This is a genomic window from Pseudomonas gingeri (assembly GCF_013386165.1).
GTDB classification, from domain to species: Bacteria; Pseudomonadota; Gammaproteobacteria; order Pseudomonadales; family Pseudomonadaceae; genus Aquipseudomonas; species Aquipseudomonas gingeri_C.
In genome coordinates this window covers 57672-115342 of the sequence record NZ_JACAOS010000030.1, presented here as the reverse complement: position 1 = coordinate 115342, position 57671 = coordinate 57672, and the positions used below count along the sequence as shown (strand labels likewise).

Below are 57671 nucleotides of genomic sequence, written 5' to 3'. Positions count from 1 at the left end.
CCAATTCGCCTGCGCCGTTACTATAACGAGCGCCTTATATTCTATAAAATAATAAAAAACTATTTGTATATTCTATTTTATTACCTATTGCTGTCCCGATTGGTGTCGGACTAGCCCGCTTCCTGCAGGAGCCGAGCTCCCATAGGTCAGCGTCTCACCTCTGCGCTTCTGTGGGAGCTGGCTTGCCAGCGATGAGGCCAGCAAGCCTTGCGACGCTCATCCGGCCGCCAGCGCCGGCAAGCCGGGCCCCACAAATCGGACTAGAGCACAGCGTTGTAGGCAAACAACGCCGGTGCGCCACCGGTGTGCAAGAAGATGATCGGCCCATCCTCGAAACGCTGGCGACCGATGCCGTCGAGCAGCCCGGCCATGGCCTTGCCGGTGTAGACCGGGTCGAGCAGGATGCCTTCCTGGCTCGCCAGCAGCTTGACCGCCGCCAGGGTCCCGGCGTTCGGCTCGCCATAACGCGGGGCGAAATATTCGTCCCAGAGTTCGACCTTGAAGCTGGCCGGTACCGGCACCTCGAGCAATTCGGCCGTGCGCTCGGCCAACCCCTGCACCTTGGGCCGCTGCGCCTCGTCGCTGCGCGACACCGTCACGCCAACCACCGGCAAACCCGGCAGCGCTTCGCTCAAGGCCAACCCCAGGCCGCTGTGGGTCCCGGCACTGCCGGACGCCAGCACCACGGCGGCAAATTCCAGCCCGCTGTCTTCAATCTGCGCCGCCAGCTCGAAGCCGGCGCGGACATAACCCAGCGCGCCCAGGGCGTTGGAACCACCGATCGGCACCAGATACGGCTTCTTGCCGTTGCTGCGCAGGCGCTCGGCCAGGGCCTGCAACTGCTCGTCGGCATTGTCCAGGTTGTCCACCAGCTCGACCCGGGCATCGAACAGGTCGAGCAACAAGCGGTTGCCGTTGCCCAGGTAGTTGGCGTCCGCGGTACCGATGGGATTTTCCAGCAGGGCCACGCAGCCCAGGCCGAGACGGGCCGCCAGGGCCGCGGTCTGGCGCACATGGTTGGACTGGATGGCGCCGGCGGTGACCAGCGTGTCGGCGCCGACCGCGAGGGCGTCGGCCCCCAGGTATTCCAGCTTGCGCAGCTTGTTGCCACCGAGGGCCAGGGGCGTCAGGTCATCGCGCTTGATGTAGATATCACGCCCCACCCACGCCGACAGGCGTTCGAGCTTTTCCAGAGGCGTGGCCTGGGCCAGGAGTTCCAGACGGTTAAAACGGGCAAGCTGTTGTTTGATCATGGGTCCGAGCTGGCTGTAGGAGATGCCAGGACTATAGGCAGGGGCTTTTCCCCAGGCAACTGTCATTCGCTTATGCCGGAAAGTTCTTAGGAAAGCACCATTCGTTCTTAATGACCATTTGTGTCGGTGCCGTAAAGTGGAAGTCATTCAGGCGACCCGATGGGTCGGTCGTCCCGTCGGAGATTTGATCGTGAGCGAGCGTTCCAGCCATTGGCAACTACAGAGCATCGTCGGCCAGTTGCGCAGCGCCCGGGATGAGTGGCGCAGCCGTAATGGCCGGGTCAGCGACGAACAGGGTGGCCGCGAGCTGCCGTCGCGCCAGGCCATGGCCGAGATTCTCGAATCGCTCTGCGGCGCGTTGTTTCCCATGCGCCTGGGGCCGGTGGACCTGCGCGAGGAAAGCGAGGACTTCTACGTCGGCCACACCCTCGACGCCGCCCTCAATGCCCTCCTGGCCCAGGCGCGCCTGGAGCTGCGTTACGTGGCGCGGCATGGTGGCGAGTCGGACGCCGAGGTCCAGGGCAAAGCCGTGCAACTGATCCAGGACTTCGCCATGGCCCTGCCGGGGCTGCGTCGGGTGCTCGACACCGACGTTCTCGCGGCCTACCACGGCGACCCGGCGGCACGCAGCGTCGATGAAGTGTTGCTCTGCTACCCGGGGATTCTCGCGGTAATCCATCACCGCCTGGCCCATCATCTGTATAGGGCCGGGTTGCCGTTACTGGCGCGGATCAGTTCGGAAATCGCCCACTCGGCCACCGGAATCGACATTCATCCCGGGGCGCAGATCGGGCCTAGTTTTTTTATCGACCATGGGACGGGCGTGGTGATCGGCGAAACCGCGATCATCGGCGAGCGGGTGCGCATCTACCAGGCGGTGACCCTGGGCGCCAAGCGCTTCCCGGCGGACGAGGACGGCCAGTTGCAGAAGGGCCATCCGCGCCACCCGATTGTCGAGGACGATGTAGTGATCTACGCCGGGGCAACCATCCTCGGGCGCATCACCATCGGCCGCGGCGCCACCATCGGTGGCAATGTCTGGCTGACCCGCAGCGTGCCGGCCGGTTGCAACCTGACCCAGGCGAATCTGCAACAGCATGAAGAAGGAGCACAGCGCTAGCCTTCAGGACGAATCTCGACTTGTGGCGAGGGGGCTTGCCCCCGTTCGGCTGCGCAGCAGTCGCAAAACCTACCATCGCGATCTGCCAGATACACCGCGAGTACCGGTTTGGGGGCCGCTTCGCGCCCCAGCGCGGGCAAGCCCGCTCGCCACACAAGTACCACCGAGCCCTGCGATTAGTCCTACAAGCCCCATCCGTGTTTAACTTGACCGTTCGTTCAAGTTAAACCGGCGGTTCGCCGCCCGCTCACAACAGGAGGCTTGCCTTTGCTGAGTCCGAGCTGTTCAGCCACGCTTCACCCCCGCGAGGTGCCCGCTGCATGAGCACATCGCCCCTTTCCACCAGCGGCCTGATCCGCATGAACCCGCCGGTGTTCTACTTCGCCGCAAGCTTCATCCTGCTGTTCGGCCTGGTGGTCATCGCCCTGCCCGAAGCCGCCGGCCAATGGCTGCTGGCGGCGCAAAACTGGGCGGCCAATACGGTCGGCTGGTACTACATGCTGGCGATGACCCTGTACCTGGTCTTCGTGGTGGTCACCGCCTTGTCCGGCTACGGCAAGATCAAGCTCGGTGCCGACCACGACGAACCCGAGTTCAGCTACCTGTCCTGGGCCGGCATGCTGTTCGCCGCCGGGATCAGCATCACCCTGTTCTTCTTCTGCGTCTCCGAGCCCCTGACCCACCTGCTGCAACCGCCCCAGGGCGAGGCCGGGACCCAGGCCGCCGCGCGCCAGGCCATGCAGATCCTGTTTCTGCACTGGGGCCTGCACGGCTGGGGCGTGTTCGCCTTCGTCGGCATGGCCCTGGCCTACTTCGCCTACCGGCACAACCTGCCGCTGGCCCTGCGCTCGGCGCTGTACCCGCTGATTGGCAAACGCATCAACGGGCCCATCGGCTACGCCGTGGACGGCTTCGGCATCATCGCCACGGTGTTCGGCCTCGGGGCCGACATGGGCTTTGGCGTGTTGCACCTCAACTCGGGCCTGGACTACCTGTTCAACGTGCCCCACACCCAGTGGGTCCAGGTCGGGCTGATCAGCCTGATGATGGGCGCGGCCATTGCCGTCGCGGTCGCCGGCGTCGACAAGGGCGTGCGGGTGATGTCCGACATCAACATGCTGCTGGCCTGCGCGCTGCTGCTCTTCGTGCTCTTCGCCGGGCCCACCCAGCATCTGCTCAACACCTTGATCCAGAACCTCGGCGACTACCTCGGCGCGCTGCCGACCAAGAGCTTCGATCTTTACGCCTACGACAAACCGAGCGACTGGCTGGGGGGCTGGACGGTGTTCTATTGGGCCTGGTGGATTGCCTGGTCGCCCTTCGTCGGCCTGTTTATCGCACGGATTTCCCGTGGCCGGACCATTCGCGAGTTCGTCTTCGGCGTGTTGCTGATCCCGCTGGGCTTCACCCTGGCGTGGATGTCGATTTTTGGCAACAGCGCCATCGACCAGGTGCTCAACCACGGTATGAGCGCCCTCGGCCAATCGGCGCTCGACGACCCGTCGCGGACCCTGTACCTGCTGCTGGAAACCTATCCCTGGAGCAAGACGGTGATCGCCATCACGGTGTTCATCAGCTTCGTATTTTTCGTCACCTCGGCCGACTCCGGCACCGTGGTGCTTTCGACGCTCTCCGCCCGTGGCGGCAATGCCGATGAAGACGGGCCGAAATGGCTGCGGGTGTTCTGGGGCGCAATGACCGCGCTGATCACCAGCGCGCTGCTGTTCTCCGGCAGCATCGATGCGCTGAAATCAGCGGTGGTGCTGACCTCACTGCCGTTCTCGTTGATTCTGCTGCTGATGATGTGGGGGCTGCACAAGGCGTTCCATCTGGAATCGCAGAAACAGATCGCCCAGTTGCACTCGCTGGCGCCGGTGTCCCAGTCACGGCGCAGCGGCTGGCGCCAGCGCCTGAGCCAGGCGGTGCACTTCCCGTCGCGGGACGAGGTCTATCGCTTCCTCGACCAGACGGTGCGTCCGGCCATCGAGGAAGTCAGCGCGGGATTTGTCGAGAAGGGCCTGAACGTGGTGACGCAGCCAGACCCGGTGAATGACAACGTCAGCCTGGAAATCGGCCATGGTGACCAGCACCCGTTCATCTACCAGGTGCAGATGCGCGGCTACTTCACACCGTCGTTCGCCCGTGGCGGCATGGGCCCGAAGGAGTTGCGCAACCGCCGCTACTATCGCGCCGAAGTGCACCTGCGCGAAGGCAGCCAGGACTATGACCTGATGGGCTATAGCAAGGAGCAGATCATCAACGACATCCTCGACCAGTACGAACGGCATATGCAGTTCCTCCATCTGGTCCGTTGAGACGCCGCGTCAGGCCTTGTCCAGCACCATGAACAAGGCCATGGCGATGGCCGGCAGGCCGAACACCACCAGCCCGATCATCAACTCCGACAGGAGACTCTGGTGGGCGGTGATCACCCCGATGGCGCCGTTGACGAGGGTCGCCAGCAGCCACATGCCGAGAAAGCCGACACCGAGGATCTGTCGGCTGATGCCCAGGCGCTGGCCGAAGAACAGCGTGCCGCCGAGCAGGATCAGGCCGATGGCGAGGATGATCGCGGTGTGCATGGAGGATCCTCCGAGGTGCGGTGTTGCGGGTAATGCCTCCTGATACTGTAGATCGAAACCCGCCCCTTCAGCGACCGCCGACCTGCAACAGATCCTCCAGCCCGATCCGTCGGAACATCTCCGCGCGCACCCGATCGGCCATGGCATTGACCACTTCGGCGCCATCCTGGGATGGGTCGATATGGCAACGGAACGGCCGACGACCCTGGGGCAGGCCGACAATCTCGACAATCGCCCGAGCCACCTCGCCAACATCCGCATCTGCCGGCTCCAGCGCGGCAAGGCCTTGCAGCGCCTGCTCCGCGACCCCGGCGTAAGGTCCCTCGGTGTATTCAAGCGCACGCGTCTGATCGGCGGGCGAGCCGGAATGCAGGAAATGGTGGGTGCCCTGGGTAAACGCTCCCGGAACCACGATCGAGGTTTCCACGCCCCAACGCACCAGCTCGCTGGCATAGGACACCGCCAGGGAGTCCATCGCCGCCTTGGCCGCGAAATACGGTGCCAGGAACGGCGGCGTACCACCGCGAGCACTGCTGGAGGAGACCCACACCACCAGGCCTTTGCCCTGCTTGCGCAGTTGTGGCAAGGCCGCACGGTTGACCCGCTGGGTACTCAGCACATTGATGTCGTAAAGCTGGGCGAACTGTTCCGGGGTAAAGGCCTCGGTCGGACCAAAGGACATATGCCCGGCGTTGTGGATAACCACATCCAGCCGCCCGCAGTCGGCGACAATCCGCGCCACGCCGGCCTCGACCGATTCGCTGGACGCCACGTCCAGTTCGACACTGCGCAGGTCCACCGAGTGCGCGGCGGCGTAACGCTGCACTTCAGCCACCTGGGGCGCATTACGGCCGAGGGTTTCACGCATGCTGGCGTAGACGGTGTGGCCGGCATCGGCCAGGGCGCGGGCAGTGAGGGCACCGAAGCCGCTGGAGGCGCCGGTAATCAGGATCACGGATTTCATGAAGGTTCACCTTGGATTCGCAGGGGAGCAAGACCGCCCGCGAACCGGGCGATCATTCAGGGGGAAAGGCGTGGATCAGACCAGACCACCGTTGGCCCGCAGGATCTGGCCGTTGACCCAGGCCGCGGCCGGGCTGACCAGGAAGGACACCACGTCGGCGATATCTTCCGGCTGACCGAGACGTTCCAGCGGCGGCATCTTGGCGAAGGTCTGGATCTGCTCCTCGCTCTTGCCGTGCAGGAACAGCTCAGTTGCCACCGGGCCAGGCGCCACGGCATTGACGGTGATCTGGCGACCGCGCAGTTCCTTGGCAAACACCTGGGTGAGGGACTCCACCGCCGCCTTGCTGGCGATGTACACCGCATAACCGGGCAGGTTCAGGCCCACGGTGCTGCTGGAGAAATTGACGATACGGCCACCGTCATTCATCCGGGTCGCCGCTTCACGCAGGGTGTTGAAGGTGCCCTGGGTGTTGATGGCGAAGGTCTGCTCGAACAGTTCATCGCTGTGCTGGGCCAACGGCAAGACCTTGAGGATCCCGGCGTTGTTGACCAACACATCGACCTTGCCCAGTTGCTGCTCGGTCTCATCGAACAGACGGGCAACATCGGCGGAGCTGGCGACATCGGCCTTGATCGCTATGGCTTTGTGGCCGGCCTGACGCAGTTCCACCACCAGCGCCGAAGCCTCGTTGGCGCTGCTGGCGTAGTTGATCGCGACGGCAAAACCTTGCGCCGCCAACTGACGGGCGATGACCGCGCCGATGCCGCGCGAGGCGCCGGTGACGATGGCAACTTTCTGGGTAGTCATATCGAATCTCCTGGGGTGTTCGTTGGGTGTGGGGCCAATTTCACATGTTTACCCAGGGTGATAAATGCTCGATAGTTGGCTTGACTGTTCAATAATCGCCAACAATAAATCGCAGCGGAGCGCCCATGGACCAGGTCAAGGCCATGAAGGTTTTTGTACGAATCTACGAACGCAGCAGCTTCACCCTGGCCGCCGAAGACCTGAACCTGCCCCGCGCAACCCTGACCCATACCCTGAATCAGTTCGAGACCTGGCTTGGCACCCGGCTGTTGGAGCGTAGTACGCGCCGCGTCCGGCCGACCCTCGATGGCGAGGCCTATTACCGACGTTGCGTGCAGTTGCTGGCGGAGCTGGAAGAGGCCGAACTGGCGTTTCGCTCGGTGGCGCCCAAGGGCCGTTTGCGGGTGGACCTGCAGGGCACGCTGGCGCGCTACTTCGTGGTCCCGGCGCTGCCGGCATTTCTCGAGCGTTACCCGGACATCGACGTGTCGATGAGCGAGGCCAGCCACTTTATCGACCTGATCGCCGAGGGCGTGGATTGCGTGCTGCGTTCGGGCAATCTCGGCGACTCCTCACTGATCGGGCGGCGCGTCGCCAACCTGCGCCAGGTGACCTGCGCCAGCCCCGCGTACCTGCGCAAATACGGTGAACCCCAGAGCCTCGCGGACCTGAGCCGGCATCAGGGCATCAATTACGTTTCAAGAGCCACCGGCAAGCTGTTCCCGTTCGAATTCACCGAGGCTGGCGAGTTGCGCGAAGTGCCCCTGGCGGGCCGGGTCTCGGTATTTGGCGCGGAGATCTATGCCGCGTCGGCGGTCTCCGGGCTGGGGCTGATCCAGGTGCCACATTACCGCGTGGCCGAGCAGATCGGTCAGGGCTTGCTCAAGGAGGTCCTGCCGAACCACCCGCCGCCGCCCATGCCGGTTTCGGTGCTTTATCCACAAAACCGACAGATGTCACCCAGGGTGCGGGTGTTTGTCGACTGGATCAGCGAGATTTTTGAAAAAGCGCACTGATCGGGCGTCCTCCAGCAGAAAACCACCTTATTTTCAGCACCCGAATCCGTACTATTTCGTACTACGTAGCATGCATACGAAGCCAATAATTTCCATATTTCCAGATTTTACTGAATAAAAAAGGGTTACTCAGGCCGGAGGAAAAGTAAGCAGGTATGTATCAAATCGTACTACTCAAAAACCTGGAACAAGGGTCCTCTCGGATGTCAATCGCTCCTCGCCAAGAATAGTCGCTGATCGTGCAAGCCGGGTGCGCTCAGGGTGCGGAGAAAACCCAAGGCGCAATCCGGGAAAAACATGAAACGTTTCAGCGATAGCTCGAGCCCAGGGTTGGCTTGGGCTTTTCTCGGCGTATGCTGGGCATTTCGCCCCACAACAATGACGTCGTACGCGCGAAAGAAGATGTCACTGCCCAATGAGAGAGGATTCGATGACTTACCAAGCTGCCGAAAACCGCTACGACTCCATTCCCTACCGCCGCGTCGGACGCAGCGGGCTGGTGCTACCGGCGCTGTCCCTGGGCCTGTGGCACAACTTCGGCGACAGCACGCCAATCGACACCCAGCGTGCCCTGCTGCGCACCGCCTTCGACCTGGGCATCAACCACTTCGACCTGGCGAACAACTACGGCCCGCCCTACGGCAGCGCCGAGATCAACTTCGGTCGCCTGTTGCGTGAAGACTTCAAGCAGTACCGCGATGAGCTGATCATCTCCAGCAAGGCCGGTTGGGACATGTGGCCCGGCCCTTACGGCCAGGGCGGCGGTTCGCGCAAATACGTGCTCGCCAGCCTCGACCAGAGCCTGCAACGCCTGGGCCTGGACTATGTGGATATCTTCTATTCGCACCGCTTCGACCCGGACACCCCACTGGAAGAAACCGCCAGCGCCCTGGCCAGCGCCGTGCAGCAGGGCAAGGCGCTGTATATCGGTATCTCGTCGTATTCCGGGGTGAAGACCCGGGAAATCGCCGCGCTGCTGAAAGAGTGGAAAGTGCCGCTGCTGATCCACCAACCGGCCTACAACCTGCTCAATCGCTGGGTGGAAAAGGACCTGCTGGACACCGTCGAAGAGCTGGGTACCGGGGTGATTGCCTTTACTCCGTTGGCCCAGGGTCTGCTGACCGACAAATACCTCAATGGCGTGCCGAAGGATGCGCGGGTCAACCGTCCGGGTGGCGGCTCGTTGCAGGCCTCGCACTTGTCGGAAGCGAACATCGCCCATGTGCGGGCCTTGAATGAGATTGCCCAGCGCCGTGGCCAGAGCCTGGCGCAATTGGCCTTGGCCTGGACATTGCGCGACCCACGGGTGACTTCGGCACTGATCGGCGCCAGCCGGCCGGAGCAGATTATCGAGAACGTCGGCGCGTTGAAGAACCTGAGTTTCACTCAGGAAGAGCTGGCGGAGATTGATCGTTTTGCCCAGGAAGGCGGGATCAATTTGTGGGAGAAACCGTCGACAGCGGAATAAACCGGCGAGAAGCGACCTGCGGTCGCATCGCGAGCAAGCTCGCTCCTACAGGTTTTGTGGACCAGACCATTGTAGGAGCGAGCTTGCTCGCGATACGAGTGCAGGGCACTCGCTACACCTCTTTGCGCGGCTCGCGAATCTTGTACCAGGCCACATACAGCGCCGGTAGGAACATCAGCGTCAGCACCGTCGCCACCACGATCCCGCCGATCATCGCGTAGGCCATCGGCCCCCAGAACACTTCCCGGGCAATCGGGATCATCCCCAGACTCGCCGCCGCCGCCGTCAGCAAGATCGGTCGACGCCGATGCTCCGTCGCCTCCACCACCGCATCCCACGGCGCGTAGCCATTGCGTTCGTACTCGTCGATCTGGGTCACCAGGATCACCGAGTTGCGAATGATGATGCCGATCAGCGCGAGAATCCCGAGAATCGCCACAAAGCCCATCGGCGTGCCCGTCGGCACCAACGCCAGGACCACGCCGATCAGCCCCAGGGGCGCCACGCTCGCCACCAGGAACATCTTCTGCACGCTGTGCAGCTGGATCATCAGGAAGGTCGCCATGAGGAACAACATCAGCGGCACCACCTTGGCAATCGGGCCCTGGGCCTTGCCGCTTTCCTCCACCGTACCGCCGGTGACCACCTTGTAACCCGCCGGCAAGCCAGCAGCGAACTGATCGATATCGGGCTTCAACTGCTTGACCAGATCGGTCGGCTGCAAGTTGCCACGCACCCCGGCCTTGAGGGTAATCGTCGGCAAGCGATCACGCCGCCAGACCAACGGCTGCTCCAGTTCATAGCGCACCGTGGCGAACGCCAGCAATGGAATCGACACCCCGCTGGGCGTGACGATCTGCAGGTTCTGCAAGGTTTCCGGCGTACCCCGCTCACTGTCCACCGCCCGCCCGACCACGTTGATCAGGTAGATATCGTCCTTGACCTGGGTCACCGGCGAACCGCTGACAATGCTGTTCATCAGCCTTGCCACGTCCTCGGACGACAGGCCGAACTGCCGCGCCTTGTCCTGGGCGATATCGATGCGCAGCACCTTGCCTGGCTCGTTCCAGTCATAGATGGTTTCGCCGACATTGGGGTTCTTGTCGAGGATGGTCGCCAGTTCGATGGCGTGCTTGCGCACCTGGTCGATGTCCTTGCCGCTGACCCGGTACTGCAACGGCCGCCCCACCGGCGGACCCATTTCCAGGGTCTGGACAAAGCTGCCGATCCCGACGAAGTCCTCGCGCAGACGCTTGTTCAGCCGCTGGATCAACGCCGCGCGCTGCTCCAGGCTCTTGCTGACGATGATCAGCTGCGCGTAGTAAGGGTTCTGCAATTGCTGGTCGAGGGGCAGGTAGAACCGGATCGCGCCCTCGCCGATGTAACTGCTCCAACGCAGGATGTCCGGGTCGTCCTTGAGGCTCGCCTCCAGCTTGTCCACGGCCTTGCGTGTCTCGTTGATCGAGGCGTTTTGCGGCAGGTTGAGATCGACGAGAATTTCCGGCCGGTCCGAGGACGGAAAGAACTGGTTCTGCACAAAACGCATGCAGAACACCGACAAGGCAAACACCAGTACCGTCAGGCCAATGGCCCACCAGCGATGGCGCATCGACCAGAGCAAGCCGGCGTTGAACACCCGGGCAATCCGCCCCGTCCCGCCGTCGTGACCCTTCACTTTTTCACTGAGGATATGCACGCCGATCACCGGCGCGAACAACACCGCGACCACCCAGGACACCAACATCGCCACGGCGATCACCGCGAACAGGGTGAAGGTGTATTCCCCGGCGGAACTGGCGTTGAGGCCGATGGGCACAAAACCGGCCACGGTCACCAGGGTCCCGGTGAGCATCGGAAAGGCCGTCGAGGTATACGCGAACGTCGCCGCCTGCTCCTTGGTGTCGCCCTTCTCCAGACGCGTGACCATCATTTCCACGGTGATCATCGCATCGTCCACCAGCAGGCCGAGGGCGATGATCAGCGCACCAAGGGAGATCCGCTGCATGGTGATGCCGCTGTATTCCATAAATACGAAGACCATCGCCAGCACCAGCGGGATCGAGCAGGCCACCACCAACCCGGCACGCAGGCCGAGGGCGATAAAGCTCACCACCAGGACGATGATCACCGCTTCGAACAAAGCGCTGGTGAAACCACCGACGGCCTTTTCCACCACCTCGGCCTGGTCGGAAACCTTGTGCACGCCGACGCCCACCGGCAATTCGGCGGTCAGGCTGTCCATGCGCGCGTGCAGGCTCTTGCCGAAGTCCTGGATATTGCCGCCCTTCTTCATGGCGATGGCCAGGCCGATGGCGGTCTGGCCGTTGTAGCGGAACAGCGGGGTCGGCGGGTCGACATAACCGCGGCTGATCTCGGCGATGTCCGCCAGTCGGTAGAAACGGTCATTGAGCTTGAGGTTGACCGCCTCCAGGTCTTTCTCCGAGGCGTACTGCCCGGAAGCCCGCACGGAAATCCGTTCCGGCCCGGCCTCGATCACCCCGGCCGGGGTCACCGCGTTCTGCGATTGCAGGCTTTGCACCACCTGGCGCTGGTCGATGCCCAGGGCCGCCAGTTTGCGCGTGGAGAAGTTCAGGTAGAGCACTTCGTCCTGCTCGCCGATCATCTGGATCTTGCCCAGCCCCGGCACATCGCGGATCTGCGCCCGCACCTGCTCCACGTAATCGCGCAGCTGGCGCATGCTCAGGCCGTCGCTGGTAAAGGCGTAGACAGACCCGAAGACATCGCCGAACTCATCGTTGAACCCCGGCCCCTGGATGCCCTGGGGGAAGTCGCCGCGAATATCGTCGATCTTCTTGCGCACCTGGTACCAGATCTGCGGAATGTCCTTACCGCTGGTGGTATCACGCAGGAACACGAACACCGTCGATTCGCCCGGCCGGGTGTAACTCTTCACGTAGTCCAGGGAGTCGAGTTCTTCGAGTTTTTTCTCGATGCGGTCGGTGACCTGCTCCAGGGTGTCATCCACCGTGGCGCCGGGCCATTTGGTCTGGATGATCATAGTCTTGATGGTGAACGACGGATCCTCCTCACGCCCCAGGTTGATGTAGGAGAACACCCCCATCAACAGCGCGACGAACATCAGGTACCAGACGAACGACTGGTGTTTGAGGGCCCATTCGGACAGGTTGAAGGACCCTTTCATTGAGCTTTTTCCTCATCGACTTTGACTTTCTGTCCCGGTTTCAAGCTGTTCACCCCGGCACTGACCACCCGTTCGCCGGGTTTGACTCCGGAGGCCAGCAGCAGGCTGTCGGCGTCGCGGCTAAGCACCTGGACCTCACGCAGCGCGACGGTCTGGCTCTGCGGGTCGATGACCCAGACCCGCGTCTTGCCCTCGCTTTCCAGCAGGGCCGAAAGGGGCAGGCGGGTGCGTGGTTCGATAGCCGAACTGAGGGTGACGCTGATGGAGCTGCCCAGGCGAAATGCCGCCGGGGTCTCGGCCAGGGTCAGGCGGGCACGTCGGGTGCGGGTGGCGCTATCGGCCTGGGGTTCGATTTCCCGCACACGCGCGGTGGTGTTGACGCTGGGGTCGAGCTGGCTGGCGACGCGGAACTCGACGCCTTCGCTCAACTGATCGGCCAGGGGTGCCGGCAGGTCAATGACTGCTTCCTTGATATCGGGACGCGCCAGGGTCACCACTTGCTGGCCGGCGCTGACCACCTGGCCGGCCTCGGCTTTCCAGGCAGTGACCACCGCCGCGTGGTCGCTGTGCAGTTCGCTGTAGCCGAGCTGATCACGGGCCTGACTGACGGAAGCCTTGGCCTGTTCCAGGGACGCGCTGGTGGTTTTCAGGTCGGTCTGGGCCACGTCCAGTTGCGCCTGGGCGCCGACGCCTCGGTTGAACAATTCCTGCTGGCGCCGGGCATTGGCCTGAGTGTTGATCCACTGCGCCTGGACCCGCGCCAGGTCGCCTTCGGCGGCGCGCAACTGGTTCTGTTGATCGGTAGGGTCGAGGCTGGCGAGCAAGGCGCCCTGCTCCACTTCGCTGCCGACATCCACATAACGCCGGGCAATGCGTCCCGAGACGCGGAAACCCAGGGTGCTTTCATAACGCGCCTGGATGCTCCCGGCGAAACGCCCGAGGCTCTGCTCCAGCGCCGGCTTGACCTCGACGAACAGCACCGGCCGCACCGGCTCGGGAGGCGGCTCCGGTTTGGAACAGGCGGCCAGCAAGAGGCCGCCGAGCAACACCAGTGACAGACGCTTCATGGCTGCGCTCCCTTGGCCGGTTGCGCTGGCGGCTCGGCGATCTCCACCAACATGTCCGGATGGAGCAACTGGCCACCGGCGATCACCACTTTCTCACCGCCTTTGAGCCCATCGCTGATGATCACGTGACCGGTAAGGTAGCGCCCGACCTTGACCCGGTGCAGGTTGGCCTTGCCCGCATCGTCCACCAGCCATACGGCCGGCTCGCTGATGTCCTTGGTCAGGGCCGACCAGGGCAGTTCGATGCTCGCCTTGGCGGGAGCGGTGACGGTGGCGCTGACCACCGAGCCCAGGTCCATGCCGGCCGGCAGCGCGCCGAGGGCGACCTTGACCTGCACGGTGCCGCTTTGCGCGGAGACCGCTGGGGTCACTTCACGGACCTTGCCCGTGGCCTGGATGCTCGGGTTGTCGAGCAGGGTCACGGTAATGACCTGGTCGCCGGGCGGCTCCACCAGCAGCGATTCATAGACGTTGAACACCGCGTCGCGTTCACCGTCGCGGGCCAGGCTGAAGATCGGCATGGTCGCCTGCACCACTTGCCCGACCTCGGCCTGGCGGGCGGTGATCACCCCGGGCGCCTCGGCGACCAACGAGGTGTAGCTCAACTGTTCGCGGGCATTGGCCAACTGCGCCTGGGCCGCGGTGAGCGCGCTCTTGCTGCTCAGCAAGGCGGCCTGGGCCGAATCGTATTCGCTGCGACTGGTATAACCCTTGGGCAGGAGTTTCTGCTGACGGACGAAGGCCGCGCTGGTCTGCTGCACCCGCGCCTGCTGGGCATTGACCTCGGCCTGGGCGGTGTCGACATTGGTTTGCAGGTCCTTGGGGTCGAGCTTGGCGAGCACCTGTTTGGCCGAGATCCGCGCACCGACATCGACAGTGCGCTGGATGATCTTGCCGCCGACGCGGAACGACAGGTCGGTCTGCACACGGGCCTGGACATCGCCGGTCAGGGTCACGGCGGCACCGAAACGCTTGGGCTGTACCTGCTCGACGAAAACCCGGGGGCGCTCGGGCGCGGGCGGTTGCTCATGACCGCATCCGCTCAAGAGCGCCGTCAGGCCGAGGGCGACCGCCCAGTGTGTTCGCTGCCCTTTCATGCACGCTCCTTTGCGTAATACAGTTTCGCCAGTGCCGTTACGACTGTTAGCGTAGAACAGGGTTCCCTCCGCGCACATTACCGACTCGACTCACCCAGCAGGATGTTTTTCATGCTCAAGACCCTGGCCGTCGCCAACTACCGCTCGATCAACAAACTGGTGGTGCCCCTGGGTCGGCTGAACCTGATCACCGGGCCCAATGGCAGCGGCAAGTCCAATCTGTATCGCGCCCTGCGCCTGCTGGCGGAAACCGCCCAGGGCGGGGTGGTCAATGCGCTGGCGCGTGAAGGTGGACTGGATTCGACGTTCTGGGCCGGGCCGGAAAAAATCACCCAGCGCATGCGCAACGGCGAAGTGCCGATCCAGGGCACGCATTACCAGCACCCCAAGCGCCTGCGCCTGGGGTTTGCCGGTGAGGACTTCAGCTATGCGATTTCCTTGGGACTGCCGGAGCCAAGCCTGTCGTGGTTTTCCCTGGACCCGGAAATCAAGCGCGAATGCATCTGGGCCGGGCCCCTCTATCGTCCGGCGAGCCTGCTGGTGGCGCGCTCGGGGCCCATGGTCAAGGCCCGCGAAGGGCGTAGTTGGGAGGTCCTGGCACAACACACGCCAGCCTTTGACAGCCTGTTCGATCAGGTCGGCAATCTGCGCAGTTCGCCGGAGGTGCTGTTACTGCGCGAGAGCATTCGCGGCTGGCGCTTTTATGATCACTTTCGCAGCGATGCCGAGGCGCCGGTGCGCCAGCCGCAACTGGGGACCCGCACCCCGGTGCTGCACCACGATGGCCACGACCTTGCGGCGGCCTTGCGCACCATCATTGAAATCGGCGATCCCGAGGCACTGTACGCCGCGATCAGCGATGCCTTCCCCGGCGCACGACTGCAGATCGCGCCGTTGCAAGGGGCACGCTTTGCCATCGAGTTTTATCAGGAGGGTCTGTTGAGGCCACTGTCAGCCGCCGAACTCTCGGATGGGACCTTGCGCTACCTGTTGTTGGTGGCGGCCTTGCTGACGCCCCGGCCACCGACCCTGATGGTGCTGAACGAACCGGAAAACAGCCTGCACCCGGACCTGCTGCCGGCTTTGGCGCGCCTGATCGTGCAGGCCTCGGAGAAGTGCCAGGTGTGGGTGGTGTCCCATGCCAGCCGGCTGATCGCGGCGTTGCAGCAGGACCCGGCGTGCAATTCCATTGTGCTGGAGAAAGTCCTCGGGCAGACCGAGGTGGTCGGCCAGGGCATGCTGGACGAGCCGGCCTGGCATTGGCCGGATTGACGATGGCGGCATGGCGAGAGTTGCCGGATGGATCATGGGCAACTACCGTGGTCGAGTTATAGACGGATTTTTTACCCGAGGGGCGCCAGGTACGGACGCCAATGGCCGGATTCCACGGCCACCCCGCGACAAGGAAAGCAGCCATGGCCCAGGCAATTGCACCGAAAAAGCTCGACCCTCAGGACATCCTGAAACTGCTGCGGGCCTTGCGTCGGGCAGTGACAACCCCAGCGCCAAAAAACTGTAGGAGCCAGCTTGCTGGCGATGGCGTCCGCAAGGACGCTATACGACTCAAGGGCCCCATCGCGAGCAAGCTCGCTCCTACAGGGATACCGCGTTGGCAGGCGGTTTTTTCGGCGGCGGGAAAATCCGCGCAATAAAAAACGCCGACGCGGGTTGCTCGTCGGCGTTCAAACCTTGAAGGGGTTATTCGCGAATCAGAACGCCGGCAGGACCGCGCCTTTGTACTTCTCGGCGATGAACGCTTTAACTTCCGGGCTGGTCAGGGCCTTGGCCAGCTTCTGGATAGCGTCGCTGTCCTTGTTGTCCGGACGGGCCACCAGGAAGTTCACGTAAGGCGAATCGGCACCTTCGATGACCAGTGCGTCTTTAGCTGGGTTCAGACCCGCTTCCAGCGCGTAGTTGGTGTTGATCATGTCCAGGTCAACCTGGTCCAGAACCCGTGGCAGCAGGGCCGATTCCAGTTCCTTGAACTTCAGGTGCTTGTCGTTCTTGACGATGTCTTTCGGGGTCGACAGGGCGTTGGTCGGGTCTTTCAGGGTGATCAGACCGGCTTTCTGCAAGAGCAGCAGGGCGCGGCCGCTGTTGCTGCCTTCGTTCGGGATCGCCACGGTGGCGCCGTCTTTCAGGTCAGCCAGGCTTTTGACTTTCTTCGAGTAACCACCGAACGGTTCGACGTGCACGCCGATAACGGTGACCAGGTTGGTACCCTTGCCTTTATTGAAGCCATCCAGGTACGGCTTGGTCTGGAAGTAGTTGGCGTCCAGGTGCTTCTCGGCCACCTGGGTGTTCGGCTGGACGTAGTCGGTGAACACCTTGATTTCCAGGTCCACGCCTTCTTTGGCCAGGGTCGGCTTGATCAGCTCAAGGATCTCGGCGTGGGGCACCGGCGTTGCCGCCACCACCAGTTTCTCGCCAGCCTGGGCCAGACCCGCCGTCAGAGCGGCCGCCAATGCGGTAAACAACAGAACCTTTTTCATGCAGTGTCCTTATCGAAGATCACGGTCGTCACTGACGACAGCCTTGAGAGAGGTGCCAGCAAAGTGATATCGCCGGCGTGGAACAGAAGATACCGATATTTTTTATTCCAGAACAATATCTTTTATTCATCTTCATATTCCATTTTATTCATACAGACGCTGCCGAGCACGTCCCTCTGTAGGAGCCGGCTTGCTGGCGATAAACGAAAACGCGGTGCCCCTGGGACACCGCGTCGCTTGAATCAATCGCCAGCAAGCCGGCTCCTATAGGCGATCAGGCGCCGGCGTTATCCAGCAGGCGCTTGAGTGCCGCCAGTTCCCCAGGGGAACTGCTGCCGATAAATTGCTCGATCAGAGCCAGCGGCGCCGGTAGATTCAGATGCTCCGGCAGAATCTCGTCGCCACTGCTGACCAGCAGCGCGAAGTGAATGACATTTTCCAGCTCACGGGTATTGCCCGGCCAACTGTGGCGCTCCAGGGCGCGCTGGGCACTTTCGCTGATCAATGGCACCGGCAAGCTCAGGCGCTGGCTGTAGATACCCAGGAAATACTCGGCCAGGGACAGGATGTCGCCGATCCGCTCGCGCAACGCCGGCAACTCCAGCCGGCCTTCGCTGAGGTAGTGATACAGGCGCTCATGGAATTTGCCGACCGCCACCGCCTGGGCCAGATCGATGCTGGTGGCCGCCACCAGGCGTACATCCACCGGACTCGGCTGCGGCGCGCCGACCCGGGTGACTTCGTGATTCTCCAGCGCGGCGAGCAACTTCACCTGGATCGGCAGCGGCAGGTCGCCGATCTCGTCCAGGTACAAGGTGCCGCCATTGGCCGAGCCGAACCAGCCGGCGCGGCTGCTGGCCGAACCGCTGTAGGCCCCCGCCGCATAACCGAACAGCTCTGCGTCGGCGTAGGTCGGGCTGATGGCGCCGCAATTCACCGAGACGAACAACCCGGTGCGGTCGCTGGCTCGATGGATATGCCGGGCGAGTAACTCCTTGCCGGTCCCGGTCTCGCCACGAATCAGTACCGGCACCGCCTTGGGCGCCAGGGTTTCGAGTTCTTCACGCAGTTGCCGCGAACGTGGATCGACAAACACCAACGCCTTGGCGCGAATGCTCAGCGGGCTTTTTTCCGAATCAGGGAAGGTCAGCAGTGGCTGACCGAAGGTTTCATGCAGGCTCATGGCAGACTCCCGCCCCAAACCGCTAACGGCAGTGGGCGTTCAAGCAAAAGAAAAATTCAGGCGCGACGCAGGGAATGCTGTTCCATTCGGGTTTGCAGGCGGTACAGGTAGGCAAAACCCTGCTCCCAGCGCTGGTGGCCGGACTTCACATTGATATGCCCGGCACCACTGAGGATGCTCGCTTGCGCGCCCCAGTCGCGGGCCAGTTCCAGGGTGCGCGGGGCGCTGACGGCAGCATCGTTGTCGGAGGCGACGATCTGGCTCGGGAACGGCAACAGGTCGGTCGGAATCGGCGCAAAGTTGCGCAAGGCCGGCGCACAGGCCGGACGCTCGACATCCGCCGGGGCCACCAGCAACGCGCCACGGACTTGGCGCAGCAGGTGCAGCGGTGCCGTTTGCGCCCAGTGGGCGACGGTGATGCACCCCAGGCTATGGGCGATCAGGATCACTGGCGTAGCGTCGGCGGCAATGGCTTCGGCCAGGGCCGCCACCCAGTCTTCGCGGCGTGGCGTCAGCCAGTCGGCCTGCTCCACCCGCGCACTGTTGGGCAGGCTGTTCTGCCAGTGAGTTTGCCAATGATCTTCTGGCGATCCTTGCCAGCCCGGCACGATCAGATAACGAATCGACTCGTTGCGCATGGGGTACACCTCCTCCAGCGTTTGCGTTCCTGATCGAGTATAGGGAGGAGAGTTATATTCGTTAAGGAATAAGAAGCTATTTGTTAAGACCACAAATGAATATACGAAGCCATGATCCAACCCCTGTAGGAGCGAGCTTGCTCGCGATGGCGTCCACAAGGGCATCGCATGGCTCAAGGGCCCCATCGCGAGCAAGCTCGCTCCTACACGGGGTTATGCGGTGACTCATCACTTCGTGAAAAATAAAAAAGGGCCGCACCCTGCCAAGGAGACGGCCCAAGAAACTCGAAGATCTGTTGCGTTCAGCGGGCGGTAATCACCGACAGCTTGGTAATCCCGGCACGTTCGATGGACGCCATGGCCCGCGCCACTTCGCCATAGTTCACGCCGTTGTCGGCCTGCAATTGCACCCGCAGATCGGGGTCCTTGGCCTTGGCCGCCTGGAGGTTGAACTCCAGCAGCTCGGGTTTGATTTCGTCCTTGTTGAGGAACAGCTTGCCGGTGCCGTCGATACTCACCACCAGCGGGTCCTTCTGTTCCACCGGCGCCACGGCTTCGGTCTTCGGCAGGCTGATCGGAATGGCGTTGGTCAACAGCGGTGCGGTGACGATAAACACCACCAGCAGCACCAGCATCACGTCCACCAGCGGCGTGACGTTGATCTCGCTCAATACCTCATCGCTGTCCTGGGTCGAGAAGGCCATATCAGGACGCCTCCTTCACTTTCTGCGCGCCGCTCTGGACGGCGGTTTTATTCGCCGTCGGGTGGATCAGTAGGCGGAACGAATGCTTCTGCGCCAGGCTGTAGAAGTCATGGGCGAAGTCATCGAGGTCGGCGGCGGTGAGTTTCAGGCGACGCAGGAAGTAGTTGTAAACCAGCACCGCCGGCACCGCGACGGCGATCCCGACGCCCGTCGCCACCAGCGCGGCACCAATCGGTCCGGCAACGGTTTCCAGGCTCGCGGAACCGGCGGCGCTGATGCCTTTCAAGGCTTCCATGATCCCCCACACGGTCCCGAACAGGCCGATGAACGGCGAGGTGCTGCCGATGCTGGCGACCACCGCCAGGCCGGTTTCCAGGGAGCGCCGTTCACGCACGATCTGCTGACGCAGGGCGCGCTCCAGGCGGTCCTGGTGATTGATTGCCTGACTCAGGTCAGCCGCATGCGGCGCATCGCCGACCTGGATCGCCGCATAACCGGCCTGGGCCACGCGAGCGGCGGCGCCGGGTTGGGTTTCGCTGAGCTCGGCGGCCGAGTCGAGGCTCGAAGCTGCCCAGAACTGCTTGTGAAACTTGCGATCCTGCGCCTTGAGGCGGCCGAACTGCACGCCCTTGAGCAAGGCCAGGCCCCAGGTGGCGACGGAGAAGACCACCAGCAGCCAGATCACCGCGCCTTCGATGGATTGGAGTGGAGATGCCAGTAACGTCATGATGTGTTCCCTCTGTGGAAGCGTTTAGCCCGTTGGGTGCTGATCAGTGGATCTTGAAGTCGATGGGTACGCTGACCCAGCCGACCTGGGCGACATCGCCCTGCTTGGCCGGGACAAAGCTCCAACGCTTGACCGCTGCCAACGCGGCGTCGTCGAGTTGCTGGCGACCACTGGTTTTCTGAATCTGAATCTCGCCCGGTTTGCCGCTGGCCAGGACCTGCACCCGCAGCAAGACCGTACCTTCCCAACCGCGCCGCTGGGCCAGTTGCGGGTATTCCGGCGCCGGGTTTTTCAGGTACCCGGCGCTGGCCGAAGCCGGGATTACCGGTGCCGGCGAAGGCGCTGCCGGTGGCGCGGCCGGAGCCGGAGCCGCCGGTTTTGGCGGTGCGGGCGGTTGCTCGACCGGCTTGGGCGCAGGTTTCGGCTCAGGCTTGGGAACCGGCTTGGGCTTGGATTTTGGCACCGGCTTGGGCGGCGGCGGTTTGACCGCCAACTCGTCCACCACCGGTGGTGGCGGCTCGACCACTTGTGGAGGAGGAGGTGGCGGTGAGGGCGGCGGCGGTTCAACCACGGGCGGTGCCGGCTGGGAAAATTCGATGGTCATCGGCGGAATTTCCGGCGGCACCACCGGCAGCACCGGTGTCTCTTTCTGGCTCAGCCAATAGATCACCGTGCCATGCAGCACCAGCGCGAATACACCGAGCAAAATGGCCTCGCGCCGACTGAGGATGCCCTTGGGTACTTTCTGCAGACGCAACTGCCCCAACGGCGCACGATGGGGCCGGCCGAGGTCGACCAACTCACCACCCGGTGCTGGGCGCCTGCGCACCTCATGTGCACTGGCTGCGGTTTGGACATTGCCCATTGAATAACTCCTGCGGTCTTCAGCAAAAAATCGTCGAGGCGCGCTTGGCGGCGTCGAGGTGCGGATGATCCATGGAGCTTACTTAGGTCTTAAAGTAATCTTTAAAGTTATACATAGAACAAAAACGAATATTTAATTTAGCTGATCCGCTCAAGACCGCGTGTTTCAAGGGCTCCAGCCAATCGCCATAAACACCATGCTTTTCAGGCATTGAAAATATTCGCTGAAGGCATCGCTTCTATGCCCGCCCCGTCCCAGCGAGTGACAGGTTTCGAGCACACGGCAGCAGTCGCCACATCGACAACAGGGCGGATGACAAAGAAACGAGAAGAAGGATCGGGATGTAAGAAAGAGGGAAGATCAAACAACAAAAGTGCAAATTTAATAATTAACGGAAACGACAAAACATACCGCCAGTACTTCGAGCGGATGAGCGAAACACTTCACTCACCCGTGCGTTGGCCTGGCAGTATATTGTGGGGCGTTTATTACTGTTTGACGAACTCGCCACCCAGACCGACCACTTGGCCGTCAAAGGTACTGCGCGAGCCGCTGGCTCTCAGTCGCCCGTAATTGTGGTCGGGGGAGAAGGCCGCGAAGGTGACATAGCCGTGACCATCATTGTAGCCAGTGAAGGCGATGATCGTGGGCTGGCCGGTGCTGTTCTGGAAGTGGTAGTGCCCAGTGACGTTGTAGTTCACACCGGCCTGGGTGATCTGCCCGCTGAAGGAGCCGTTCGAGTCGTTACCGTCGGTCACGACCAGTTTGGCGTCAGAGTTGGCGTTTACATAAGTTCCATTGATGCTCGACATGATGCGTTCTCCTTATGTCGTTAATACACTCTTCCCATGAAGGTGAGCTTCTCCTGAAACTCACGACTCCCAGCATGGTTGGACTTGTAATATCTGTCCAACTCAACACCCGGTTATTTCTCAATCGATTGGCTATATGGACCATGGCCATTCTGAATAACTTACTTGAAGAACGGTTTTCTTATATCCAACTTGCCTGGGCATCGGTTCAGAAGTCATAACGCCCGGTGACCCCGAGGGGTCCGTGGCGCACCGAGCAATCCTTGCAATGCTCTATACATATTCAATTTAGGTCTAAAAATAAAACATATGCTTCATTGACGGAATAAAAGCTTGCATTTAAAACCTCAGACCTCGCTCGTCGTAAATGCCTTCACGCTATTTTTCGGATGCAAGGAAAGCCTATGGATCTTCGCCAACTGCGCTACTTTATCGCCCTCAACGAGCACCGCAGTTTTGTCCGCGCAGCGGACGCCATGGGTATCACCCAACCGGCCTTCAGCCGCAGTATTCAGGGACTGGAACAGGAATTCGGCTGCGTGCTGGTGGACCGTGGCAACAAGGATTTGCGCCCGACACCGGAAGGCCAGGTGGTGCTGCAACATGCCTTGACCCTGGTCCAGGGCGCGGCATTGCTGAGCGCCGAAGTGACCCAGATGACCAAGCTCGATGCCGGCGAGCTGCGCTTCGGTTGCGGCCCGGTGCCGGCGGTGAAACTGGTACCGGAAGCGGTGGCGCGGTTTATCAATGCCCACCCGAAAGTGCGCACCCAATTCCATGTGGATAACTGGGAAAAACTCAGTCGTAGCCTGAGTCGCGAGGAGATCGAATTTTTTATCGCCGACATCCGCCATTTCGAGGCCGATCCGAACTTTCAAACCCAGGCGCTGACGCCCAAGCGCGGGGTATTTTTCTGCCGGCCAGGGCATCCGTTGCTGGCCAAGGAAAGCCTGTCGACCAACGATATGTTCGACTATCCGCTGGCGACCACGCTGATTCCGCCGGGCATCCGCAAGCTGCTGGCGAACCTCAGCGGGCGCACGGATTTTTCACCGACTATCGAGACCGAGCATTTTCCGGCACTGGTGAAGATCGTCCGCCAGTCCAACGCGATTGGCATCGGCACCCAGGAGGCGTTCGTCGATGACGTGGAACAGGGTTCGCTGGTGCTGCTGCACTGGCGCAACCTGCCACAGAACATCGAGAGCATGAACGCCCGCTGCGGGATCGTCAGCCGCACCGGGTTCCGGCTGTCACCGGCGGCGCGGGCGATGATCGAGACGTTGGTGGCGGTGGATAGCCAGGAGGACAGGGTCGCGGTCTAGAGCCTCTGCTCCCGCAGGGACCGTGTTCGGCCTTGATAAACCCGCTCACCACCGCATTACCCCTCAGCCTTGTGCCGGACTGACCGCTTGCGGGCTCTGGCGCTCTGCCCGGACAAACCGGTTGGCCCGTCCGAACGTCCCGAAATCATTGAAGCGCACGCCCATCTCGGCCATCACTTTGTGCGCCACCGACGCGGTCATCTGGCGAATGTAGAACGGTTCCTTGACCACGAAATGATGAATCCCGTGGGTGCTGCCAAAGTTGAAGCAGAACGCCTGCAACGGCCACAGCCACCAGGGATTGAGCACCTGGGTCTGCTGGATCACGTTGCCGGCCTCGAGATCGCCGTAGTAGTGCATGTTCGAGCTGACGAAATGCAGGCAAAAGGTCCGCAGCACGTTAGGCCCGATGATCACCACCGCCGCGATATCGATCACCCGCATCACCGCCAGGGTATGGCTCGACCAGTCGATGGAGGTGCCCAGCAGGCCGGCGATCCCGTTGGCCCCATGAAACCCGAGAAATACGTACCACGCGCCCCAGTGCAGCAGCGCCAGCGGCGCATAGACCCGCAGCGTGCGCTTGAGGATGGTGAATTTGTGGGTCCAGGTCTTGGCCCGCAGCATGCGGATCAGTGAAGACATCACGTTGTCACCGACCATCAGCAAGCGGGCGATCCCCCAAGGCTCGCCGTTGGTAATGGCGCGCTCTTCCATATCCGCCTCGGTGCCGGAAACCTTGTGATGATTGAGGTGCAGATGGCGACGAATCCACGGGTTGATGGTGCTCGGTCGCGCCAGCCAGACCAACGCCAGCATCAGGTTGTGGGGCACCCGTTGTTTGCGGAAATACATGCTGTGGATCAGGTCGTGTTCCAGTTCATGGGTCAACGAGGCAAAAAAAGCATTCAGTAACAAACAGGCCCACCCCGCCATATATCCGCCGACATACAGGGCCGCCGAACCGATCATCCCGGCCAGGGCAAACGCCAGGATGCCCGCGCCCAGGGCGTCCTGATGCTTCAGGATTGGGTAGCGCCGGCGCAACTCGACGCCCCGGGACATGACTTTTTCGCGAATATAGGCTGATCGTTGTTGATCATTCATACGCTCGGGACTTGCGCAAACACCGTCCATGATTCCATCCTCTGGTTATTGATGTTCGTATCCTGCGCCGTTGCAGCATCAGAGGTCGTAGCCGCGAACGCCAACCCGTTGACCGGATACGCCAACATGCCCGAACCGACCTCACTCTCCAGCTGGACCCGCGCCCTGCGCAAGCAACTCGACGCCCTGGGCCTCGACAGCGCCGCCCTGTGCCGCGAAGCCGGGCTCGACCCGCAATTGATGGACGACCCCAACGCCCGCTACCCGCTGTCGGCCACCACGCGCCTGTGGGAGTTGGCCGTGGCCAGCAGCGGCGACCCGGCCATCGGCTTGCGGGTCTCGCGGTTTGTCAGCCCGACCACCTTCCATGCCCTTGGCTACGCACTGGTGGCCAGCGGCAGCCTGCGCGAGGTGTTCGAACGGATCGTGCGTTATCACCAGGTGGTCAGCGATGCGCTGGGGCTGGAATTCAGCCGCGAGGGAGAACGCTACCGTTTTCGCCTGCAAGTGCCGAAGGACGGCCCGGCACCGGCCCCCGAAGCCATCGATGCCTTCGTTTCGATTTATGTGCGCACCTGCCGCAACCGCCTGGGCCGCGATTACGCGCCGCTGGCGGTGCATCTGCGACGCCCGGCGCCGGCCGATCCGACGCCCTGGCACACGGTGTTCCGCGCCCCGGTGTTCTTCGCCGCCGAAGAGGATCGGTTGGAGTTCGCCTGCAGCGATTTCGACAGTCACCTGGACGATGCCAACCCGGAACTGGCCCAGCACAACGAGACCGTGCTCAACCGTACCCTGGCGCAATTGAAGCCGCTGACCTGGGAACGTCGCGTGCGCGAAGCCATCGAGGCCCAGTTGCCGGAAGGCGAGCCATCGGCGGAGCGCATCGCCCAGACCCTGCACCTGAGCCTGCGCAGCCTGCAACGGCACCTGGCCGATGAGGGTGCGCGCTACGACACCTTGCTCAATGAATGCCGGGAGAACCTGGCGCTGCTGCACCTGCGTGACCCGCAGTGTTCGCTGAGCGAGGTCAGCTATCTGCTGGGGTTTGCCGATACCAGCAGCTTCAGCCGGGCGTTCAAGCGCTGGACCGGGATGACACCAGGGCAGTTTCGCGACGGGCTGCGCTGACGACGGTTCAAGCGCTGGCCGTCGCCCGCAGGCCTTCCAGGTCGAGGATCTCGATCCCGCCATAGCTGGTGCGCAGGATGCCCTGTTGCTGGAAATCCTGGAGGATCTGGTTGATGGTCTGGCGCGACAGCGACAACATCGCCGCCAACTGCTCCTGGGACACCTCGATCAATTGCCGCGAACGGTTCAGTTCGCCGTAGCCCTCGGCAATCAATAACAGCCGATGCGCCACACGCGCCGGTGCCGACATCAGGCTCAACTGCTCCAGGCCGATAAAGGTCAGGCGCAGTTTCTGGCTCATCAACAGGGCAAACTGTCGCCAGTATTCCGGGTGTTCATCGAGCAGCTTGAGCAAAACGTCCTGGGGCACCTGCAACAGAATGGTGTGCCCCACGGCATAAGCATCGTGGGTCCGCGGCAAACCATCGAACAGGGAAATCTCGCCGAACCAGTAAGGCAGCTCGATCACCCCGAGCAAGGCTTCCTTGCCCTTCTCGCTGACGGCACCGACCCTGACCGACCCTTCCAGCACGGCGTACAGTCCGCAGGGCGGATCGCCGCGCTGGAACAGGCGCTGGCCGGGCGTCAGGCGCCGGCCCTTGGCGGCGGCGAGCAGGCTATCCTGCAAATCAGCGGGCAGATGGTTGAACCAGTGTCCGGTCAGCAGGCGCGAGCGCCAGGCAGATACATCCATGAGAACTCCGAGACAATTGTCGTGTAGCTGACAGAGTGAAAGTTTCAGGCAGGGCATGATCCCATCACCCTACAGGAGGAATAACAATGAAAAACCTCGTCGAGCACCTCAGTCAATACGCGGACTATCACCGTGACCCGCGCAATATCGCCAGCCACTTCATCGGCATTCCCCTGATCGTAGTCGCCGTGGCGGTGTTGCTGTCGCGGCCGCAATGGCCGCTGGCCGGGCTCGAAGTCAGTCCCGCGGTGCTGTTGGCGATGGTTTCGGCGGTGTTTTATCTGCGCCTGGAACTGGCTCTTGGACTGCTGATGAGCGTGCTGCTCTGCCTATCCGTTTGGGTGGGCCAAATCCTCGCGGTGCAGAGCACCCTGGTGTGGTTGGCGAGCGGAATCGGCCTGTTCGTGATCGGTTGGGCGATCCAGTTCGTCGGGCATTACTACGAAGGGCGCAAACCGGCATTTGTCGATGATCTCAGCGGGCTGATCATCGGGCCGTTGTTCGTGGTGGCGGAGCTGATGTTTTTGCTGGGGCTGCGCCAGGACTTGAAACGAGACATCGAGGAGCGTTCAGGCCCGATCACCTTGCGCAGCAAGAATATCTCGGTCTGAAACGGCGGGCACCGGGGCGCTGACAGCGCGCGCCCCTCGCTTAAGCTCACGGATCAGCACATCGGCGGCCTGAAATGACAGCGCAGCGGTGGTCGGGTACGAGCCATCGACAGGTCAATGGCTCGTATTCGCGGCTCAGAGGGCGGCCAGTTTCTGCCAGACCTTGGGCTTGAAGAACAAGGTTTCACCGCGCGTCAGGCCGATCAGGCTGTCGTGGTCCTTCACCACTTCGGCTTCGATCAATTCACTCTGGCCTTCGACCTTCAGGGTCACCCGGGTCGTCGCGCCTAACGGACGGATATCGCGGACCTCGGCCGCATGGTGGTCTTCCAGCTCATGGCGCGACAACGACACTTCATGGGGCCGGAACAACACGTGGTTGTCTTCGCCCAACTGCAGGCGGTTGGAGTCCCCGAGGAAGTGGTAGACGAAATCGCTGGCAGGGCTTTCATAGACCTCGCCCGGTGAGCCGATCTGCTCGATCACACCCTTGTTCATCACCACGATACGGTCGGCGACTTCCATCGCTTCTTCCTGGTCGTGGGTCACGAACACCGAGGTCAGGTTGATGTCTTCGTGCAGCCGCGCCAGCCAGCGCCGCAGTTCCTTGCGGACCTTGGCATCCAGCGCGCCGAAAGGCTCATCGAGCAGCAGCACCTTGGGCTCCACCGCCAGGGCCCGGGCCAGGGCGATACGCTGGCGCTGACCGCCGGACAACTGCTCCGGATAACGGTCGGACAGCCAGTCGAGCTGCACCATGTTCAGCAGCTCATGGACCTTGGTCGCGATCTGGCTTTCATTCGGACGCTGGTTCTTCGGTTTCATGCGCAGGCCGAAAGCGACGTTGTCGAACACCGTCATATGGCGGAACAGCGCGTAGTGCTGGAACACGAAACCGACGTTGCGATCACGCACATCGTGGCCGGAGACGTCTTCGCCGTGGAACACGATGCTGCCGTCATCCGGGGTTTCCAACCCGGCGATGATCCGCAGCAGGGTGGTCTTGCCGCAGCCGGACGGGCCGAGCAAAGCCACCAGCTCGCCGCTGTGGATATCCAGGTTGATGCTGTTCAGGGCCTTGAAGGCGTTGAAGTTCTTGCTGACATTACGGACTTCGATCGACATGACTTATTCCTCCGCCGCAGCGGTGCGCAGGCGGTTAATACGGTTCTCGCTCCACTGCTTGAGCAGCAGGATGAAGAGCGCCAGGATCAGCAACAGGCTCGCCACGGCGAACGCGGCCACGTGGTTGTATTCGTTGTAGAGGATCTCGACGTGCAGCGGCAAGGTGTTGGTCACCCCGCGAATGTGCCCGGAAACCACCGACACCGCACCGAACTCGCCCATGGCCCGCGCGGTGCAGAGCACCACGCCATAAATCAGGCCCCACTTGATGTTCGGCACGGTGACATGCCAGAACATCTGCCAGCCGTTGGCGCCCAACAGGCGCGCGGCCTCTTCTTCCTGGGTGCCCTGCTCCTGCATCAGCGGGATCAGCTCACGGGCGACGAACGGCACGGTGACGAAGATGGTAGCCAGGACGATGCCCGGCAAGGCGAAGACGATCTGGATGTCATGGTCCGCCAGCCACGGGCCAAAAAAGCCCTGGGCGCCGAACATCAACACGTAGACCAGACCGGCAATCACCGGCGAGACCGAGAACGGCAGGTCGATCAGGGTGACCAGCATGCTCTTGCCACGGAACGAGTACTTGCTCACGCACCAGGCGGCGCTGACCCCGAACACCAGGTTGAGCGGCACCGAGATCAGCACGGCGATCACCGTGAGTTTCAGGGCCGACAGGGCATCCGGTTCGAAGATCGCGGTGAAGAATGCACCCAGGCCGTTCTTCAAGCCCTGGGACACCACGATAAACAACGGCAGCAGTAAAAAGACTGCAAAGACCAGCCAGCACAGGCCGATCAAAACCCGTCGCGAGGTGGCGCTGCCACGGCGGGCGGCGTTGGCCGAGGAAGCGGCGCTAATGGACGATTGGGACATGTTCGCGCCTCCTTATGGGGTTTCGATACGCCGCTGCAACAAGTTGATCAGCAGCAACAGGACAAAGGAAACCACCAGCATCATCACGCCGATGGCGGTGGCGCCGGTGTAGTCGTACTGGTCGAGCTTGACCATGATCAGCAGCGGCAGGATCTCGGTCTTCATCGGCATGTTGCCGGCGATGAAGATCACCGAACCGTACTCACCGACCCCACGGGCAAACGCCAGGGCGAAACCGGTCAACCAGGCCGGCAACAGGGCCGGCACGAGGATATGGCGGAACACCTGCAACGGCTTGGCGCCCAGGCAGGCGGCGGCCTCCTCGACTTCCCGGGGGATGTCGGCCAGCACCGGCTGCACGGTACGCACCACGAACGGCAAGGTCACGAAGGTCAGTGCCAGGGTGATGCCCAACGAGGTGTAGGCGATCTTGAAGCCGAGGTCGGCGGCAAACTGCCCCACCAGGCCTGTCGGCGTGTACAGCGCGGTCAGGGCGATACCGGCGACGGCGGTGGGCAGGGCGAACGGCAGGTCGATCATCGCATCGATGATCTTGCGCCCGGGGAAGGTGTAGCGCACCAGCACCCAGGCCAACAGCGTGCCGATGATGCCGTTGATCACCGCCGCACACAGCGCGGTGCCGAAGCTCAGCTTCAGCGCCGCGAGCACGCGAGGGGCGGTGATGATCGCCCAGAACTGATCCCAGGTGAGTTGGGCGGCGTGCACGAACATCGCCGCCAGGGGTATGAGCACAATCAGGCTGAGGTACACCAAGGTGTAGCCCAGCGTCAGCCCGAAGCCGGGTATGACGGGGGAGATACGACGTGACATAAAAGTCCTTGGTTTTGACGCACAAAAGCCCCGAACGACATCCGGGGCTCCGAGCTTGGCTTATTTCAGATTACTGCGCTTGGTAGATCTGGTCGAACACACCACCGTCATTGAAGAATTTCGGTTGCGCCGACTTCCAGCCGCCGAAGTCCTTGTCGATGGTCACCAGGTCCAGTTTGGGGAATTGCTTGGCGTATTTGGCGGCGACCTTCTCGTCACGTGGACGGTAGAAGTTCTTCGCGGCGATCTCCTGACCGGCCGGGCTGTACAGGTGTTTCAGGTAGGACTCGGCGATTTCAAGGTTGCCCTTTTTCTCGGCGTTCTTGTCGACCACGGCCACCGGCGGCTCGGCGAGGATCGACAGGGACGGCACGACGATATCGAACTTGTCGGCGCCGCCGTCTTCCTTCAAGGCCAGGAAAGCTTCGTTTTCCCAGGCCAGCAGCACGTCACCCTGACCGTTGTTGACGAAGGTGATGGTCGAACCGCGAGCGCCGGTGTCGAGGATCGGCACGTGCTTGAACAGCTCTTTCACATAGTCCTGGGCCTTGGCTTCGCTGCCGCCGGCTTTCAGGCCATAGGCCCAGGCGGCGAGAAAGTTCCAGCGTGCACCGCCACTGGTTTTCGGGTTGGGGGTGATCACCGAGACGTCTTTCTTGACCAGGTCGCCCCAGTCCTTGATGCCTTTGGGGTTGCCCTTGCGCACCAGGAACACGATGGTCGAGGTGTAGGGAGTGCTGGCGTCCGGCAGGCGTTTTTGCCAGTCCGCGGGCAGGGTCTTGCCGAGCTTGGCGATTTCGTCGATGTCGCCGGCCAGGGCCAGGGTCACCACGTCGGCGCGCAAACCATCGATCACGGCACGGCCTTGCTTGCCCGAGCCACCATGGGATTGCTGGATCTTCACGTTGTCGCCGGGATGGGCCTGCTTCCAGAAGCTGGTGAATTCGGCGTTGTAGTCCTGGTACAGCTCACGGGTCGGGTCGTAGGACACGTTGAGCAACTCGTAATCCTTGGCAACGGCGGAACCGGCAAACACGGCACTGGCGAGCGCGGCCAGGGCGTAACGGCGAATCGACGACATGGTGAAGCTCCCGAAAATTTTGGTGTGTTGGCTTTTTTCTTATGGCGCTTCAGGCCCGCATCCGGGCTCGAACGCTCTGGTTTTGACTGGGGGTCATGGGATGACGCCCTCTGGCTGACCCGTCGGGCCTCTGCTTGAGCAGAGGAAGACGCGGGGTTCAGCCAGGTTTGGTGCCCGGATTTTGCAGGCGGAATTTTTCTTTGCGTTCGATCTGTACCACTTGCGCGTTGTGGACCGTGATCTCGACGGCGCCGAAACGCAGATCGCGCAAAGCGCTCTGGATCTCACGCAGAATGGTTGCTTCGTCCTGGCCGTCAACGCTACGCAGAGATGCGCTCATGGTCGTGCTCCTGAAATGAGAGTTGCCCCCGCAGTGGAGGCACTGCTTGTGGCGTGAGGGCAATCTTAGACAGGCGAAGTTATTCTTAAAAATACTATTTAAGAATTTTAATATAACCAAATACTCATCATGAGCAATTCAGGGGATGACGGGCGCACACAGCCAATCGAGCTTCTGCGCCGGCATCGGCCGCCCGAACCAGTAGCCCTGCCCCAGGTCGCAGGACTGATCGAGCAGGAAGCGCGCCTGCTCGGCCTGTTCGATGCCCTCGGCCTGGACCTGCATGCCCATGCTTTGCGCCAGGGCGATGACCACCCGGACAATCGCCGCATCGTCTTCGTCCCACGGCAAACCGGCGACGAAACCCTGGTCGATCTTGAGTTTCTGCACCGGCAGCCGCTTGAGCCGCAGCAGCGAGGAATAACCGGTGCCAAAATCGTCGATCGCCAGGCTAACGCCCAACTCGCGCAGACGATGCAGTTGCTCCAGCGCCACCTCCGGGTCATCCATCACCGCGCTTTCGGTGACCTCCAGCTCCAGCAGCGCCGGGTCCAACCCCGTTTCGTCGAGCACCTTCGCCACCTGCTGATACAACTCGCGACGGGCAAACAGGCGGCTGGAGACATTCACCGCGATAAACGACAGCTGCACACCGTCCTGCAACCACTGGCACATCTGCCGGCAGGACTGCTGCATGACCCAGGCATCAATTTCGGCGATCAACCCGGTACGCTCGGCAATCGGAATAAACTCGCCAGGCGACACCAACCCGCGCTGCGGATGCTCCCAGCGCACCAGGGCCTCGACCCCGATCAGCCGGCTAGTGCTCAGTTCATGCACCGGCTGGTAATACACCCGCAGTTCGTTCTGCTCCAGCGCCCGGCGCAACTCACCGGCCATTTCCACCCGGTGCTGGGCGTGGGCGGTCAGTTCTTCGGTGTACAGGGCATAACCTTCACGGCCCGCGTTCTTGGCCTTGAACAAGGCCGAGTCGGCATTGCGCAGCAATTGCTCGGCATTCAGCGCATCGCTGGGGAACAGGCTGATACCGATACTGGCGCTGATAAACAACTGATGCCCGTCGAGCTGGAACGGCTCCTTCAAGCCCTCGATCACCCGCTGCGCCAGGGCTGCGGCCTGCACCACCTGCGGGCAGTTCTCCGCCAGCACGGCGAACTCGTCACCGCCCAGGCGGGCCAGGCTGATGCCGCTGCCGAACAGATGCTGCAGACGCTCACCCACCGCCTTGAGCAATTGGTCGCCAATGTTGTGACCCAGGCTGTCGTTGATGATCTTGAAGTGATCCAGGTCGATCAGCAGCAAGGCGCAGCCGCGCTTGTGCACCTGCGCCGAGGCCAGTGCCTGGGTCGCACGGTCGGTGAACAACAGGCGATTGGGCAGACCGGTCAGGGGATCGTAGTTGGCCAGTTGCGCCAATTCGTGCTGCGAATCCTTGATCGCGCTGATATCGGAAAACACCGCGACATACTGGTTGAGCTGCCCCAAGTCATCGCGGATCGCCCGGATCGTCTGCCATTGCGGGTAGATTTCGCCGCTCTTGCGCCGGTTCCAGATCTCGCCGCTCCACTCGCCGGTGGCGTCCAGCGCCTGATAGACCTTCTGGTAGAAGTCCGCCGAATGCCGGCCGGACTTGAACAGGCTCGGCCGCTCCCCCAACACCTCGGCTTCCTGATAGCCGGTAATGGCGACAAAGGCGCGATTGACGTGGACGATCAAGCCGTCCTTGTCCGTGACCAGTACGCCCTCGCGGGTGCAATCGAACACCGCGGCGGCCTGGCGCAGGCGCTCGCGGTCCTCGGACCGGGGCTTCAAGTCCGGAACGGCCTGGCCGAAACGCTGGTAACGGGCATGAATCAGGAAAATCAGCACGGCGCTGACACTCACCCACAGGTAACCGCGAACGATCTGCCAGTGCCCCAACTGCTCGGGGTCATCGAAAAAGCTGCTCAACAGCTGCTGGCTGAGCTGGATCCAGAGGATCGACAGCAGCAGGTACCACAGGCCTGACTTCAGAGCATTACGATTTGAAATCGACATAAACGGTACTAATTCCCTCTAGAAACGCCAAATTGCCTTACAAATTGGCCGGAATTATAGAGTAAGAAACATCCCGCCACTCTTATCTGAAACAGCGACTGGTTTTCTTTGTGGGCTCGGTGATAATGCACGGGCTGTTCTTTACTTTTTCGAGGGCCATACAGCCTATGTGGTACAACGGTTTTCTTGACCTTTCAGCCTGGCAAGTAGTGGCGGTCACCCTGTTGATGACCCACGTGACCATTGTCGGCGTCACGGTCTATCTGCACCGCTATTCGGCCCACCGCGCCCTGGAGCTCAACGGTGGCCTGAAGCACTTTTTCCGTTTCTGGCTGTGGCTGACCACGGCACAGAATACTCGCGAGTGGACGGCTATCCACCGTAAACATCACGCAAAATGTGAAACCGTCGACGACCCCCACAGTCCGGTGATCCTTGGCCTGTCCACGGTCCTGCGTACCGGTGCCGAATTGTACCGGGCCGAGGCCGGCAATCCCGAGACCCTGCGCATCTACGGCAAGAACTGCCCGGACGACTGGCTCGAGAACAACCTCTACTCGCGCTACAAAATGCTCGGCATCGCCCTCATGGCGGTGATCGACCTGCTGCTGTTCGGCGCCATCGGCATCACCGTCTGGGCCATCCAGATGATGTGGATTCCGTTCTGGGCCGCCGGCGTGATCAACGGCCTGGGCCACGCGATCGGCTATCGCAACTTCGAATGCCGTGATGCCGCCACCAACCTGGTGCCCTGGGGCATCCTGATCGGCGGCGAAGAGCTGCACAACAACCACCACACCTACCCCAACTCGGCCAAACTGTCGGTCAAGCCATGGGAATTCGACCTGGGCTGGGCCTGGATCAAGGTCTTCAGCTTCCTGCGCCTGGCCAAGGTGCAGCGCGTCGCGCCCATCGCCCACCGCGTCGAAGGCAAGGGTCACCTGGACATGGATACGGCCATGGCGATCCTCAACAACCGCTTCCAGATCATGGCCCAGTACCGCAAGCTGGTGATCGCGCCGCTGGTGCAACAGGAACTGGCCAAGGTCGATCATTCGGTCCGCCACCAGTTCCACCGCGCCAAGCGCCTGCTGTCGCGGGAAACCAGCCTGCTCAGCGAAAATCACCAGGTACGCATCGAAACCATGTTGGCCCACAGCCAGGCACTCAAGGTAATTTACGAGAAACGCCTGGCCCTGCAACAGATCTGGGTCAAGACCAGCTCAAATGGTCACGACATGCTGGCCGCGATCAAGGATTGGGTCCACGAAGCCGAAGCCAGCGGTATCCAGTCGTTGCGTGAGTTCGCCGACCAGCTGAAAACCTACTCGTTGCGGCCCTCGGTCGCCTGACACCGTTGATCGGCGCGCCCCATTCCAGGGCGTGCCGAACGGAACTTAGCGGCCCCGGCTCTATCTCAAAAGCACGTCGCCATCCCGGCGGGCTGTAGCGTGGCCGTGCCGCCATAACGGTCGGCACGCCCTGTGAGATGAGTGCCGATGGTCAATAAGAATTCAAAACCGCCTTCCCTCCCACAGTGGCCAAAAGCCGCTGAAACCCTGTTGGCGTTAATGCACGCCCAGGCCGAAGTCGCTCGCCTGGGCGAACGCGAACAACTCTTCAGTTCCCTGCTGGTCAGCGTCAATGCGGTGCTCTGGGCGCTGGATTGGGATGCCCAGCAGATGCTCTACGTCAGCCCCGCCTATGAACGGATTTTTGGTCGCTCGGCCGGCCTGCTGCTGGCCGACTACAACGAATGGCGCAACAGCATCTACCCCGACGATCTCGACTACGCCAAACGCAGCCTGGCCCTGGTCCTGGAAAAGGGTTCGGTGGAAGACCGCGAGTACCGCATCATCAGCGCCGACGGGCAGATCCGCTGGCTCAGCGACAAGTGCTTCATCAGTCGCCACGCCGAGCCGGGGCAACGGGTGATCGTGGTCGGGATTGCCGAGGACATCACCGAAAAGAAAGCCCTGGAGGACGAGCTGCAACGCCTGGCCACCACCGATGTGCTGACCGGCAGCAGCAACCGCCGACACTTCTTCGACAGCGCCCATCGCGCCTTCGAAGAAGCCCGTTTGCAGGATTCGCCCCTGGCCTTCCTGCTGCTGGATATCGATGACTTCAAGCTGATCAACGACACCTACGGTCATCCTGAAGGCGACGTGGTGTTGCAGCGCATCGCCGAAACCGGGCATGGGGCGCTACGGGCTGGCGATCTGTTCGGACGGATTGGCGGTGAAGAATTCGCCGTGCTGTTGCCCGGTTGCGCACCGGAGATGGCCCAGCAGATCGCCGAGCGCTTGCAGCGGGAAATCCAGCGCCTGAGCTTCAGCCACGACGGCAAGGCCTTCGGCGTCACCGTCAGCCAGGGCCTGACCAGCCTGACGCCGGAGGATGAAAGCCTCGACCCGCTGTTCGCCCGGGCGGACAACGCCATGTACCAGGCCAAGCGCCAGGGCAAGAATCAGATCGTGTTGGCCTGACGCCGGTTCCCGGACCCGGAGATCATCAGTTCTTGCGCAAACGCATCAGCTCCGGCAACCCGACCTTCAGCAAACGGGCCGTGCGGCTCTTGGCGAGCTCTTCAACGCCCTCATGGGGCGTCAGCCGCGCCAACTGCGCCGCCAGGCTCATCACCAGGGCCTCACGGGAATAAACCCCGCCACCGAGCTGGTAGACCGCTGCAATCAGCTCCCGCAGCTCCAGCGGCAGACGCCAGCGCGTACGCAGCGCCGAACCGAAGCCGGCGCCAAAGGCATAGAGCGATTCGCCGATCAGTTCATCATCCAGTTCCCCTCCGGCGCTCAACCACTCCTGCAGACACCGCAGCAAGGCCAGGTCGCCCAGGCGATGCAACAGGCCCGCGCAATAACAGCGCTCGTTATCCAGATCGAGCAAGCGCGCCAGGGAGTGACCATATTCAGCCGTGTGCAGCGACAGATTCCAGTAGCGTTCGGCATAGTCGCCCAGAGCGGCATCACTGAGCCGGGCGCTGCGCTTGAGGGTCAGGCCGAGGATCAGGTTCATGCTCTGCGCCGCCCCGAGCCGTTGCAACGCCTGGGCCAGGGTTTGCACCGCACCACCATGATGCTGGGCCGCACTGTTGGACGCCGCGATCAACACGGCGGTGATTTGCGGGTCGGTGCGGATCTCCTGCTCCAGCAGCTTCAGGTCGAGACCCGCGGGATTGAGGCTGCGATTGACCGCCAGTTGCACGTCGGCCATCAACGGTGCACCGTCCGACTCGTTACGCCGACGCTCGAGAAATTTCTCCAGGGTCATGCCGGGTACCAGGGCCGGGATTTCGCAGGAGACTGTCTGACCGGCATCCAGCAACAAATCCTGCAGGCGCTGGGTCAGGCTTTCCATATTCAAGGGTTTGGTCAGGTAGGCCGTCGGTTGCAGCGGCAGGATTTCCCGCACGCTGGCCACGTCGTTACGCGAGCCCACCAGAATGAACGGCAGCGGCGGATTGCGCTTTTTCTGGCGCAGGCCGCGCAGCAGGCTCAAGCCATCGACACCCGGCAGCTCCCAGTCGGCAATCACCAGGTCGAACGCCTGCCCGTTGAGCATCTCGAGCGCCTGATGACCCTCCGCACAGACTTCAAGCCGTGCATCACAGCGTACATTCAACAGCACCTGCTTCAACAGATCCCGTGACCAAGGGTCCTCCTCGGCAATCAACACACGGGGTACAGCGGGTAGATCCACAGCAGTCATCAAGCACTCTCCGAGAGCAATCCTGACACCTTAGTCAATACGCATCGCCAGATACAGCCAAAAGCCACTATTGCGATAACGTGAAACAAAAAAACCCGCCGGAGCGGGTCTTTTTGTCTATCGCGTCACAACTCAGACGAGTTCGGCGAAGCACTCTTCGATGATTGCCAGGCCTTTGTCCAGCTGCTCGTCCGGCGAGGTCAGTGGAACCAGTACGCGCAACACGTTGCCGTAGGTGCCGCAGGACAGCAGGATCAGCCCCTTGTCACGGGCCTTGGCCACCACCTGGGCCACGGCAGCCGCGTTCGGCTTGTGGCTGTCGCCGCCTTCGAACAGCTCGAGCGCGATCATCGCGCCCAGGGCACGCACTTCACCGATCACCGGGTACTTGGCCTGAATCGCTTTCAGACCGGTCACCAGGCGCTCGCCGACCGCTTTGCAGCGATCCAGCAGGTGCTCTTCCTCGAACACTTCCATCACGGCCAGGGCCGCAGCGCAGGCGATCGGGCTACCGGCGTAGGTGCCGCCCAGGCCGCCAGGCGCAATGGCGTCCATGTATTCGGCCTTGCCGCAGACACCGGCCAACGGGAAGCCGCCGGCGATGGATTTGGCGAAGGTGGTCAGGTCGGCGGCAACGCCCATCTGTTCCATGGCGAAGAAGGTACCGGTACGACCGGCGCCCGTCTGCACTTCGTCAGCGATCAGCAGGATGCCGTGCTGGTCGCACAGGGCACGCAGGCGTTTCATGAAGGCTGGAGGCGCGACGTAGAAACCGCCTTCGCCCTGGACCGGCTCGATGATGATCGCGGCGATATCACGTGGCTCGGCATCGTTCTTGAAGACGCGTTCGATGCTGGCGATGGAGTCGTCGATGCTCACACCATGCAGTTCGTTCGGGAACAGCGCGCGGAACACACCGCCGGGCATCAGGCCCATGCCGGCCGAGTAAGGCACGACTTTACCGGTCAGGCCCAGGGTCATCATGGTACGACCGTGGTAGGCGCCGGTGAAGGCGATCACGCCAGCGCGGCCAGTGGCAGCACGGGCGATTTTCACGGCGTTTTCCACCGCTTCCGAACCGGTGGTGACCAGCAGGGTTTTCTTGGCGAAATCACCCGGGACCTTGGCGTTGATTTTTTCGCACAGCTCTACGTAGGGTTCGTAGGCCAGGACCTGGAAGCAGGTGTGGGTCAGCTTGTTCAGCTGGGCGGTCACGGCGGCGATGATTTTCGGGTGCACGTGGCCGGTGTTGAGTACGGCGATACCGCCGGCGAAGTCGATGAACTCGCGACCTTCAACGTCGGTCACGGTGGCGTTCTTCGCCGACTCGGCGAAGATCGGGTGGATCTGGCCAACACCGCGGGGTACAGCGGCTTCGCGGCGTTTCATCAGGGATGCGTTGGTCTTGCTCATGGTGTCCTCATTCACCGCTCATCGGGCGGCGTGGTTCAAGGATGACGCGGCAGGGAGGCACTGCACCAGCATACGATGATCGACTGGCACAGCGTTCCGGCCACATTAAAGTGTCGTTTGAAACGCGACAGGAGCAGCGCTCTCGTGCCCCTCTCGCTGAACCACCTGCCGGGTTAGATACCCAGGCAGAGATATTTGATTTCCAGGTAGTCCTCGATGCCGTACTTGGAGCCTTCACGGCCCAGGCCCGAGGCCTTGATGCCGCCGAACGGCGCGACTTCGTTGGAGATCAGCCCGGTGTTGACCCCGACCATGCCGTATTCCAGGGCTTCGGCCACGCGGAACACACGACCCAGGTCACGGGCGTAGAAGTACGAGGCGAGGCCGAACTCGGTGTCGTTGGACATCGCGATCACTTCGGCTTCGTCCTTGAAGCGGAACAGCGGCGCCAATGGACCGAAGGTTTCTTCCTTGGCCACGGCGGCGTCCTTGGAGACGTTGACCAGGATGGTCGGTTCGAAGAAGTTGCCTTCGATGGACTTGCCGCCAGCCAGCAGGGTCGCGCCTTTGCTCAGGGCATCAGCGATGTGCTCCTGGACCTTGGCCACGGCCTTCTCGTCGATCAAGGGACCGGTGGTGGTGCCTTCTTCCAGGCCGTTGCCGATCTTGAGCTTGGCGACCGCCACTTTCAGTTTCTCGGCGAACGCGTCGTAGACCGAATCCTGGATGTACAAGCGGTTGGCGCAGACGCAGGTCTGGCCGTTGTTGCGGTACTTGGAAATGATCGCGCCTTCGACGGCCTTATCCAGGTCCGCGTCGTCGAACACGATGAACGGAGCGTTGCCGCCCAGTTCCAGGGAGACTTTCTTGATGTCCTTGGCGCATTCGGCCATCAACTGGCGACCGATCTCGGTCGAGCCGGTGAAGGACAGTTTGCGCACGATCGGGTTGCTGGTCAGCTCGCTGCCGATATCGCCGGCGCTACCGGAAACCACGCTGAACACACCTTTCGGGATACCGGCACGTTGGGCCAGTTCCGCCAGGGCGAAGGCCGAGAACGGGGTCTGCGAAGCGGGCTTGAGCACCATGGTGCAACCGGCGGCCAGGGCCGGACCGGCTTTACGGGTGATCATCGCGGCCGGGAAGTTCCACGGGGTGATGGCAGCGGTGACGCCGATCGGCTGCTTCATCACGATCAGGCGCTTGTCCGGCTGGTGGCCCGGAATCACGTCACCGTAGATGCGCTTGGCTTCTTCGGCGAACCATTCGATGAAGGAGGCGGCGTAGACGATTTCGCCCTTGGCTTCGGCCAAAGGTTTGCCTTGTTCGAGGGTCATCAGGCGGGCCAGGTCATCCTGGTTCTCGATGATCAGCTCGTACCAGCGACGCAGTTTGTTCGCACGCTCTTTGGCGGTCAGGGCACGCCAGGCCGGCAGGGCCTTGTCAGCGGCTTCGATGGCACGGCGGGTTTCGGCAGCCCCCATTTTCGGCACGGTACCCAGGATTTCGCCCGTGGCCGGGTTGTTGACCTTGATCGTCTGACCATTGTCCGCATCGACCCAAGCCCCATCAATGAAGGCTTGCTGGCGGAACAACTGGGTGTCTTTGAGCTGCATGTAGGCTTTCCTTAACAGCACCGCGCATGCGCGGAGCGAATTATTAATTGTAGAAAGGCGCCTTGGGGGCTGCCGTCAGGAAATTCATCCACCGGGCCGAAGCACATAAATAGCGCACATGCGATCGATGTGCGGTTCAGCACCCAGACAAGAGCGTTTGAAATCTCAAACGAATCCTAGGATCAATGGGGGTAAAGGACAATAGTCTGTTCGAAAAAAAGAACGAAAATGGCACTTTTGCCGGGTTTTTCTGATCAACGTGAATCCTGGGCCTTCGCGACGTCCCTGGAAATCGCGAAGGCGGGGATGCTGGGGCGGTCGCTCAAGGTTTGAATGAATTCAGCACCGTGAGCAGGCTGGTGAGATTGTCCGAGACACCGGCCTGGGCAATTTTCTCGGTGGCACCCGCAGCGGCGGTGGTATCCACGCTGTAGATTTGCATCACACCCTGATTGGTCGCTGCCTGGGCTTCGGTGTTCTGCTGTTGCTGAGCCGCGACGGCGTTTTCGAACAGGATGCCGGTGGAGTGGGCCATGGTTTGATAAATGCTGCCCAGCGCCTCGGCGGGGGCTTCGCCCAGCACCTTGACGTTGCTCTGGGTCACGGCATCGGTGATTTGATCGTTGACGGTAGCCATACCTTAACTTCCTTTGTCAGTACGAATACGTGCCGGGTTCAGGGGGGAAACCGGGACAGGGCGCCGGATCGGCACGCAAAACCAGCGTTGCCTGAGGGTGATCCTCGATCTGGAGGGCGTCAATGCTTGCCAGACGGACTGCTCGAACCGAGGCGGGCCGGGGGGTTCGTCGACGAAACCCAACGTAGAGAATTTCCTGACAAAACCTGAATGGACGCCCCGAGCCGACATGGGTATGATGTCGCCCGCATAAGCACCAGTAGCTCAGCTGGATAGAGTACTGCCCTCCGAAGGCAGGGGTCGTGGGTTCGAATCCCGCCTGGTGCACCATCTGCAAATAAAAATGCCTCGAATCGTTGATTCGGGGCATTTTTATTTTCGGGCCCGGCCCGACCGAACAGGCCACTCATCAAGCTCTCCTAGCTTTCAGTCAAATAAGCACTTTTCCCCCCTAAATCTACTGGGTTCTAAGGCTTTCCTCGGCGGAGTTGAGCGCCTCAGTCAAATGGCCGGGGCTTACTTTCAAGTCTGTGACGAGTGGTGAACGCCGGCTATCCATCAATCCGCCGCCTCACCACCTCCAGCAAATCCTCCCCCTCCCGAAGCAACAGATACGCGGCACTGGTGAATCGGTAGAGGTCGTTATCTTCGAGGCAGGTGATGCTCACGGACGTGATGCTTTCCAGCAGATCGGTACCCGCCTTGATGCGCTGCTGTGCGCACTCCAACAGCTTTGCCAGGGGGGCGTGGCTGTCGATCAGCAGAACGGGCGATCGGGGAAATTGGTTTGCAGCGAGATGTATTGCGTCATATTACGTAACTCCTGAATTGACGATCCTGCAAGTGAGTAAGCCTGGCAGACTCGAAGGTCTCCCGCGCACAGCCGCCATAAATCGCAATCACCGGTGCCAATAGCACCCACGAAAGAACATGACGCAACTGCGCCTAACTTGATTCCGGATCGCCAAATCCGGTCGCTGCTTTGTACAGCGACTTACCAGTAGTGCCTGGCAGGCTGCAAGGGTTGACGGTACCGTTAGACTGGTCCGATAATGACTACGAGCGCGAAACCAGTTGCCTCCAGCGGCAATAACTGGCGTAGGAACCCCGTTGATGGCTGGACATCAGCGTAGGGTGAGACCTCCACACCCCCGCTTGAGGGTGTGTATATGAATATCAAGCAGATACTTTAGAAGGGCAGTTCGAAAGAGCTGCCCTTTTCTTTGACTGTCAGAAAAGTTCGTAGCGCTTGTACAAAAGCTCACCATGGCGGTGCTTGTTCAGCGACTTCGCATCGGTGTGCATGAAGTTCCAGAGCCTTTTTCCGTCCTGGATGTCAACCACCACCAGCATCTGACGCTTGGCCTCATAGAGGCCGATGAACGCCAGACGGAACGACTGATCGTCGTATTCGACTCTCCATACCTCCAACGGCCCCACCAGCGTGTCGAGGGCAAATCGCACATAGCGTTCTCGCGCTTCGGCTCGTTTCTCAACGATATGGTGAATGTCCCGATGGTAGATTGTGACGACATCCACCGGGGTGTCGATGGTCATAGATCGTATGGCCGGGTCAACAAAACCCAGATTTCGAGCAACAATCTCGATTGCCGAGGCGATGTCGTCACCGGAGCTCACTTCCGCCGGTGGTTTTGCACGCAGTTCGGGGCCGGCACTGCGCAGATCAGGCAAACCCTGCTCCAGCCAGGTTGACTGGCCTTTCTTTTCTTTTATTGGGGGCATTTGACGCTTCCAATCGATGCCCGGCATCTCCAGACAGCGCGTCATTTTATCTGATCGAAAGCCATCTGCTTACGCCTGGAAAAGCCGGATGGTGCTGCTCTGCCAATTCATTTGTATCAGGGGATGAAGTGCTTTGCGGCGCGCTGCTTGGCAATACGCTCGTACCAGACCACCCAGAGCCCGAAACCTGTCCCATCTCGACCTCAATCTGGAGGGCATGGGCGTCGATCAAGATTGGCAGATGCACGGCTGGTAAACGAAGAAACTCAGGCAATAAAAAACCCCTGAGCAGCATCAGCACCGAAGCGCATCAACCGACAGGGGCCGTGTTGCGAACGATCATAAAGGCTAAGGACCTCCCGTCAACCACCAGCAGGCACCCTCAATGTAACCAGGGTTTTCCGTCCGATGACGAGTAACCCCCGATTACCAAGTATCCACAAACGGTCGCTTCTTCCCTTCGCGCTTGACCGGTCGTGGCGCGGCATTGAGCCCTCGCAGCAGCCAGGCGCGGGTCTCCAGCGGGTCGATCACCGCGTCGATCTCCAGGTAACTGGCCATGTTCATCCCCTGGCCTTGCTCATAAGCTTTCGCCACCAGCCTGTCGAACAGTGCCTTTTTCGCCTCGGGATCTGGCTGCGCGGCCAACTCCTTGGCGAAGCCCAGGCGCACGGCCCCTTCCCAGCCCATAGGACCGAACTCGCCGCTGGGCCAGGCGATGGTGAACATCGGCGAATGGAAACTGCCGGCGGCCATGGCCTGGGCGCCGAGGCCGTAGCCCTTGCGCAGCACCACCGTAAAAAAAGGCACGCTAAGACTGGCCGCGGCGATAAACATCCGCGAGATATGGCGCACCGTGGCTTGCTTCTCCGCCTCCGGACCGACCATGAAGCCGGGGGTGTCGCACAGTGAAATCATCGGGATGTCAAAAGCGTCGCACAGCTGCATGAAACGCGCGGCCTTGTCGCCCGCAACGGCGTCGATGGCACCGCCCAGGTGAGCCGGGTTGTTGGCCATCAGGCCGAACGATTTGCCTTCGAGGCGGATGAAGGCGGTGATCAGCCCTGGAGCGAACTGGCGACGCAATTCGAGCACACTCCCGGTGTCGGCCAGGGTCTCGATGACCAGGCGGATGTCGTAGACACGCAGGCGGTTCTCCGGGATCAGGTGGCGCAATTCGCGTTGGTCGGCGCACTGCCAATCGGTCACGGCACCCTGGAAGTAACCCAGGTATTGCCGGGCGACCCGAACCGCCTCCTGTTCATTCTCGACCACTACGTCGATCACCCCGTTGGGCCCCTGCACAGCGACCGGGCCGACCTCTTCCGGCGTGAAGCTACCCAGGCCGCCGCCCTCGATCATCGCCGGACCAGCCATGCCGATGGTGGCGTCCCTGGCCGCGATGATCACATCGCAACAACCCAGCAACGCCGCATTACCGGCAAAACAGCGCCCCGAGACCACCCCCACCAACGGCACCAGCCCTGATAGCCTGGCCATGGCGATGAAGGTGTGACAGTCCAGTCCGGCCACGCCGACGAAGTCGGTATCACCCGGCCGCCCTCCGCCCCCTTCGGCGAATAGCACCAGCGGCAATCGCCACTGCTCGGCCAGTTGCAGCATCCGATCCGTCTTTTTGTGGTTCATGACGCCCTGAGTGCCCGCGAATACCGTGTAGTCGTAGGCAATGGTCATGCAACGCGCCGCTTCGTTGCCGAACTTGCCGGCCCCCACCGTGCCGATGCCAGCCACCAGGCCATCGGCGGGGCTCAAGTCCAGCAGGGATTCCAAGGAGCGGCGCTGGCGCTGGGCGGCCAAAGCCAACGCTCCGTACTCGATGAAACTGCCCTCATCCAGCAAGTCGGCGAGGTTCTCGCGTACCGTGCGCTGACCGCTCTTGCGGCGCTTGGCAACGGCCTCGGGACGGCGTGCATCGCTGAGGCGATCATGACGCTCCAGTACTTGTGCCAAGTCCGCGCGGATATGTTCAAGGTCCAGACCCTGTTCATTTTCTGCGCTGTTGCCCGCCACTTCGGCCGGCTCGAGGAACAGCAGCGCCTGACCTTCACCCAATGAGTCACCCTGATGAACGGCAATGGCCCGAACAATACCGCTATGGCTCGCCTTTACCTCGAACTCCATCTTCATCGCTTCCAACACGGCCACCGTCTGCCCCACCGCCACCGCATCGCCTTCGGCCACCTCCAGACAGACCAGCACACCGCTGCTGGGCGCGATCAGAGGTAGAGTACCGACCGGGGCTTCGACCTGGCGGTTGCTGGCTGTCGCCTGGGCCTGAGCACCGACAAAGTAGTGATGGGCATGACCCTGTGGCTGGGCCGCAAGCAGTACATCGAGATGGCTTTCGACGAAACGTGTATTGACCTGGTTGGCTTGTACCTGGTCATGCTGCAACAGGTTCTGAAGCAGGTGCAGGTTGTTCGCCACGCCTTCCAGACGGAATTCGCAAAGCGCTCGATAGACCCGTCGCAGGGCGCTCGGGTAGTCCTCTGCATGGACGATCAGCTTGGCCAGCAGCGAGTCGTAACTGGGGCTGACCGGATAACCGGCATAACCGTAACCGTCCACGCGCACACCGGGACCGTTAGGTGGCTCGTAAGCGCTCAGGGTACCCACCGCCGGCCGTGTACTGCCGTCGGCGTGCAGGGTTTCCAGATTGATGCGCAACTGCACGGCACATCCTGTCGGCGACGCGGGCTGTAGCAGGCCAAGCGCCGCCAGCGACTGGCCGGCGACCAAACGCAGTTGCGTGTGCAGCAGATCGACGCCGGTCACTTGCTCGGTGACGGTGTGCTCAACCTGCACCCGCGGATTGGCTTCCATGAAGTAGAACTGCCCCGGCTGACTCTGATCCAGCAGGAATTCGAAGGTGCCGATGCCCTGGTACTGCACTTCGCCGGCCAGCTTCAGCGCACAAGCGATCATCGCTTCGCGCGTGGCGTCGTCCAAGCCAGGAGCCGGCGCGATTTCCAGCAGTTTCTGATTACGTCGCTGAAGACTGCAATCACGCTCCCACAAGTGACTGACGGCGCCAGTGCTGTCGCCCAGCACCTGCACCTCGATGTGTCGCGCCGCGCCAATGAGTTGTTCGACATACAGAGCGTCGTTGCCGAACGCCGCCAGGGCTTCCGACTGACAGCGCGCATAGGCCTCGGGCAAATCGTCGGCCTTCAGCACCGCGCGCATGCCACGCCCGCCACCGCCTGCGAGAGCCTTGAGCATCACCGCGCCATGCTCCGCGCAGAAGTCGCGAGCCTGTTCCAGCGTAACGGCTTGATTCAGCCCAGCCACAACCGGCACGTGACAACGGTCGGCCAATGCGCGGGCAGCCGCCTTGTTGCCGAACAACTCAAGCACCTCGGGTGAAGGGCCGATGAAACGCACCCCGGCCGCCGCACAGCGGCGCGCGAACTCGGCATTTTCGGCAAGAAAGCCATAGCCAGGGTGAATGGCATCGCAGCCCTGCGCCACCGCGATGCCGATCAACTGATCCATGTCCAGGTAAGCCGGTACACCACGGCCTTTGAGCGGCACGAGCCCGTCTGCGCGGCGCGTGTGCAGACTGGCCGCGTCGTCCTCGGCGAACACCGCAACAGAACGGACGCCCAGGTCGGCGCAAGCGCGGGCAATACGGATGGCAATTTCGCCGCGATTGGCAATCAGAATGGCCGTAAAAAACGTGCTCACAGAAGGCTCTCCAGTTCGTTCTTTTTCACTTTTCCGGTCGCCGTCATCGGTAATGTCTCGACCACTCGGATCTCCGGGACTTTGTAGCTGGCCATCGCGTCCTTGCACCAAAGACCGAGTGTTTCGAGGGTCTCCTGGCCACCGGGCTTGAACACAACAAAGGCTACTGGCACTTGACCGCGCCGCTCATCGCTACGTCCGATCACGGCGCTGGCCAGCAGGGCCGGGTGTTGGCCAAGCATGGCTTCGAGCTCGCTGGGAAACACACTCATACCATTGACCTTGAGCATCTCCTTGCGCCGGCCCAGGTAGCGAATAAAGCCTTGCTCGGTAATCTGGCCGAGGTCACCGGTGTGCAACCAACCCGCCTTGAGCACCGCGGCAGATTCTTCCTGGCGCTGCCAATAGCCGTGCATCACCGACGGGCTGTGCACGCACAACTCACCTTCACTCCCCAGAGGCAGCAGTTCACCCGTTTCGAAATCACAGACTTTGAACTGCGTACCGGGCACCGGCAAACCGACAAAGGTCGGGGCGCTTTTCAGGTCGAAGTTGTCGTCCTGCATGCCGGCGGTGAAGGTGTCGCAGGTATGGGTTTCGGTCATGCCGAAGCTGAACTCGAACAACGTCGTACCAGTGAGCTTGCGCCAGCGGGCGCGATAGTCCGGCGTCAGCTTCTTGATGAAAGAGATGCTGCCGGTCCTGCGTAGCGAAGATAAATCGTAGTCGGCCGACTGTGGGTGCTCCAGCACTTCGGCGATACCATCGACCAGCATGCCGCAATGGCTGACCTGGTAGTGCTGCACGGCGCTCATGAAGGCCAGGGCATCCCAGCGCGCGAGCAGCACGAGCCGACATCCGGCGAACACCGGGAACAGCAGCCCGGCGTTCTCACCCGCAATCCAGAACTCGGGCAGGAAGTTAAGCAGCACGTCGCCGGGCTGCAGGCCGAGTGCGACCGGTACGTAGCTGGCGCAGGTGTAGAGCATGTCGCGGTGACTGTGTACGCAGCCCTTGGGCAGGCCCGTAGTACCGCCGGTATAGTTGAGCGCCGCCACATCGTCCAACCGCGGACAATGGGTCGGTATCGCTGCCTGGCAGGCGGCCAAGGCCGGATAGAAATCAAGAAAGTCGTCCCCCGCCACCTTGGGCGCGAGCAGAACATCGGGAATCGGGATGCTGGGCTGTACCGGGCGCAGCTCACTCAAACTGGTTGCCAGCACATGACGAAGCTGGCACTCCTCGCGTACCGCCTGGACCAACGGCAGCAACAGATCAAAGCAGAAAATCACCTGCGCGCCACTGTCCTTCAGTTGATAGCTCAACTCCAGCGTCTTGCTCAACGGACTCACCGGCGCATAAACCGCACCGCATTTGAGAATGGCGTAGAAGGCGATATGCAGTTGCGGACAGTTGGGCATGAACAGTGCCACCCGATCACCTGGCTTCACGCCCAGCTCCGAGAACAAGGCCGCACAACGGTCGGACAGGTTATCGAGCTCGGCGTAACTCAGGCTGTGGCCGTAGAAATCCAGGGCAATGGCCTGCGGTTGTTGCCGCGCCCACGCGCGCAGATATTCGCTGAGCGGTAGCTCCCCATGGGGGTAATGCGCTATGCGTGGTACGCCGGCCGGCCAGGCGCTCGCTTGCAAGGTGGCGAGATGATCGAGGTAAAAAGATTCGTCCATCGCGGTGGCTCCGCTTTTATTGTCAGGCAGCCATCTTAGGCCGTCGGCCGACACGAACAGAACTGATGCTTATGCATTGAAATCCATGAACGCTATGCATGATTAATGGCTCAAGCGGACCTGCTAGGCTGCTATACATCGAGGGAGCCTGGGCAAACATGAATCAGCAGAATGAATGGTCGATTTTGAACCGCGTCGATCTGAACCTGTTCCACGTGTTCGACGTGATCTACCACGAGCGCAACCTGACCCGCGCGGCCGTGCTCCTGAACCTCAGCCAGTCGGCGGTCAGCCATGCGCTGCAACGCCTGCGCGAGCAACTCGACGACCCGCTATTCGTCCGTGAGGGTCGCGGCATGGCACCCACGCCGCTGGCTCAGCAATTGGCACCGGGTATTGAGGATGCGCTAAAGGGGCTGCGGCGTAGCTTGAGCCGCGGTCAAAGTTTCGACCCTCGACAGGATCGACGCAGTTTCACCCTGAACATGCCGGAGCAGATGGAGCCGGCGGTGCTGCCGGCACTGCTCGCCCACTTGCGTGAATGCGCGCCACACGTGGAGATACGCAGCAGCAGCCTGCATTGGGCGGAGTTAAAGCGGGAATTGATCGCCGGGCGTGTCGACCTTTCGATCGAAATTGCCCGGCCGACCGACGCCGAACTGCGCCAGCGTCTGTGGCTGGCCGATCCTCTCTGCGTGGTGGCGGGCGCCGCGTGGAAGGGCGACCTGACTGTCGAACGCTACCTGGCGGCCGAACATGTCGCGGTAACGTCGCGTCGTCGCGGTATTTGCGTAGAGGATCTGGCCCTGGGGCATCTTGGGTTGGTGCGACAGGTACGACAGCATTGTCAGCACTACCTGTCGGCGGCGATGTTGGTGGCGCAAAGCGAACTGCTGCTGACCATGCCGCGACGATATGCGCGATTGATCAATGTCGGACAGGGCAATCGCCTGCTGCCAATGCCGCTGGCGTTGCCGCCGGTAAGTCTGAATATGTACTGGTCGAGTCAGGCAGAAAACGACACGGGCGGACAATGGCTACGCAGCGAGTTGCTTGAGTTGGCTCGTGGTTTCTGAAGCCCTGGCCTTGCTCACCGAACGCGGTGCACCGTTTGGCGATACGCCCGCACCGGGTACGTCCAGAGGCCGAGAGCGTTATTTGTAAGTTGAGTGCAGAGGCACGATGTATCAAGGACGAAGTGCTGGACGCTCAGATGCCGGGCAAGCCCTCGACGAGATGCGTCAAGCCGCGAGCAGACGTTGTTGCAGCGTCAAATGGAGATTGCGTGGCCCCAATTCCAAGGACTGGAAATGCCGCTATACGACAATGCCGAGTATCTCATCCGGGCCAATCTGAACGAGATTGCTGAAGGGCGGCGAGTGCGGGCGGTTGTCATTGGCGTCCTGACAGACGTGCTATTTGAGGCCATCAACAGGCAGAAAGAGAGCCAAGGATTACCGCAGCTTGAGAATCCGGAAATCGTCTTTCTCGGCAAACATGCGTACGACAGTCGAGTTGTGCGTGATGGCTACACCATTGACGACATGGTGGTTCAAATTGGCTTCGCTTTAGCCGAAACCGCTATTGCGGGATGACGGCAGTCAAGAGCACGCAATTGCGCCAGGATGGGTATGGCAATGAGGTGATGGATGAGGCGATTTTTGAGCTCACCGCTCGAAAGCCAAAAGCAGAGCTTTACTCCATCGTACCGAAGGGCGACAAAATCAAACCCAAACGACAGGCAAAATAAAGGCCGCTATAAGCGGCCTGAGTGCAACCAAGAAAACACTCGCCCGGATAACTTGAAACTCAGCCGGCGCACCAATGCTTTCTAGGTTTGAAGCCTACGCTTTCGCCTCCTCCAAGGTCAAGGTCAAGGTCATTCGTCATAAGGGAGCCGTGATCCCGCGTTTGCTCCAGATAGCGTCAGTGAGCCCAAACCACCAACAATCCCGCTAACGCCATCGCCGGCACTTCAAGCCCCTCATGGCGCTGGATCGGCTCAAGGGAGGGCTGGAGGTCTCCAGCCACCCGGAGTCATAAGCGCTACAGGCTAAGAAAGCGCTGTATCCCGAATCGGCTTGACCGAAGCGCCGATCCAGCGAATGCCCAGCCCTTCATCACAACGGCTCAGGCCCAGCGTAGTGGCGGTCAGACTCAAGACCTCACGCTGATCGATGAACAGCACAACCTCCGACTCCGAGGTCATGCATCGGATACTGCCGGACACTGGAAGGCCTAATACCGCAATATCCGGCAATGAAGCCCAGGCACTGCCATCGTGCACCCAGACTGAAAGTGCCGCCCCCTCGTCCTGTGGATACAGCAACAAGGCGGCCATCTGGGTATCGCCCCCCGAACCGGTATAACCGACAACGGCCGAGACGTGCGCCCCTGGCTGCTGCTCCAGGGTGTAGGTAAACGTCAGCGGGACGTTGTCCGCCTCGGGCTTCTTCAGCATCAGGCACAGGTCGGCCAGGCTCGCATACCGGGCACCATCGGTTTGCGTCTCGGGCATCCCGAAGATGAAGGCGTAATCCGCCCACAGGCGCTTCCCTTCGCTCATGTCCGCAGCCACTTTCAATTTGCTGTTCGCCACCTCGGTGAGCAGGTTTTTTTGCAACAAGCCATCCAGCCCCTGGAACAGGTGGCCGTGATGGGCTTCATCAGGGACATCGAGCAAGCGGACTTCCTGGACGGCGCCATAAGGACCCAGGCACAGGTAGTCGATGGCGAGCCAGCTCTGGCGATCCAGAATCCAGAGTCCGCTCAGCGAACTGCGGCGCAAATCTCGAATGGTTTTCTGGCTTTCACCCACCAGGACATAGTTCTGGCTGGCCGCCAGCCCACGCGTATAGCCGGAAGATCCCGATTCCCAGAGGACACTGTCGCTGGCCAGATCCACAAGCCCGCCGATCTCGGAGTGGCAACTGATTCGCTGCCCCTCGGACGTCACCCAGATATTGTGCAACCCGGTCCTGGCACCCAGGGACTCACACGAAAGCAGCTCGAGTTCCGGATAGGAAAAGATCGCCAATTGCGAACCCTTGTTGTGACCATGGGCGATGGCGAACAGCTTGTCGTCCTGCAAAAAGACCGAATTGAGGTGGTCGCCGATAATCCGGTCAAGCGCCAGGCGATCCCAGCGCGCAGCGCTGATCCCAGCCTCCTGGAAGGTATTGGTGTGCTCAAGATCCACGACCGTAATGACGTTACGGCCAGTATTGGCACAGATGACTCGAGCATCGGGGGCGCAAATAATCTGATGCGGTGCCGACAGTACCGTCTTGCTTGAACGAGCGCCCCCGGACACCCAGCCTTGTTCGGATAACGCATACCCTGAAAGATCGACCAGGTCGGTGTTGTCCAGACCGGAATGGGACAAAACCAGCTCGGTTCCGCCAGCAAACCAGGAGATACCGTAGTATTCCGGTCGGTGGCTTTCCAGGGGGGTTACCTGCTTCGACTCCAAGTCAACCAGAAGCAAATATCCTGTCGTCGCCACTAAAGCATATTTCAAGCCAGCACCCCCTTGAATATAGATTTCTTCATTATAACGTGAACTATTCCCGTTTTCCCGGACGATACAATGGCGATACAACTCAAGCCCCGAACCACACCCATGGCCGTTGTACGCTGAAAACCCTGTAAGCAACGCACTACAACCCTAGACCGCCCGGGCAAAAAACACCGTGACCCGCCCGGTGTCCCCCGAGCGCTGCAACCCGGCGATAAGCTTCACCAAACGCCCCTGGTTCATGGCCTCCTTGACCGGTTTGAGCAACGCGCGCTGACCCAACGGCCTCAGGTCGAAATGCCGGTTGAACCAGCCATCCGTCAGTTGCCGCGGACCTCCTTGGTAGCGGGTCATGGGCACCGAGGGCTGGTCAGTCCATTTGAGCATGATGTAGTAGAGATGTTCCGAGCCAGGGTGCGTACAGAACAGATTGACCGTATTGAAGGATTGGGATTTCGGGATCTCGGTCACGGCAAAACCATGACGACGCAAGATGGCGAGCACGGCGTTCTCGCTGTTCGAGGCCAATTCGGCAATGCGCGCCGGCCCCCTGGCGTCGAAAATCCGCGGGTCGACGGCGTGGGGCGGATCAAAGTCCAACCGGGAAAAGCCCCTTGTGTCGGTTGCCCGCCCGATGCGGAAGTGAGTCCGCCCAAGGGACCGGGCATCGAGTTCGCGCAACAGCACATCCATGTGCACGCCCCGTGAGCTCCAGACTTCCTGCGTACGCTTGAGCGCGACCATCCGGGTCGCCGTGACCGACGTATGCTCCGCGTCGGCTCGTTCGATCAGCCGGTTGAACGTCCGGTGCCGGCTCGCCGGTGTCATGCCCTCCAGGGGTTGCGCCAGGGTTCGCTCCAAGGGTTCGCCAAACAAGGCGGCACGCACTGTCCAGACCTGGCTGTGTTGATCAAAAGTAGCCGGTACCGGCTGCTCGTCCAGATGCCGCCACCAAAAATTGAAGTCGGCCTCGGCATGGGCGGACAACGGCACGGGGCGTTTCAGAAAGACAATATCGGGATGAATCTGGGGGCCATCGGGAAGCAGTTCGAAATAGCGATCCTCGAACTTCAGCAGCCGAACGTGTTCAGCCCCCCGCCGCGCATACAGCCCCCGGCTCGCCGACAACTCCACGACCTGCTCGTTTTCCAGGACCAGTCCCCGGGTCTTCCAATCCGCCGGCAACAAGGCCGGTCGGCGGGTCATCCATTCCAGTTGCCGCACCGGCGCAGCGGCGGATTCCGGCAACGCCGGCTGCGTCCAGGGTTGCCACATCGCGCGACTGGGACCCGGCTGCGGCTCAGGTGCGTCGGCACGCAACAGGTATTCGCCCGGCTCGTGGATATACAGAATCAGCTCGTTGTCCTGGCTGGCGGTTTTCTTCAAGCGCAAGGCACTCTCACCCTTCGGCCGGTAGACCTCATAGTGATTGCTGCCATCGGTGATGAACTGCACACCGTTTTTCGCATAGCTGCCGGCATTGGCCGGACCGTGCAGGGCCACCGCATCGTCAGGGGCAATCTTTGCTTCATACCCGGGGAGCAGGGGTTTGGGCTTTGCGGCAACCTCCGTTTTCAGGGCCATCGCACCTTTGTGAGACAGGCTGCGCCGCCGATCGAGGGTCCGCAAGGCCGTACGCGACCAGCCCCCATGACCCACCCGGAGCGGCCGGGAGACCGCGCCGGCGCCCTTGCTCAGCGGGTAGAAGGTCAACACGGCATCGACCAGCGTCATGTGCGCTGCCTTGAAGAGTTCAAGGGCGTCGCGCGGATCACCGCTGCGGTGAAAGCGACGCAAAGCCACGGCCGTCTCACTGACATTGACCGCAATACTGACGACAGGCACCACCGACAACACCCTGAGCCAGTAAGCCGAACGCTGTTCGTGTTCACGCAACTCGCGCAGCTGCGACAATTGCCGGGCCGAGTTCGATACCGTCCGGGCCCTTTGCTGCGCCCGCAGGACAAAGGCATGCGCCAGCACCAGCGACAGATCGCAGCGTCGGGTTTTCCTGAGCCACAACCAGTGTTCGGGATTCTCCGCGATCTCGCGCCTGACTTCCTTTTCCAGCGCCACGGAATCCGGCGAGGGCTGCTCCGGCTCACTCGTCCACCAGCTCCTGACCACCCTCAACAGTGAAGTGGGTCTGATCGCGGAAATCGGATTGGCCCCCAAAGGGGTCAGTCGATCATCGACCGCAGGCTTCAGAAACCTTGAGCCCACCGCCTCCGGGTCTTGCTCGGCGGGATAATCCTCGATGGCTTCCGCCTCCCAGTCGGCCGCCAGCCTTTGCACGATGTCCGCCACCCGCTGCGGCGCTCGCTCGATATTGACCAGAGCCCGTTGCGCCGCCACCAGGTCAGTGTGCTCGGTCAGTACCTGCTCATGGGGAGCGCCCGGCAGATAGATCAGCGTTCTTGCGCAAACCTTGTCGTGGATGGCCACAGCATTGCCCACATGCCGGGCCCGGGCAAAAGCCCGGCCGGCGAAGGTGACAAAGTGCAATTCGAGCTCAACACGCTCATTACGCAGGTCCGCGGCGCGCTGCGCATTCAGGGCCATCTCGAAAACCTCGGCGGCCCAGTCGCTGAGTCCCTGTTGCCGGGCACTGAACAACTCCATTCGGGCGCGTTGCCGAACCAGCCGGTACAACAGCGCCTGATCGAACGCCCGTGGCGGCTCGAGCCGGGGATTATCGACGCCGTAAAAAGCTCGCTGGATCTGGGTGTCGTAGTGGCCGCCAAGATCGAGAGCTGAAATCGTGCCCATCAGATAACCCGGTGTCAGTCGCTGCTGCCAGGCACGGTCGAGTATCCGGCCATGCTGCAAGCGACGTTGGGTCCCGGGCACTTGCGGGTCGAGATTTTCCAGGGCCAGGCGCAAGAGGCTGTAGGTCGTGCGCCCCTCGCTGACCACCGTCTTCGCGCCCGCCTCGCCCACCATGCGTTCAGGGTGCCCGACCCAGACCCGCTCGACACTGTCGGGAAGATCGAACAACGGCTTGTCGATATCCAGTTCCGGGTAAAAACCGTCCTGTTTGAGCTGCTTGATGAGGCTTTCACGGGCAAAGTCATCCAGATCCGGTAGCTGGCGTTCCAGCTTGAGCTCCAGGGCATGCATATTTCTCTGATAGCGAGCCAACAGTCGCGCGTACTGCTGGCGGACCACCCGTGACGCCGTGGAGAGCCAGGCGGGAAGACCTTGTGCCTGCACCGCACCGAGCTGCAGCAGCGCAATGTTGTCCAGCGCTCGCGCCCGGGCATCGTGAGCCGGAACGCCCAGGTTCTCCTCCAACTCATGGGCCAGCAGTTGCAGGGAACTGCGGGCGTCGCCGATTTCCGAGAATGGCCGCAAACCGTCCTCGACCTGCCGGCAGACCCGCAAGTGGTCCTGGATCTGCTGCTGGAGTCCCTGCTGCAGGGCGGGCGCTTCAATCGCTTGATAGTGGATGGGAATCCGCTCGCCCTCAGGGCGTCCCCGCACCCAGCGCCGTGCCTCACCACGCCGGTCCCGGGCAATCAACGGCCAGAGGCTTTCGCACTCCGGACTGCGCAAGCTGACGTCCAACTGCTGCGAAAGACTGTCGAGGGTCAGGAAGCGTTGCAGCCCGCCCAGCCGTCCCGGCACAAACAACAATGCCGACACGCTCAAGCGCGGATCGGCCGGCGCGGGTCGGGTGCTGATGACGCAGGCTCCCGTCAGTGACCACCCGGAGTCCGCCGGCCCCAGGCTGATCGCGAAGACCTCGGTGTCACTCACCCCACGCACGTCCGCCAACGGTTGTGGCAGCACATCGAGCACACGCGCCAGTTCCTGCTGATCGATCAGCCCGAGCTGATGCTGCATCTTCGCCTCGTGCAAAAGGCCCTGGCAGCGGCCCCCGAGCAACTTGCCTGGAAGATCGTTCCCCGCCGGGTCCCGGTTGCTCCAGAATTCGGGCTGGAAGTATCGGTCCCGGTCCTTGAGCAGGTCCTGGACATAAACCCTCTGTTCTCGCCAAAGGTTGTGGCGTGTCAGCAACTCGCTGTAGGCCGGCGTGTCACGCCCGGGCTCCTGTTCATCGAGCAACGCGAGGAGGCCGCGCTCCTGCTGCCGAATCTTGCTCTGGCGCAGGCGCACGGGCAGGTCAGCGGCCAGGCTGCCGAAGCTGATTTCCAGCATCCTGCGACGCTCGTCACTGCGCAGCCGTTGCGCAAGCATCGTCCTCAGGGGCGGTAAACCGGTCAGCGCCACGCGTGATTCCTCCATGGCTTCCACCGCCTGCAACGACGTCAGGCGCCCGGCACCCACCAAGCCCTCGGGCAGCATGTACGCCGTGTTGAGCAACAACGCGGCGGCCCACTCGTTGGCCAACTGGGTATCCAGCCGGCTCAGCGCACTGTGGGCCAGGGCATCGCCGGTCAACGGGGTACACGCCTGAAAGCGGTAAGCCAGGGCCGAGCTATCCGGAGGAGTAAACAACCGATCGCGCTCTTGCAGCGCCAGCAACTGCCAGGGCCGATAATTGCCCGGTGCGTTGAACAGTTCCGGGAGCCGGCGTTGCATCTCGGCGTGGCTGCCAAACTCGAAAAATTCCTCGGCCACCCCAGGCACGAAGATCACCTGTCGCCCCCGCTCGGCCCCCCCGGAACCCTGCAGGTGCAAAGCGCCGCTCAAGGCCACCGACGCCGAGCCCTTTCCTGGCCAGACCAGCTCCGACACCACGAGCCGCCCCCAGCGGCCGCCGGCAAGAGCCCGCGCTTCGGAGGTCGGCGCGTCCAGCAGGCCCATCAGCATGCTGAACGCGGTAGCGGACAAGACGTCAGTGCCATAGGCCAACAGGGCCTTGTCGTGAAACAGCAGCTTGTGCAACTCGACCAGGCGTTCGCGCCGTGAGAGAGGGCTATCGCAAGCCGGTTGATGCCAATAGCCGCGCAGGGCCGTGTCGAGTCGGGAAGACAGTCCCAGACGCTTCAGATCTGCCAGAACCTGCTCCGGGTCCAGCGCCAGGAGCCGCTCCGGTTCCTCAGCCAGACTCAGGCCCGCAGCATGACCCGGCGCCAGGGACAGGAACGGATTACGCAACAGCGACATGGCCACCTGCGCCAGGGTCCGCGCCGTTTGCCCGTCGCTGGAACGCAACGGCGGGGTGAACAGCAACTGATGTGGGTCGTACCCGAAGGCCTCGGTCAGGATCTGCTTGAGCAGCACGCCGATCCGCGGCGCACGGGCGAAGAGCCTCTTGAGTTGGTGCTGGCTATCGAGCCCGCGCACCAGCGCCGCCTGGAGTCGGTTGAGCAACAAGCTGGGGTGCTCTGCGTTGGCGATACGCTCGTGGAGTTTCTCGGCGAGGCGCTCCAGTGCGGCGCCACGGGGATCAGGTAAAACCGCTGCCGACTCGACGACCGCCCTGGGAGGGTCCACTACGGAGGTTTTCATAGGACTTCCCTAGTTCCATGGAAAAAGGGAAAAGCGTAGAGCGCGGCACCGCGTGCCCGTGCACTAGATAGTTAGGCGCGCGGAACGACGCTACAGCGACGGGCGGGTGCCGTCATCCTCCGATGGCAGCTGGATGACCCGAGGCGCGGCCAACGGCTGCTCCTGCGGCTCAACGTTATGCAGCGGCGTAATCACTTCAAGCACCCCGCCGTGCTCATCGTGGTGCACGATCATCGTCGCCGACTGGCGCATCCGCGCAAAGTTGTCCTCGCTCAGCTTGAAACTGCGACTCAAGCCCTCATCACCGACCACCGGCGCGGGTAAACGGCGCCGGGTGTAGCCACGGCTCTTGCGCTGTTGATAACGCGCCCAGGCAATCAATACCGCCGCATTCAACAGGCCGACCCACAGATAAACCTCCAGGGTATTGAGGGCATCGAAGAACGAAATATCGATTCGCGGCCCCGTGTGCCCGTCGAACAATGGCAGCAGCCCCTGGACCAGCAAATACCACAACCCGGCCCAGGCCAGTGCGGTCAGGACCACATCGACCAGCACCATGAGCGGCCGCTGGCGGGTTCTGATGATTTTCATGAGCGCACCTTCTGCTTCTCAGTATCGACAGGTTTGATCCCCCGGTCCGGGCTGACCCAACGCGCGCGCTTACCAGACTGGCTGAACAACACCTGGGGAAAGCTGACCAGGGTGGTGAAGAAGCTGATGAACCAGAACACCAGGGGGTACCAGACCACCCAGAACATGATTTTCCACAGGTCTCTTTCGTAGCGGCGGTCGATCAGCACGCTGACCGCGAACTGTCCCAGGCAGACCAACGCCAGCAACAACCCGGTAAAGGCCGGCGGCACGATACGGTGCACGACAAGCGCGGCCGGCATGTCGATAAACAGCCCCATGCAGTAGAAGACAATCGACAACAACAGGGTGAAGGCCCAGCCGGTCGACAGGCAGTACTCGAACAACAGCGGCCACAGGTAGCGATGGTTCCACTGCCAGATGCCCCGGATGTTCTTGAACAGGACTTCCGCGCCGCCTCGGGCCCAGCGC

48 protein-coding genes and 1 tRNA gene (1 of these 49 only partly in view) are annotated in these 57671 nt (G+C 61.8%); 15 read left to right on the top strand and 34 right to left on the bottom strand.

The window, feature by feature from the left end; genetic code table 11:
* Window positions 1-260: 260 nt before the first annotated feature.
* Entirely contained in the window at window positions 261-1253 is a 993-nt protein-coding gene (locus HX866_RS32480; protein ID WP_177141146.1) for a D-cysteine desulfhydrase, read from the bottom strand.
* A 190-nt stretch (window positions 1254-1443) separates the two neighbouring features.
* Here HX866_RS32480 and epsC point away from each other — a divergent pair, with 190 nt between their 5' ends.
* Window positions 1444-2373, top strand: coding sequence for a serine O-acetyltransferase EpsC (epsC, locus tag HX866_RS32475; protein WP_177091127.1), 930 nt, complete (start codon window positions 1444-1446; stop codon window positions 2371-2373).
* A 359-nt stretch (window positions 2374-2732) separates the two neighbouring features.
* Window positions 2733-4688, top strand: coding sequence for a choline transporter BetT (gene betT / locus HX866_RS32470; RefSeq protein WP_177099511.1), 1956 nt, complete (start codon window positions 2733-2735; stop codon window positions 4686-4688).
* A gap of 9 nt (window positions 4689-4697) precedes the next feature.
* Here the strand turns inward: betT and HX866_RS32465 are convergent, their stop codons facing one another.
* From HX866_RS32465 to HX866_RS32455, 3 genes are all read right to left on the bottom strand, one after another.
* A complete protein-coding gene (locus HX866_RS32465; RefSeq protein WP_177141145.1) occupies window positions 4698-4955 on the bottom strand; it encodes a hypothetical protein in 258 nt (85 codons plus the stop codon).
* Window positions 4956-5022: 67 nt separating this feature from the next.
* Window positions 5023-5919 carry an SDR family oxidoreductase gene (locus HX866_RS32460; RefSeq protein WP_177141144.1) on the bottom strand — a complete coding sequence of 299 codons (897 nt, stop codon included), beginning with the start codon at window positions 5917-5919 and terminating at the stop codon, window positions 5023-5025.
* A gap of 75 nt (window positions 5920-5994) precedes the next feature.
* On the bottom strand, window positions 5995-6729 hold the full coding sequence (locus tag HX866_RS32455) for an SDR family oxidoreductase (protein WP_177091133.1): 735 nt from the start codon (window positions 6727-6729) through the stop codon (window positions 5995-5997).
* A 125-nt stretch (window positions 6730-6854) separates the two neighbouring features.
* Between HX866_RS32455 and HX866_RS32450 the strand changes: the two genes are divergently transcribed.
* Complete coding sequence (locus HX866_RS32450) at window positions 6855-7745, top strand: LysR family transcriptional regulator (RefSeq protein ID WP_177141143.1); 891 nt, start codon at window positions 6855-6857, stop codon at window positions 7743-7745.
* A gap of 430 nt (window positions 7746-8175) precedes the next feature.
* The gene (mgrA, locus tag HX866_RS32445; protein ID WP_177124102.1) at window positions 8176-9213 is read left to right on the top strand and encodes an L-glyceraldehyde 3-phosphate reductase; all 1038 of its coding nucleotides are present in this window, start codon (window positions 8176-8178) and stop codon (window positions 9211-9213) included.
* Between the two features lie 112 nt (window positions 9214-9325).
* On the opposite strand, the gene HX866_RS32440 is transcribed toward mgrA, so the two are convergent.
* From HX866_RS32440 to HX866_RS32430, 3 genes are read right to left on the bottom strand one after another with little or no spacing between them, the layout of a single operon-like run.
* On the bottom strand, window positions 9326-12376 hold the full coding sequence (locus tag HX866_RS32440; RefSeq protein ID WP_177141142.1) for an efflux RND transporter permease subunit: 3051 nt from the start codon (window positions 12374-12376) through the stop codon (window positions 9326-9328).
* Window positions 12373-13443: an efflux RND transporter periplasmic adaptor subunit gene (locus HX866_RS32435; RefSeq protein ID WP_177124100.1), complete on the bottom strand. Its 1071-nt coding sequence runs from the start codon at window positions 13441-13443 to the stop codon at window positions 12373-12375. Before HX866_RS32435 ends, HX866_RS32440 begins: the two co-directional genes overlap by 4 nt.
* Window positions 13440-14540, bottom strand: a complete 1101-nt coding sequence (locus tag HX866_RS32430) for an efflux RND transporter periplasmic adaptor subunit (protein ID WP_177091143.1) — start codon at window positions 14538-14540, stop codon at window positions 13440-13442. Before HX866_RS32430 ends, HX866_RS32435 begins: the two co-directional genes overlap by 4 nt.
* A gap of 111 nt (window positions 14541-14651) precedes the next feature.
* Between HX866_RS32430 and HX866_RS32425 the strand changes: the two genes are divergently transcribed.
* Window positions 14652-15812, top strand: coding sequence for an AAA family ATPase (locus HX866_RS32425; RefSeq protein ID WP_177141141.1), 1161 nt, complete (start codon window positions 14652-14654; stop codon window positions 15810-15812).
* Between the two features lie 143 nt (window positions 15813-15955).
* On the top strand, window positions 15956-16192 hold the full coding sequence (locus HX866_RS32420) for a hypothetical protein (RefSeq protein WP_177124097.1): 237 nt from the start codon (window positions 15956-15958) through the stop codon (window positions 16190-16192).
* Window positions 16193-16249: 57 nt separating this feature from the next.
* On the opposite strand, the gene HX866_RS32415 is transcribed toward HX866_RS32420, so the two are convergent.
* The 8 genes from HX866_RS32415 to HX866_RS32380 all read right to left on the bottom strand — a co-directional run bounded on the left by HX866_RS32415 (window position 16250) and on the right by HX866_RS32380 (window position 21961).
* Window positions 16250-17032: a MetQ/NlpA family ABC transporter substrate-binding protein gene (locus HX866_RS32415; RefSeq protein WP_177091147.1), complete on the bottom strand. Its 783-nt coding sequence runs from the start codon at window positions 17030-17032 to the stop codon at window positions 16250-16252.
* A gap of 274 nt (window positions 17033-17306) precedes the next feature.
* A complete protein-coding gene (locus HX866_RS32410; RefSeq protein ID WP_177091148.1) occupies window positions 17307-18215 on the bottom strand; it encodes a sigma 54-interacting transcriptional regulator in 909 nt (302 codons plus the stop codon).
* A 56-nt stretch (window positions 18216-18271) separates the two neighbouring features.
* Window positions 18272-18853 carry an alpha/beta hydrolase gene (locus HX866_RS32405; protein ID WP_177091150.1) on the bottom strand — a complete coding sequence of 194 codons (582 nt, stop codon included), beginning with the start codon at window positions 18851-18853 and terminating at the stop codon, window positions 18272-18274.
* A gap of 302 nt (window positions 18854-19155) precedes the next feature.
* Window positions 19156-19557: an ExbD/TolR family protein gene (locus HX866_RS32400; RefSeq protein ID WP_177091152.1), complete on the bottom strand. Its 402-nt coding sequence runs from the start codon at window positions 19555-19557 to the stop codon at window positions 19156-19158.
* Between the two features lies 1 nt (window position 19558).
* The gene (locus HX866_RS32395) at window positions 19559-20284 is read right to left on the bottom strand and encodes a MotA/TolQ/ExbB proton channel family protein (RefSeq protein ID WP_177091154.1); all 726 of its coding nucleotides are present in this window, start codon (window positions 20282-20284) and stop codon (window positions 19559-19561) included.
* A gap of 43 nt (window positions 20285-20327) precedes the next feature.
* Window positions 20328-21149 (bottom strand): energy transducer TonB, encoded by an 822-nt coding sequence (locus HX866_RS32390; RefSeq protein WP_177141140.1) that lies wholly within the window; start codon window positions 21147-21149, stop codon window positions 20328-20330.
* A gap of 203 nt (window positions 21150-21352) precedes the next feature.
* Complete coding sequence (locus tag HX866_RS32385; protein ID WP_177091158.1) at window positions 21353-21553, bottom strand: hypothetical protein; 201 nt, start codon at window positions 21551-21553, stop codon at window positions 21353-21355.
* Window positions 21554-21637: 84 nt separating this feature from the next.
* Complete coding sequence (locus HX866_RS32380; protein WP_100942627.1) at window positions 21638-21961, bottom strand: hypothetical protein; 324 nt, start codon at window positions 21959-21961, stop codon at window positions 21638-21640.
* 404 nt (window positions 21962-22365) lie between these two features.
* On the opposite strand from HX866_RS32380, the gene HX866_RS32375 reads away from it, so the two are divergent.
* Complete coding sequence (locus HX866_RS32375; RefSeq protein ID WP_177141139.1) at window positions 22366-23286, top strand: LysR family transcriptional regulator; 921 nt, start codon at window positions 22366-22368, stop codon at window positions 23284-23286.
* Window positions 23287-23349: 63 nt separating this feature from the next.
* Here HX866_RS32375 and HX866_RS32370 read toward each other — a convergent pair whose 3' ends face one another.
* The gene (locus HX866_RS32370) at window positions 23350-24423 is read right to left on the bottom strand and encodes a fatty acid desaturase (RefSeq protein ID WP_177141138.1); all 1074 of its coding nucleotides are present in this window, start codon (window positions 24421-24423) and stop codon (window positions 23350-23352) included.
* Window positions 24424-24519: 96 nt separating this feature from the next.
* Between HX866_RS32370 and HX866_RS32365 the strand changes: the two genes are divergently transcribed.
* Window positions 24520-25524, top strand: a complete 1005-nt coding sequence (locus HX866_RS32365) for an AraC family transcriptional regulator (RefSeq protein ID WP_177091176.1) — start codon at window positions 24520-24522, stop codon at window positions 25522-25524.
* Window positions 25525-25531: 7 nt separating this feature from the next.
* Here the strand turns inward: HX866_RS32365 and HX866_RS32360 are convergent, their stop codons facing one another.
* Window positions 25532-26218 carry a Crp/Fnr family transcriptional regulator gene (locus HX866_RS32360; RefSeq protein ID WP_177091178.1) on the bottom strand — a complete coding sequence of 229 codons (687 nt, stop codon included), beginning with the start codon at window positions 26216-26218 and terminating at the stop codon, window positions 25532-25534.
* Window positions 26219-26304: 86 nt separating this feature from the next.
* On the opposite strand from HX866_RS32360, the gene HX866_RS32355 reads away from it, so the two are divergent.
* Window positions 26305-26829, top strand: a complete 525-nt coding sequence (locus HX866_RS32355; RefSeq protein ID WP_177141137.1) for an Mpo1 family 2-hydroxy fatty acid dioxygenase — start codon at window positions 26305-26307, stop codon at window positions 26827-26829.
* Between the two features lie 135 nt (window positions 26830-26964).
* Here the strand turns inward: HX866_RS32355 and HX866_RS32350 are convergent, their stop codons facing one another.
* The 6 genes from HX866_RS32350 to dibA all read right to left on the bottom strand — a co-directional run bounded on the left by HX866_RS32350 (window position 26965) and on the right by dibA (window position 33140).
* On the bottom strand, window positions 26965-27954 hold the full coding sequence (locus HX866_RS32350) for a sulfate/molybdate ABC transporter ATP-binding protein (RefSeq protein WP_177091182.1): 990 nt from the start codon (window positions 27952-27954) through the stop codon (window positions 26965-26967).
* A gap of 3 nt (window positions 27955-27957) precedes the next feature.
* Window positions 27958-28830, bottom strand: coding sequence for a sulfate ABC transporter permease subunit CysW (cysW, locus tag HX866_RS32345; RefSeq protein ID WP_177091185.1), 873 nt, complete (start codon window positions 28828-28830; stop codon window positions 27958-27960).
* A gap of 12 nt (window positions 28831-28842) precedes the next feature.
* Window positions 28843-29661, bottom strand: coding sequence for a sulfate ABC transporter permease subunit CysT (gene cysT, locus HX866_RS32340; protein ID WP_177099451.1), 819 nt, complete (start codon window positions 29659-29661; stop codon window positions 28843-28845).
* 70 nt (window positions 29662-29731) lie between these two features.
* The gene (locus tag HX866_RS32335; protein WP_177126510.1) at window positions 29732-30742 is read right to left on the bottom strand and encodes a sulfate ABC transporter substrate-binding protein; all 1011 of its coding nucleotides are present in this window, start codon (window positions 30740-30742) and stop codon (window positions 29732-29734) included.
* Window positions 30743-30899: 157 nt separating this feature from the next.
* Window positions 30900-31082: a sulfur starvation response protein OscA gene (gene oscA, locus HX866_RS32330; protein WP_045181150.1), complete on the bottom strand. Its 183-nt coding sequence runs from the start codon at window positions 31080-31082 to the stop codon at window positions 30900-30902.
* A gap of 138 nt (window positions 31083-31220) precedes the next feature.
* On the bottom strand, window positions 31221-33140 hold the full coding sequence (gene dibA / locus HX866_RS32325; protein WP_177141136.1) for a phosphodiesterase DibA: 1920 nt from the start codon (window positions 33138-33140) through the stop codon (window positions 31221-31223).
* A 167-nt stretch (window positions 33141-33307) separates the two neighbouring features.
* Between dibA and desA the strand changes: the two genes are divergently transcribed.
* Both desA and HX866_RS32315 read left to right on the top strand, forming a co-directional pair.
* On the top strand, window positions 33308-34492 hold the full coding sequence (gene desA / locus HX866_RS32320) for a delta-9 fatty acid desaturase DesA (RefSeq protein WP_177091193.1): 1185 nt from the start codon (window positions 33308-33310) through the stop codon (window positions 34490-34492).
* 147 nt (window positions 34493-34639) lie between these two features.
* Window positions 34640-35629, top strand: a complete 990-nt coding sequence (locus tag HX866_RS32315; protein WP_177141135.1) for a GGDEF domain-containing protein — start codon at window positions 34640-34642, stop codon at window positions 35627-35629.
* A gap of 25 nt (window positions 35630-35654) precedes the next feature.
* On the opposite strand, the gene HX866_RS32310 is transcribed toward HX866_RS32315, so the two are convergent.
* The 4 genes from HX866_RS32310 to HX866_RS32295 form a co-directional block, all read right to left on the bottom strand.
* Window positions 35655-36866 carry an HDOD domain-containing protein gene (locus tag HX866_RS32310; RefSeq protein ID WP_177141134.1) on the bottom strand — a complete coding sequence of 404 codons (1212 nt, stop codon included), beginning with the start codon at window positions 36864-36866 and terminating at the stop codon, window positions 35655-35657.
* Between the two features lie 132 nt (window positions 36867-36998).
* Complete coding sequence (gabT, locus tag HX866_RS32305; protein WP_177141133.1) at window positions 36999-38279, bottom strand: 4-aminobutyrate--2-oxoglutarate transaminase; 1281 nt, start codon at window positions 38277-38279, stop codon at window positions 36999-37001.
* Between the two features lie 173 nt (window positions 38280-38452).
* Window positions 38453-39895: an NADP-dependent succinate-semialdehyde dehydrogenase gene (gene gabD, locus HX866_RS32300; protein WP_177091198.1), complete on the bottom strand. Its 1443-nt coding sequence runs from the start codon at window positions 39893-39895 to the stop codon at window positions 38453-38455.
* 322 nt (window positions 39896-40217) lie between these two features.
* A complete protein-coding gene (locus HX866_RS32295; RefSeq protein WP_177091199.1) occupies window positions 40218-40532 on the bottom strand; it encodes a RebB family R body protein in 315 nt (104 codons plus the stop codon).
* A 253-nt stretch (window positions 40533-40785) separates the two neighbouring features.
* On the opposite strand from HX866_RS32295, the gene HX866_RS32290 reads away from it, so the two are divergent.
* Window positions 40786-40862: transfer RNA gene (locus HX866_RS32290), tRNA-Arg, on the top strand.
* A gap of 900 nt (window positions 40863-41762) precedes the next feature.
* Here the strand turns inward: HX866_RS32290 and HX866_RS32285 are convergent.
* The 3 genes from HX866_RS32285 to HX866_RS32275 all read right to left on the bottom strand — a co-directional run bounded on the left by HX866_RS32285 (window position 41763) and on the right by HX866_RS32275 (window position 47671).
* On the bottom strand, window positions 41763-42320 hold the full coding sequence (locus tag HX866_RS32285; RefSeq protein ID WP_256345050.1) for a PBECR2 nuclease fold domain-containing protein: 558 nt from the start codon (window positions 42318-42320) through the stop codon (window positions 41763-41765).
* A 381-nt stretch (window positions 42321-42701) separates the two neighbouring features.
* Window positions 42702-45983, bottom strand: coding sequence for a carboxyl transferase domain-containing protein (locus HX866_RS32280; protein ID WP_177141132.1), 3282 nt, complete (start codon window positions 45981-45983; stop codon window positions 42702-42704).
* The gene (locus HX866_RS32275; protein ID WP_177141131.1) at window positions 45980-47671 is read right to left on the bottom strand and encodes an AMP-binding protein; all 1692 of its coding nucleotides are present in this window, start codon (window positions 47669-47671) and stop codon (window positions 45980-45982) included. The genes HX866_RS32280 and HX866_RS32275 overlap by 4 nt, the downstream gene beginning before the upstream one ends.
* Window positions 47672-47829: 158 nt before the next feature.
* Between HX866_RS32275 and HX866_RS32270 the strand changes: the two genes are divergently transcribed.
* The 3 genes from HX866_RS32270 to HX866_RS34515 all read left to right on the top strand — a co-directional run bounded on the left by HX866_RS32270 (window position 47830) and on the right by HX866_RS34515 (window position 49421).
* Window positions 47830-48747 (top strand): LysR family transcriptional regulator, encoded by a 918-nt coding sequence (locus HX866_RS32270; RefSeq protein WP_177141130.1) that lies wholly within the window; start codon window positions 47830-47832, stop codon window positions 48745-48747.
* Window positions 48748-48981: 234 nt separating this feature from the next.
* Window positions 48982-49266, top strand: a complete 285-nt coding sequence (locus HX866_RS34520; protein WP_256345049.1) for a hypothetical protein — start codon at window positions 48982-48984, stop codon at window positions 49264-49266.
* Entirely contained in the window at window positions 49263-49421 is a 159-nt protein-coding gene (locus tag HX866_RS34515; RefSeq protein ID WP_256345048.1) for a hypothetical protein, read from the top strand. Before HX866_RS34520 ends, HX866_RS34515 begins: the two co-directional genes overlap by 4 nt.
* Before the next feature lie 303 nt (window positions 49422-49724).
* On the opposite strand, the gene HX866_RS32260 is transcribed toward HX866_RS34515, so the two are convergent.
* From HX866_RS32260 to pgaC, 4 genes are all read right to left on the bottom strand, one after another.
* Window positions 49725-51272, bottom strand: a complete 1548-nt coding sequence (locus tag HX866_RS32260) for a hypothetical protein (RefSeq protein ID WP_177141129.1) — start codon at window positions 51270-51272, stop codon at window positions 49725-49727.
* A gap of 66 nt (window positions 51273-51338) precedes the next feature.
* The gene (locus tag HX866_RS32255; protein ID WP_177141128.1) at window positions 51339-56606 is read right to left on the bottom strand and encodes a dermonecrotic toxin domain-containing protein; all 5268 of its coding nucleotides are present in this window, start codon (window positions 56604-56606) and stop codon (window positions 51339-51341) included.
* A gap of 90 nt (window positions 56607-56696) precedes the next feature.
* Window positions 56697-57200: a poly-beta-1,6-N-acetyl-D-glucosamine biosynthesis protein PgaD gene (pgaD, locus tag HX866_RS32250; RefSeq protein ID WP_177141127.1), complete on the bottom strand. Its 504-nt coding sequence runs from the start codon at window positions 57198-57200 to the stop codon at window positions 56697-56699.
* Window positions 57197-57671: the 3' end of a poly-beta-1,6-N-acetyl-D-glucosamine synthase gene (gene pgaC / locus HX866_RS32245; protein WP_177141126.1), read on the bottom strand. Its footprint extends 881 nt past the window's final position; only the last 475 of its 1356 coding nucleotides appear in the window; its start codon lies off the right edge, out of view — the gene reads right to left on this strand; its stop codon occupies window positions 57197-57199. Before pgaC ends, pgaD begins: the two co-directional genes overlap by 4 nt.

Bases quoted from the DNA above. Each gene is read 5' to 3' on its own strand.
- pgaD (WP_177141127.1), bottom strand. From the start codon at position 57,200: ATGAAAATCATCAGAACCCGCCAGCGGCCGCTCATGGTGCTGGTCGAT.
- HX866_RS32410 (WP_177091148.1), bottom strand. From the start codon at position 18,215: ATGAGCCTGCATGAAACCTTCGGTCAGCCACTGCTGACCTTCCCTGAT.
- HX866_RS32315 (WP_177141135.1), top strand. From the start codon at position 34,640: ATGGTCAATAAGAATTCAAAACCGCCTTCCCTCCCACAGTGGCCAAAA.
- HX866_RS34520 (WP_256345049.1), top strand. From the start codon at position 48,982: ATGCCGCTATACGACAATGCCGAGTATCTCATCCGGGCCAATCTGAAC.
- HX866_RS32355 (WP_177141137.1), top strand. From the start codon at position 26,305: ATGAAAAACCTCGTCGAGCACCTCAGTCAATACGCGGACTATCACCGT.
- HX866_RS32375 (WP_177141139.1), top strand. From the start codon at position 22,366: ATGGATCTTCGCCAACTGCGCTACTTTATCGCCCTCAACGAGCACCGC.
- HX866_RS32310 (WP_177141134.1), bottom strand. From the start codon at position 36,866: ATGACTGCTGTGGATCTACCCGCTGTACCCCGTGTGTTGATTGCCGAG.
- HX866_RS32360 (WP_177091178.1), bottom strand. From the start codon at position 26,218: ATGGATGTATCTGCCTGGCGCTCGCGCCTGCTGACCGGACACTGGTTC.
- HX866_RS32390 (WP_177141140.1), bottom strand. From the start codon at position 21,149: ATGGGCAATGTCCAAACCGCAGCCAGTGCACATGAGGTGCGCAGGCGC.
- HX866_RS32285 (WP_256345050.1), bottom strand. From the start codon at position 42,320: ATGACGCGCTGTCTGGAGATGCCGGGCATCGATTGGAAGCGTCAAATG.
- HX866_RS32295 (WP_177091199.1), bottom strand. From the start codon at position 40,532: ATGGCTACCGTCAACGATCAAATCACCGATGCCGTGACCCAGAGCAAC.
- HX866_RS32335 (WP_177126510.1), bottom strand. From the start codon at position 30,742: ATGTCGTCGATTCGCCGTTACGCCCTGGCCGCGCTCGCCAGTGCCGTG.
- betT (WP_177099511.1), top strand. From the start codon at position 2,733: ATGAACCCGCCGGTGTTCTACTTCGCCGCAAGCTTCATCCTGCTGTTC.
- HX866_RS32415 (WP_177091147.1), bottom strand. From the start codon at position 17,032: ATGAAAAAGGTTCTGTTGTTTACCGCATTGGCGGCCGCTCTGACGGCG.
- HX866_RS32435 (WP_177124100.1), bottom strand. From the start codon at position 13,443: ATGAAGCGTCTGTCACTGGTGTTGCTCGGCGGCCTCTTGCTGGCCGCC.
- HX866_RS34515 (WP_256345048.1), top strand. From the start codon at position 49,263: ATGACGGCAGTCAAGAGCACGCAATTGCGCCAGGATGGGTATGGCAAT.
- gabD (WP_177091198.1), bottom strand. From the start codon at position 39,895: ATGCAGCTCAAAGACACCCAGTTGTTCCGCCAGCAAGCCTTCATTGAT.
- HX866_RS32395 (WP_177091154.1), bottom strand. From the start codon at position 20,284: ATGACGTTACTGGCATCTCCACTCCAATCCATCGAAGGCGCGGTGATC.
- HX866_RS32350 (WP_177091182.1), bottom strand. From the start codon at position 27,954: ATGTCGATCGAAGTCCGTAATGTCAGCAAGAACTTCAACGCCTTCAAG.
- HX866_RS32450 (WP_177141143.1), top strand. From the start codon at position 6,855: ATGGACCAGGTCAAGGCCATGAAGGTTTTTGTACGAATCTACGAACGC.
- HX866_RS32370 (WP_177141138.1), bottom strand. From the start codon at position 24,423: ATGGACGGTGTTTGCGCAAGTCCCGAGCGTATGAATGATCAACAACGA.
- HX866_RS32430 (WP_177091143.1), bottom strand. From the start codon at position 14,540: ATGAAAGGGCAGCGAACACACTGGGCGGTCGCCCTCGGCCTGACGGCG.
- HX866_RS32425 (WP_177141141.1), top strand. From the start codon at position 14,652: ATGCTCAAGACCCTGGCCGTCGCCAACTACCGCTCGATCAACAAACTG.
- HX866_RS32380 (WP_100942627.1), bottom strand. From the start codon at position 21,961: ATGTCGAGCATCAATGGAACTTATGTAAACGCCAACTCTGACGCCAAA.
- HX866_RS32405 (WP_177091150.1), bottom strand. From the start codon at position 18,853: ATGCGCAACGAGTCGATTCGTTATCTGATCGTGCCGGGCTGGCAAGGA.
- HX866_RS32275 (WP_177141131.1), bottom strand. From the start codon at position 47,671: ATGGACGAATCTTTTTACCTCGATCATCTCGCCACCTTGCAAGCGAGC.
- desA (WP_177091193.1), top strand. From the start codon at position 33,308: ATGTGGTACAACGGTTTTCTTGACCTTTCAGCCTGGCAAGTAGTGGCG.
- gabT (WP_177141133.1), bottom strand. From the start codon at position 38,279: ATGAGCAAGACCAACGCATCCCTGATGAAACGCCGCGAAGCCGCTGTA.
- HX866_RS32460 (WP_177141144.1), bottom strand. From the start codon at position 5,919: ATGAAATCCGTGATCCTGATTACCGGCGCCTCCAGCGGCTTCGGTGCC.
- HX866_RS32480 (WP_177141146.1), bottom strand. From the start codon at position 1,253: ATGATCAAACAACAGCTTGCCCGTTTTAACCGTCTGGAACTCCTGGCC.
- dibA (WP_177141136.1), bottom strand. From the start codon at position 33,140: ATGTCGATTTCAAATCGTAATGCTCTGAAGTCAGGCCTGTGGTACCTG.
- cysT (WP_177099451.1), bottom strand. From the start codon at position 29,661: ATGTCACGTCGTATCTCCCCCGTCATACCCGGCTTCGGGCTGACGCTG.
- HX866_RS32420 (WP_177124097.1), top strand. From the start codon at position 15,956: ATGGCCCAGGCAATTGCACCGAAAAAGCTCGACCCTCAGGACATCCTG.
- mgrA (WP_177124102.1), top strand. From the start codon at position 8,176: ATGACTTACCAAGCTGCCGAAAACCGCTACGACTCCATTCCCTACCGC.
- HX866_RS32255 (WP_177141128.1), bottom strand. From the start codon at position 56,606: ATGAAAACCTCCGTAGTGGACCCTCCCAGGGCGGTCGTCGAGTCGGCA.
- HX866_RS32455 (WP_177091133.1), bottom strand. From the start codon at position 6,729: ATGACTACCCAGAAAGTTGCCATCGTCACCGGCGCCTCGCGCGGCATC.
- oscA (WP_045181150.1), bottom strand. From the start codon at position 31,082: ATGAGCGCATCTCTGCGTAGCGTTGACGGCCAGGACGAAGCAACCATT.
- HX866_RS32270 (WP_177141130.1), top strand. From the start codon at position 47,830: ATGAATCAGCAGAATGAATGGTCGATTTTGAACCGCGTCGATCTGAAC.
- HX866_RS32440 (WP_177141142.1), bottom strand. From the start codon at position 12,376: ATGAAAGGGTCCTTCAACCTGTCCGAATGGGCCCTCAAACACCAGTCG.
- cysW (WP_177091185.1), bottom strand. From the start codon at position 28,830: ATGTCCCAATCGTCCATTAGCGCCGCTTCCTCGGCCAACGCCGCCCGC.
- HX866_RS32365 (WP_177091176.1), top strand. From the start codon at position 24,520: ATGCCCGAACCGACCTCACTCTCCAGCTGGACCCGCGCCCTGCGCAAG.
- HX866_RS32400 (WP_177091152.1), bottom strand. From the start codon at position 19,557: ATGGCCTTCTCGACCCAGGACAGCGATGAGGTATTGAGCGAGATCAAC.
- HX866_RS32465 (WP_177141145.1), bottom strand. From the start codon at position 4,955: ATGCACACCGCGATCATCCTCGCCATCGGCCTGATCCTGCTCGGCGGC.